The 41,490-nt window shown below is 73.4% G+C and carries 39 protein-coding genes, 1 other RNA gene and 1 riboswitch; of the genes, 22 read left to right on the top strand and 18 right to left on the bottom strand.

What is annotated here, in order from left to right; genetic code table 11:
- The 6 genes from AB0447_RS32580 to AB0447_RS32555 form a co-directional block, all read right to left on the bottom strand.
- Window positions 1–823 (bottom strand): ECF transporter S component (locus AB0447_RS32580; protein WP_366480490.1); only part of this gene is annotated, 823 nt, incomplete at its 3' end.
- A 98-nt stretch (window positions 824–921) separates the two neighbouring features.
- On the bottom strand, window positions 922–2,982 hold the full coding sequence (locus tag AB0447_RS32575) for an ATP-binding cassette domain-containing protein (protein WP_366480489.1): 2,061 nt from the start codon (window positions 2,980–2,982) through the stop codon (window positions 922–924).
- A 3-nt stretch (window positions 2,983–2,985) separates the two neighbouring features.
- Window positions 2,986–4,374 carry an energy-coupling factor transporter transmembrane protein EcfT gene (locus tag AB0447_RS32570; RefSeq protein WP_366480485.1) on the bottom strand — a complete coding sequence of 463 codons (1,389 nt, stop codon included), beginning with the start codon at window positions 4,372–4,374 and terminating at the stop codon, window positions 2,986–2,988.
- Entirely contained in the window at window positions 4,371–5,054 is a 684-nt protein-coding gene (locus AB0447_RS32565) for an SCO2322 family protein (RefSeq protein WP_366480484.1), read from the bottom strand. Before AB0447_RS32565 ends, AB0447_RS32570 begins: the two co-directional genes overlap by 4 nt.
- A complete protein-coding gene (locus tag AB0447_RS32560) occupies window positions 5,051–6,337 on the bottom strand; it encodes a hypothetical protein (RefSeq protein WP_366480483.1) in 1,287 nt (428 codons plus the stop codon). The genes AB0447_RS32565 and AB0447_RS32560 overlap by 4 nt, the downstream gene beginning before the upstream one ends.
- Window positions 6,338–6,441: 104 nt before the next feature.
- Window positions 6,442–6,519, bottom strand: a riboswitch (cobalamin riboswitch).
- Between the two features lie 279 nt (window positions 6,520–6,798).
- Window positions 6,799–7,857: an MBL fold metallo-hydrolase gene (locus AB0447_RS32555; protein ID WP_366480482.1), complete on the bottom strand. Its 1,059-nt coding sequence runs from the start codon at window positions 7,855–7,857 to the stop codon at window positions 6,799–6,801.
- Between the two features lie 217 nt (window positions 7,858–8,074).
- On the opposite strand from AB0447_RS32555, the gene AB0447_RS32550 reads away from it, so the two are divergent.
- The 3 genes from AB0447_RS32550 to AB0447_RS32540 all read left to right on the top strand — a co-directional run bounded on the left by AB0447_RS32550 (window position 8,075) and on the right by AB0447_RS32540 (window position 10,621).
- Window positions 8,075–9,547, top strand: coding sequence for an aldehyde dehydrogenase (locus AB0447_RS32550; RefSeq protein ID WP_366480481.1), 1,473 nt, complete (start codon window positions 8,075–8,077; stop codon window positions 9,545–9,547).
- Window positions 9,547–9,780, top strand: a complete 234-nt coding sequence (locus AB0447_RS32545) for a ferredoxin (RefSeq protein WP_366480479.1) — start codon at window positions 9,547–9,549, stop codon at window positions 9,778–9,780. The genes AB0447_RS32550 and AB0447_RS32545 overlap by 1 nt, the downstream gene beginning before the upstream one ends.
- A gap of 76 nt (window positions 9,781–9,856) precedes the next feature.
- Window positions 9,857–10,621: a hypothetical protein gene (locus AB0447_RS32540; protein ID WP_366480478.1), complete on the top strand. Its 765-nt coding sequence runs from the start codon at window positions 9,857–9,859 to the stop codon at window positions 10,619–10,621.
- A gap of 44 nt (window positions 10,622–10,665) precedes the next feature.
- Here the strand turns inward: AB0447_RS32540 and AB0447_RS32535 are convergent, their stop codons facing one another.
- Entirely contained in the window at window positions 10,666–11,355 is a 690-nt protein-coding gene (locus AB0447_RS32535) for a TetR family transcriptional regulator (protein ID WP_366480477.1), read from the bottom strand.
- A gap of 229 nt (window positions 11,356–11,584) precedes the next feature.
- Between AB0447_RS32535 and AB0447_RS32530 the strand changes: the two genes are divergently transcribed.
- From AB0447_RS32530 to AB0447_RS32520, 3 genes are all read left to right on the top strand, one after another.
- Window positions 11,585–12,889 (top strand): glycosyltransferase family 4 protein, encoded by a 1,305-nt coding sequence (locus tag AB0447_RS32530; RefSeq protein ID WP_366480476.1) that lies wholly within the window; start codon window positions 11,585–11,587, stop codon window positions 12,887–12,889.
- Between the two features lie 72 nt (window positions 12,890–12,961).
- The gene (locus tag AB0447_RS32525; RefSeq protein WP_366480475.1) at window positions 12,962–13,696 is read left to right on the top strand and encodes a class I SAM-dependent methyltransferase; all 735 of its coding nucleotides are present in this window, start codon (window positions 12,962–12,964) and stop codon (window positions 13,694–13,696) included.
- A complete protein-coding gene (locus AB0447_RS32520; protein ID WP_366480474.1) occupies window positions 13,693–14,787 on the top strand; it encodes a prenyltransferase in 1,095 nt (364 codons plus the stop codon). Before AB0447_RS32525 ends, AB0447_RS32520 begins: the two co-directional genes overlap by 4 nt.
- Before the next feature lie 54 nt (window positions 14,788–14,841).
- On the opposite strand, the gene AB0447_RS32515 is transcribed toward AB0447_RS32520, so the two are convergent.
- On the bottom strand, window positions 14,842–15,135 hold the full coding sequence (locus AB0447_RS32515; RefSeq protein WP_366480473.1) for a hypothetical protein: 294 nt from the start codon (window positions 15,133–15,135) through the stop codon (window positions 14,842–14,844).
- A gap of 116 nt (window positions 15,136–15,251) precedes the next feature.
- Between AB0447_RS32515 and AB0447_RS32510 the strand changes: the two genes are divergently transcribed.
- Window positions 15,252–15,797 (top strand): hypothetical protein, encoded by a 546-nt coding sequence (locus tag AB0447_RS32510; RefSeq protein ID WP_366480472.1) that lies wholly within the window; start codon window positions 15,252–15,254, stop codon window positions 15,795–15,797.
- 20 nt (window positions 15,798–15,817) lie between these two features.
- Here AB0447_RS32510 and AB0447_RS32505 read toward each other — a convergent pair whose 3' ends face one another.
- From AB0447_RS32505 to AB0447_RS32490, 4 genes are all read right to left on the bottom strand, one after another.
- Window positions 15,818–16,828, bottom strand: a complete 1,011-nt coding sequence (locus tag AB0447_RS32505; RefSeq protein ID WP_366480471.1) for an LLM class F420-dependent oxidoreductase — start codon at window positions 16,826–16,828, stop codon at window positions 15,818–15,820.
- A 139-nt stretch (window positions 16,829–16,967) separates the two neighbouring features.
- The gene (locus AB0447_RS32500; RefSeq protein WP_366480469.1) at window positions 16,968–17,825 is read right to left on the bottom strand and encodes a DUF5336 domain-containing protein; all 858 of its coding nucleotides are present in this window, start codon (window positions 17,823–17,825) and stop codon (window positions 16,968–16,970) included.
- A 97-nt stretch (window positions 17,826–17,922) separates the two neighbouring features.
- A complete protein-coding gene (locus AB0447_RS32495) occupies window positions 17,923–18,963 on the bottom strand; it encodes an N-acetylmuramoyl-L-alanine amidase (protein WP_366480468.1) in 1,041 nt (346 codons plus the stop codon).
- Between the two features lie 113 nt (window positions 18,964–19,076).
- On the bottom strand, window positions 19,077–19,721 hold the full coding sequence (locus AB0447_RS32490) for a class I SAM-dependent methyltransferase (protein ID WP_366480467.1): 645 nt from the start codon (window positions 19,719–19,721) through the stop codon (window positions 19,077–19,079).
- A gap of 214 nt (window positions 19,722–19,935) precedes the next feature.
- Between AB0447_RS32490 and AB0447_RS32485 the strand changes: the two genes are divergently transcribed.
- The 5 genes from AB0447_RS32485 to AB0447_RS32465 all read left to right on the top strand — a co-directional run bounded on the left by AB0447_RS32485 (window position 19,936) and on the right by AB0447_RS32465 (window position 25,933).
- Window positions 19,936–21,009 carry a hypothetical protein gene (locus AB0447_RS32485; protein WP_366480466.1) on the top strand — a complete coding sequence of 358 codons (1,074 nt, stop codon included), beginning with the start codon at window positions 19,936–19,938 and terminating at the stop codon, window positions 21,007–21,009.
- Window positions 21,010–21,093: 84 nt separating this feature from the next.
- Complete coding sequence (locus AB0447_RS32480; RefSeq protein WP_366480465.1) at window positions 21,094–23,241, top strand: acyl-CoA dehydrogenase; 2,148 nt, start codon at window positions 21,094–21,096, stop codon at window positions 23,239–23,241.
- Window positions 23,242–23,265: 24 nt separating this feature from the next.
- Window positions 23,266–24,456, top strand: a complete 1,191-nt coding sequence (locus AB0447_RS32475; RefSeq protein WP_366480464.1) for a lipid-transfer protein — start codon at window positions 23,266–23,268, stop codon at window positions 24,454–24,456.
- A gap of 152 nt (window positions 24,457–24,608) precedes the next feature.
- On the top strand, window positions 24,609–25,148 hold the full coding sequence (locus tag AB0447_RS32470) for a SigE family RNA polymerase sigma factor (protein ID WP_366480463.1): 540 nt from the start codon (window positions 24,609–24,611) through the stop codon (window positions 25,146–25,148).
- 20 nt (window positions 25,149–25,168) lie between these two features.
- Window positions 25,169–25,933 (top strand): hypothetical protein, encoded by a 765-nt coding sequence (locus AB0447_RS32465; RefSeq protein ID WP_366480462.1) that lies wholly within the window; start codon window positions 25,169–25,171, stop codon window positions 25,931–25,933.
- A gap of 5 nt (window positions 25,934–25,938) precedes the next feature.
- On the opposite strand, the gene AB0447_RS32460 is transcribed toward AB0447_RS32465, so the two are convergent.
- Window positions 25,939–26,295 carry a DNA-binding response regulator gene (locus AB0447_RS32460; protein WP_366480488.1) on the bottom strand — a complete coding sequence of 119 codons (357 nt, stop codon included), beginning with the start codon at window positions 26,293–26,295 and terminating at the stop codon, window positions 25,939–25,941.
- 228 nt (window positions 26,296–26,523) lie between these two features.
- Here AB0447_RS32460 and AB0447_RS32455 point away from each other — a divergent pair, with 228 nt between their 5' ends.
- The 3 genes from AB0447_RS32455 to AB0447_RS32445 are packed head-to-tail and all read left to right on the top strand — an operon-like array spanning window position 26,524 to window position 29,447.
- Window positions 26,524–27,378 (top strand): MaoC/PaaZ C-terminal domain-containing protein, encoded by an 855-nt coding sequence (locus tag AB0447_RS32455; RefSeq protein WP_366480461.1) that lies wholly within the window; start codon window positions 26,524–26,526, stop codon window positions 27,376–27,378.
- 33 nt (window positions 27,379–27,411) lie between these two features.
- On the top strand, window positions 27,412–28,488 hold the full coding sequence (locus tag AB0447_RS32450) for a Zn-dependent alcohol dehydrogenase (RefSeq protein WP_366480460.1): 1,077 nt from the start codon (window positions 27,412–27,414) through the stop codon (window positions 28,486–28,488).
- Between the two features lie 17 nt (window positions 28,489–28,505).
- The gene (locus AB0447_RS32445) at window positions 28,506–29,447 is read left to right on the top strand and encodes a 3-oxoacyl-ACP reductase (RefSeq protein WP_366480459.1); all 942 of its coding nucleotides are present in this window, start codon (window positions 28,506–28,508) and stop codon (window positions 29,445–29,447) included.
- Between the two features lie 27 nt (window positions 29,448–29,474).
- On the opposite strand, the gene AB0447_RS32440 is transcribed toward AB0447_RS32445, so the two are convergent.
- Window positions 29,475–30,653, bottom strand: a complete 1,179-nt coding sequence (locus AB0447_RS32440) for a hypothetical protein (RefSeq protein ID WP_366480458.1) — start codon at window positions 30,651–30,653, stop codon at window positions 29,475–29,477.
- Between the two features lie 289 nt (window positions 30,654–30,942).
- On the opposite strand from AB0447_RS32440, the gene AB0447_RS32435 reads away from it, so the two are divergent.
- Genes AB0447_RS32435 through AB0447_RS32425 form a run of 3 tightly spaced genes read left to right on the top strand, consistent with a single transcriptional unit; the run spans window position 30,943 to window position 34,015 of the window.
- A complete protein-coding gene (locus AB0447_RS32435; protein ID WP_366480457.1) occupies window positions 30,943–31,800 on the top strand; it encodes a Nif3-like dinuclear metal center hexameric protein in 858 nt (285 codons plus the stop codon).
- Window positions 31,797–32,540: a C4-type zinc ribbon domain-containing protein gene (locus tag AB0447_RS32430; RefSeq protein ID WP_366480487.1), complete on the top strand. Its 744-nt coding sequence runs from the start codon at window positions 31,797–31,799 to the stop codon at window positions 32,538–32,540. The genes AB0447_RS32435 and AB0447_RS32430 overlap by 4 nt, the downstream gene beginning before the upstream one ends.
- Complete coding sequence (locus AB0447_RS32425) at window positions 32,537–34,015, top strand: bifunctional RNase H/acid phosphatase (protein ID WP_366480486.1); 1,479 nt, start codon at window positions 32,537–32,539, stop codon at window positions 34,013–34,015. Before AB0447_RS32430 ends, AB0447_RS32425 begins: the two co-directional genes overlap by 4 nt.
- Before the next feature lie 170 nt (window positions 34,016–34,185).
- On the opposite strand, the gene rnpB is transcribed toward AB0447_RS32425, so the two are convergent.
- Window positions 34,186–34,591, bottom strand: an RNA gene (gene rnpB / locus AB0447_RS32420) — RNase P RNA component class A.
- A 76-nt stretch (window positions 34,592–34,667) separates the two neighbouring features.
- Between rnpB and AB0447_RS32415 the strand changes: the two genes are divergently transcribed.
- Window positions 34,668–35,402: a MerR family transcriptional regulator gene (locus AB0447_RS32415; RefSeq protein WP_366480455.1), complete on the top strand. Its 735-nt coding sequence runs from the start codon at window positions 34,668–34,670 to the stop codon at window positions 35,400–35,402.
- Complete coding sequence (locus AB0447_RS32410) at window positions 35,399–36,049, top strand: hypothetical protein (protein WP_366480454.1); 651 nt, start codon at window positions 35,399–35,401, stop codon at window positions 36,047–36,049. The genes AB0447_RS32415 and AB0447_RS32410 overlap by 4 nt, the downstream gene beginning before the upstream one ends.
- Here AB0447_RS32410 and AB0447_RS32405 read toward each other — a convergent pair.
- Window positions 36,036–37,493 carry an RNB domain-containing ribonuclease gene (locus tag AB0447_RS32405; RefSeq protein WP_366480453.1) on the bottom strand — a complete coding sequence of 486 codons (1,458 nt, stop codon included), beginning with the start codon at window positions 37,491–37,493 and terminating at the stop codon, window positions 36,036–36,038. The genes AB0447_RS32410 and AB0447_RS32405 overlap by 14 nt on opposite strands.
- Before the next feature lie 255 nt (window positions 37,494–37,748).
- On the opposite strand from AB0447_RS32405, the gene yaaA reads away from it, so the two are divergent.
- The gene (yaaA, locus tag AB0447_RS32400) at window positions 37,749–38,549 is read left to right on the top strand and encodes a peroxide stress protein YaaA (RefSeq protein ID WP_366480452.1); all 801 of its coding nucleotides are present in this window, start codon (window positions 37,749–37,751) and stop codon (window positions 38,547–38,549) included.
- Between the two features lie 120 nt (window positions 38,550–38,669).
- Here the strand turns inward: yaaA and AB0447_RS32395 are convergent, their stop codons facing one another.
- Both AB0447_RS32395 and AB0447_RS32390 read right to left on the bottom strand, forming a co-directional pair.
- Window positions 38,670–39,425: a bifunctional DNA primase/polymerase gene (locus AB0447_RS32395; RefSeq protein ID WP_366480451.1), complete on the bottom strand. Its 756-nt coding sequence runs from the start codon at window positions 39,423–39,425 to the stop codon at window positions 38,670–38,672.
- A 275-nt stretch (window positions 39,426–39,700) separates the two neighbouring features.
- A complete protein-coding gene (locus tag AB0447_RS32390) occupies window positions 39,701–40,303 on the bottom strand; it encodes a TetR/AcrR family transcriptional regulator (protein ID WP_366480450.1) in 603 nt (200 codons plus the stop codon).
- 151 nt (window positions 40,304–40,454) lie between these two features.
- Between AB0447_RS32390 and ddaH the strand changes: the two genes are divergently transcribed.
- Window positions 40,455–41,264, top strand: coding sequence for a dimethylargininase (gene ddaH / locus AB0447_RS32385; protein WP_366480449.1), 810 nt, complete (start codon window positions 40,455–40,457; stop codon window positions 41,262–41,264).
- Window positions 41,265–41,490: the final 226 nt, after the last annotated feature.

Below are 41,490 nucleotides of genomic sequence, written 5' to 3'. Positions count from 1 at the left end.
GTACCCCTTTTTGGGGTGTGGCCTGGGCCACTTCGGGCCCTGAATCGAAGGTGCCGGACGCGTCGAACGAAGCTTTCCGAGTCGCCCGGCGGAGCGCCTTCAGCAGGGTGCCGCCCAGGGCGAGGGTGAGGGCGACGGTCAGCGCCGCCCGGCCCAGGTCCCAGCCGAGGGAGGTCGCGGTGCAGTACGCGAGGAAGCGGGCCAGGTTCTCCGGCAGGGGCTCGCCCGGCTGGAACGAGGTGCCCGTGGACATGCCCGCGATGAGCGGCCAGCCCTGCAGGTTCATGACCGTGCCGTACGCGAAGGCCGCCAGGAACCCGTAGGCCGCGAGCATCCACAGTTCGGCCCGGCCGCGGATCCGGTCCGGGCCCGGGAGCAGCCCGGCACCCAGCGCGAACCAGCCCATGGCCAGCATCTGGAACGGCATCCAGGGGCCCACCCCGCCGGTGAGCAGGGCGGAGGCGAACATGGTGACGGCCCCCAGGACGAAGCCGAAGCCGGGGCCGAGGACCCGGCCGCTGAGCACCATCAGGAAGAACATCGGCTCCAGCCCGGCCGTGCCGGCGCCCAGCGGGCGCAGCGCCGCCCCGACCGCGGCGAGCACCCCGAGCATGGCCACGGCCTTGGCGTCCATGCCGTTGTCGGCGATGGTCGCGACGACCACGGCGACCAGCAGCGGCAGCAGGGCCGCGAACAGCCAGGGGGCGTCCTGGGAGTGCGCGAGCCCCGACCGCGCGTCGGCGAGCAGGGGCCAGCCGAAGCCGGCGATGCCGATGAGGGTGACGAGGGCGAGGGCGGTGGCGGCGCGGGGGCCGATGCGGATGGGGCGGGGCGGGTGGGGTGTGCGGGTCGGGTGGGTCGTGCTGGTTGTACTGGTTGTACTGGTTGTGCGGCTGCTGCTGGGCGTGCGGGGTGTGCGGCTCATGGGGTGGCCTCCCCGGTGGGGCGGGGGCCTGGGGGGCCGCTGCGGTAGGTGCGGCCGGGGCGGGGTTCCTGTGGGGGTTGGGGGACCTGTGGGGGTTGGGGGGCTTGTGGTTTCGGGGGGTTCTGGGGGGTGGGTGGAGCCGGGTGGGCCGCCAGGGCCTGGGCGACCTGGGTCACCGTGAGCCAGTGGCCCGGGGCGAGGATCTTCGCGACCTGCGGGGCGAAGGCGGGGGAGGAAACCACCACCTCGGCGGTCGGGCCGTCCGCGACGATCTCGCCGCCCGCCAGGATGACCACCCGGTGGGCCAGCTCGGCGGCCAGTTCCACGTCGTGCGTGGCCAGCACGATCGCGTGTCCGTCGGCGGCCAAGCCGCGCAGGATCTCGATCAGCCGCGCCTTCGCCGCGTAGTCCAGGCCGCGGGTGGGCTCGTCGAGCAGGAGGAGCGCGGGCCGGCCGGTGAGGACCAGCGCGAGGGCGAGGGCGAGGCGCTGCCCTTCGGACAGGTCGCGCGGATGGGTCTCGTCCGGGACGTCCGGCAGCAGCGCGGACACCAGCTCCCGGCAGGTGCCGGGGGCCGCGCCCGCATCGGCGTCGGCCGCCTCGCACTCGGCGCCGACCGTGTCGGCGTACAGCAGGTCACGGGGCTCCTGCGGGACCAGGCCGACCCGGCTGACCATGTCGGCGGGCGCGGTCCGGTGCGGGACGGCCCCGGCGACGGTGAGCGATCCGGAGGCGGGCTCCAGCATGCCGACCAGGGTGGACAGGAGGGTGGATTTGCCGGCGCCGTTGCGGCCCATGAGGGCGATGGTTTCGCCGGGGGCTACGGAGAGGTGGATGTTGCGGAGGGTTTCGGTGCGGGCGCGGCGTACGGAGAGGTTGGTGGCGAGGGCGACGGGTGCCGTGGTCGTGGCCGTGGCCGTGGCCGTGGCCGTCCCCGTGCCCGCCCTGCCCGTGGCTGTGGCCGTGCCGGCACTGCCCGTGGCTGTGCCCGTGTCCGTGCCCGGGGGTGCCGGGGTGCGGCGGCGGAGGCGGAGGCGGGCGAGCAGGCCGGGGCGGGGGCCGCTGCGCGGGGCCTCTTCCCCACCCCGCCCCTTCCCGTAACCGGGGGCTCCGCCCCCGGACCCCCGCGCCTCAAACGCCGGCGAGGCTGGAGATGGCTCCGCCCCCGGCGAGGCCGGGTGGGGGTTCGACCCCGGCGGGGCTGCGTGGGTTCCGTGGGGCGGGGGTGCCTGGGGGGTGAGGGCGGCGAGGTGGGTGTTGAGGGGGGTGGCCGTGCGGCGGGCGTCGCGGATGGAGAGGGGGAGGGGGGTCCAGCCCGCGAGGCGGCCCAAGGCCACCACCGGCGGGTGCACCGGCGAGATCGCCATGATCTCCGCCGGGGTACCGAGGACCGGCGCGGCCCCCGGCGCCGGCAGCAGGACGACCCGGTCCGCGTACTGCACCACCCGTTCCAGGCGGTGCTCCGCCATCAGCACGGTCGTCCCCAGGTCGTGGACCAGCCGCTGGAGCACGGCCAGGACCTCCTCCGCCGCCGCCGGGTCCAGCGCGGAGGTCGGCTCGTCCAGCACCAGCACCCGCGGGTGCGGGGTGAGGACCGAGCCGATCGCCACCCGCTGCTGCTGGCCCCCGGACAGGGTGGCGATGGGGCGGTCGCGCAGCTCGTTCAGACCGAGCAGGTCGAGGGTCTCCTCCACCCGGCGCCGCATCACCGCAGGCGGCAGCCCCAGCGACTCCATGCCGTACGCGAGCTCGTCCTCCACCACGTCCGTCACGAAATGGGCGAGCGGGTCCTGGCCCACCGTGCCGACCACGTCCGCGAGCTCCCGCGGCTTGTGGGTACGGGTGTCCCGCCCCGCGACCGTGACCCGGCCGCGCAGGTTACCGCCCGTGAAGTGCGGGACCAGCCCGGAGACCGCGCCCAGGAAAGTCGACTTGCCGACACCCGAGGGGCCGACGAGGAGGGTCAGCTCACCCTCCGGGATGGTCAGGTTCGCGTCACGGAGGGCAGGGGCGGGCGCACCCTCGTACGTGACGGACACCTGCTCGAAGCGGATCACCACTTACGACGCCTCCTGCGAAGGTACGGGTGCCACGAAGGCGGGGAGCAGACCGATGAGGACCGCTGCCGCCGGCCACAGCGGCAGACCGGGCGCCACCAGGGGCACCACCCCCGGCTTGAGGCCCTCGGGGTCGGTCGACCCGGCGTAGATCATCAGGGCGGCGACGGCGGCGCCCGAACCCGCGACCAGCCAGGCGCGCACCCCCCAGCGGTCGGGGCGGTAGCGGGTGCGGACGCTGCGCCGGCCGCCGAGCCGGAGCCCGGCAAGAGCGAGGGCGAGCCCGCCGAGGAGGACCGGCAGGCCGTAGCCGGCGCCCTCGGCGGCCAGCAGCCCGTACGTGCCGGCACACATGCCGAGCAGGCCGCCGAGGGTGAGCACGTTGGTGGTGTGCCGGACCGCGGGCGGCACATCGGCGGTACGGCCGTAGCCGCGGGCATCCATGGAGGCGGCGACGGCCACGGACCGTTCGAGCGCGCCCTCCAGGACGGGCAGACCGATCTGCAGGATCGCCCTGATGCCGCCGGTGGGGCGGCCGCGCAGGCGACGGGCGGTCCGCAGCCGGACCACGTCCGCGACCATGTTCGGCGCGAAGGTCATGGCGACGACGACGGCGACCCCGGCCTCGTAGAGGGCGGCGGGGAGGGACTTGAGGAGCCGGGCCGGATTGGCGAGGGCGTTCGCGGCGCCCACGCAGATCAGGAGGGCGGCGAGCTTCGCGCCGTCGTAGAAGGCGAACACGAGCTGCTCGGCGGTGACCCGGCCGCCGATGCGGATGCCCTGGGCCCAGTCGGGGAGGGGGAGTTCCGGGAGGGTGAAGAGGGTGTGGGTGCCGGGGATGGGGGACCCGAGGACCACGGAGAAGAGGAGGCGGAGGGCGATCACGAACAGGCCGAGCTTGATGAAGGCGCCGTAGGAGCGGGCCCAGGGGGCGTCGGTGCGGCGGGCGGCGACGACGTAGCCGGCCACGCCGATGATCAGGCCGAGGAGGAGGGGGTTGGTGGTGCGCGAGGCGGCGGTGGCGAGGCCGAGGGCCCACAGCCACCAGGCGCCGGCGTGCAGGGCGTTGCCGCGGCCGGCCTCGGGGGCGCGGAGCTTCTGTATGTACGCCGGCCGGCGGGGCGGGGCCGGCCTGCCGCCCCCGGCTCCGCCCGGCCCGGAGGCCCGCCGGGGCACGGCCCCGGCCCTGCCGCCCGGGCCGCCCACCCCGGCGCGCCCGGCCACACCGAGAGCGCGCACATCGCCGCCGTCCGCGGCCGGGGCCTGGGCGGGGACGCTGCTGGGCGCGGCCTGGTCGCCGGGCGCGGGCGCGGGTGTGGCGTCGGGCCGGCCCGGGGTGGCGTTGGGTCGGCTCGGGGGTGCGGTGTGCGGAGGGTGGGTGGGGGAGGTCATCGGGGGCGGCGGCGGGATTGCCAGAGGGCGGCTGCGGCCAGGGCCAGGACCGCCGCGATGCCGGCGAGCAGGCCCACCGACGGGCCGCTGTCCGAGGGGGAGGGGGAGGACTGTGGCGGTGTTGACGGGGAGGGGGCCGATGCGGACGGGTTCGGGGCGGAGTCCGAGAGCTGTTCGCCGCAGCCCTGGCGCGGGTAGCCGGAGATCGCGCACAGCAGCGCCGAGGCGTTGTAGCGCAGCGGCTTCGCCACCGCCGCCAGGGCCTCCGCCGCCGTGGCCTCCGGGGGGACCTGGGCGCAGGCCGTGCGCGGGGCGTCCTGCGGCGGGGTCTCGCCCGCGGGCGCGTCCGCCGGGACGCCGAAGTCGACCACCACGGCCACCCGCTTCTTGCCCGGAACGGCCGGCGTGGTCCCGCAGACGGCCGCGAAGTCCGCCGCGACCCGCGGCTGCGTGCCCTGCACCGAGTCGTCCTTGCTCACCGCGAACCGGAAGCCCTGCACCTCGCCGTCGGCCGGCCGGACCAGCGAGGGGCCCTGGGTGGCGTACGTCCACCGGCCGCCCGTACCGCCGTCCCAGAACGACCAGTACCGGTAGCCGGCCGCCAGCGCGGGGCTGCTGAGGAGGACCCCGAGCAGCAGCGCCACCAGTAGGGCCGGTGCGGCGAGGTGCCGGCGCGTCACGGCTGCTGCTTCTTCCGGCGGCCGCTGAGCAGGATGCCGATGCCCACACCGGCGGCCGCGCCCGCGCCCACGATCCACCACACCGTGCCGGAGGAGTCGGAGGAGTCGGACTTGTCCGAGCGGACCATTCCGCCCGTCGCCTTCGTCGGCGTCGCCGCCGGGGCCGGGCCCTGCGCGTTCAGTGCCGCCACCAGGTCGGTGCCGCCGAACGCCCTCGGGTCGGCGCCGCCCGCGTGCGCGGCCAGGATCAGCTGGGCGTACGCGGCCGGGCCGGCGGTCTTCGCCCAGCCGGCGGCGTTCTGCTTCAGCCAGGCCAGCGGCTTCGCCGCGGCAGAGCGGTGGCCGCCGGCGGCAAGGGCGACGACCGCGTCCGCCGTGTTGCCGAAGTCCGGCTGGTCGGTGGCGCCCGGCATCGCCGACATCAGGTGGTCGCCGGTGGCCGCGAGCTTCGTGCTCAGGAAGGCGTTCGCGCCCGCCGCGGACTGGGCCGGGTCCTTCGCGCCGCCTGCCTCGCAGGTCACCGCCTTGGGGTCGACCGGCTTGTCGGCGGCCGGGGCGGCCACGACCATGCCTTTGCCGAGCACGCCCAGCACGGCGGCCGCGGTCGCGTCCGCGTTGGCCGGCAGCTTGCCCGCCTTGTCCGGCTGGAAGGCGAAGGCGCCCAGGTCCTCGGGCTTCGAAACGCCCTCCTGCACGCAGGCGAGCTGCAGGGCGCGCAGCGCGTCGTACGGGGTCTTGCCCGACTTCGGCGACTTCAGCGCGGCGGGCTGCTCGCCGGCCGCGGCCAGCGCGCCCACCACGATGCCGGTCGAGTTGGCGTCCGTACCGGAGTCCATGGCGCCGCCGGGGCTGTAGCTCCAGCCGCCGTTGTCGTTCTGGACGGCCTTCAGCCAGCCCGCGGCCTTCTTCACCTGCTCCTCGTGGCCGCCGAGCACGGCCAGGGCCTGCACCGCGGCGGCCGTGGCGTTGGTGTCGAGCATCATCGTGGCGTCGCAGGCCTTGGCGGTGTCCGGGCGGAACGCGGCGAACGCGCCGTTCGCGCACTGCTGTCCGGCCAGCCAGTGCACGGCCTGCGGAGCGGGCTTCACCCCGGCGGTGTGCTGGGCGAGGAGGGCCAGCGACTGGCGGAAGACGCCGTCGTACGTCGGGTCGCCGGTGCCGTAGAGGCCGGAGGGTATGACCGGCGAGGGGGAGGGTGACGGTGCGGCGAAGGCGGTGGGAGCGGCGACCGCGCAGAGCACGGCGGAGGCGGCGAGCGCGGCTGCGCTGCGGCGGACGTTCATGACGGGGCGGGTGCCTCTCCTGCTGGGGAGCAGGAGGCAGGCACGCGGGGTACCGGGCTCCGGCTCCGTATGACCTCGACGGTGCCGGTCACCGTTTCCGTACGGGGCATTCCGGCTTCCCGCCGTCCGGAGGGCGGCGGGTCACGGCTGCGGGTCAGTGCCGGATTCGCACCGGCTTCCCCCCGTACGGACGTGTTGACGACCTGCCCACTCTACCGGCCCGTATCGGGCCTGCCCCCGGGCCGTATCGGGCCTGCCCCCGGCCCGTATCGGGCCTGCCCCCGGCCCGTATCCGGCCTCCCTCCGGCCTGTGCCTGGCCTCCCTTCGGCTGGTATCCGGCCTACCCGCGGGCCCGTATCCGCCTTGCCCCCGGTTTACCCGCGGGCTCGTATCCGGGCCTCCCTCCGGCCCGTGCCCGGCCTCCCGGGGGCAGGCCCGTGCCCGAGCCTGCCCCCGCCGCTCACACGGCCCGGTACGCCACCGGGTCCGAGCCCGGGACGGCCTCCGCGCGGCCCGTTTTCACCAGGCGTCGCAGGTGGGCCTCGGCCTCCGAGACGGCGATGTTGCGGGAGCCGTACGGGATCTGCTCCCACGGCCGGTTCCATTCCATCCGCTCCGCCAGGGCCCAGGGGGTGAGCGGTTCGGCGAGCAGCCGGTGGAGGCCGGCCAGGCGTTCCTCGTGGTGGAGGAGGAGCTCGCGGACCCGGGCCGGGGCGTCGGTGAAGGCGTGTTGGTGGGCGGGGAGGACCTCGGCGGGGGCGAGCCGGCCGATGCGTTCGAGGGAGTCGAGGTAGTCGCCGAGGGGGTCGGTGGCGCGGGTGACCCCGTGCTCGTCGGGGGCCTCGTACAGGCCGATGTGCGGAGTGATGCCGGGGAGGAGGTGGTCGCCGGAGAAGAGGCGGCCGTTGCCGGGGAGGTTGGCGGGGTGCTCCTCCTCCAGGTGCAGGCAGACGTGGCCGGGGGTGTGGCCGGGGGTCCAGATGGCGCGGAGCCGGCGGCCGGCCAGCGGGAGGAGTTCGCCGGGCACGATCTCGCGGTCGGGGACGGCGGCGTGCAGGCCGGGCAGGGTCCGCATGCGGCCGGCCCGGCGGGCGGCGCGCAGCGGGGCGATGTGCTCCTCGGGTGCGCCGGCCAGGCCGAGCTTCTCGCTCATGTAGTCGAACCAGACGCCGGGTTCGGCGGAGCGGGTGCGGACGACGACCTCGGTGTCGGCGGCGTGCATGGCGATCCAGCAGCCGGAGGCCTCGCGGACCCGGCCGGACAGGCCGTGGTGGTCCGGGTGGTGGTGGGTGATGACCACGCCGTGGATGTCGGCGGCGGACAGGCCGAGGACGCCGAGGCCGGCGTTCAGGGTGTCCCAGGAGGCGGGGTCGTCCCAGCCGGTGTCGACGAGGACCGGTCCGCGGTCGGTGTCGAGGACATGGACGAGGGTGTGGCCGAGGGGGTTGTCGGGGATGGGCACCCGGAGGGCGTGGACGCCTCCGCCGTGGTCGGTCACCTGGTCGGTCACCTGTGACATGAGTCCCCCTGCTGCCGGTTCACGCGGATCATTCGGACGAGAACTTGTTCCACTCGACAGTAGTAGCCCAAGTCGACCATCTTGCGCACCTGTTGGCGCGGCATTGGATCATCCGTCGCACTTCTGTCCGCGGCGTGGACTCCTGCAACTAGAACTGGTATCAGTTCTGAAGCATCGTCAGGGGTGGTAGCGCAGCAGCCAGCAGGAGGCATCAGCCATGACCGAGCTCGTGGAACACGGACAACTGTTCATCGGCGGGGAGTGGGCCGATCCGCTGGGCGGCGACACCATCGAGGTCGTCTCCCCGCACACCGGGCAGGTCATCGGCCGGGTCCCGCACGCCTCCCGGCAGGACGTGGACCGGGCCGTCGCGGCCGCGCGGAAGGCCTTCGACGAGGGGCCGTGGCCCCGGCTGGCCCTCGAGGAGCGGATCGCCGTCGTCTCGCGGATCAAGGACGCCATCGCGGTACGGCACGAGGAGATCGCCCGCTCGATCAGCTCGCAGAACGGCTCGCCCTACTCGTGGAGCGTGCTCGCCCAGGCCCTCGGCCCGATGATGGTCTACGACGCGGCGATCACCGTCGCCCGCGACTACCCCTACGAGGAGCACCGGACCGGCGTGCTCGGGCCGATCCTGGTCCGGCGGGAGCCGGTGGGTGTGGTGGCGGCCGTCATCCCCTGGAACGTGCCGCAGTTCGTGGCCGCGGCCAAGCTCGGGCCCGCGCTGCTCAGCGGGTCGACGGTGATCCTGAAGCCGTCCCCGGAGTCGCCGCTCGACTCCTACATCCTCGCCGACATCGCCCGCGAGGCCGGGCTGCCGGAGGGGGTGCTGTCGATCCTCCCGGCGGACCGGGAGGTCAGCGAATACCTGGTCGGGCATCCCGGCGTCGACAAGGTGGCCTTCACCGGCTCGGTCGCGGCCGGCAAGCGGGTCATGGAGGTCGCCGCCCGGAACCTGACCCGGGTGACCCTCGAACTGGGCGGCAAGTCGGCGGCGGTCGTCCTGCCGGACGCCGACCTGGACCTCACCGTGCCCGGCCTGATCCAGTCGGCCTGGATGAACAACGGGCAGGCCTGCGTGGCCCAGACCCGCATCCTCGCCCCCCGCAGCCGGTACGACGAGGTGGCCGAGGCGCTGGTGGCGGCGGTCCGCGCCCAGGTGGTCGGCGACCCGCTGGACCCGGCGACCCAGATCGGGCCGCTGGTGGCCAAGCGGCAGCAGCAGCGCTCGCTCGACTACATCGGCATCGGCCAGGAGGAGGGCGCCAAGATCCTCACGGGCGGCGGCATACCGGCCGGGCTCGAGCAGGGCTGGTACGTGGAGCCCACCCTCTTCGGGGGCGTCGACAACTCGATGCGGATCGCCCGCGAGGAGATCTTCGGGCCGGTGGTGTGCCTGCTGCCGTACGGGAACGAGGAGGAGGCGGCCCGGATCGCCAACGACTCCGACTTCGGGCTCAGCGGCAGCGTGTGGACCGCCGATGTGGAACACGGCATCGACTTCGCGCGGCGGGTGCGCACGGGCACGTACAACGTGAACACCTTCAGCCTGGACATGCTCGGGCCGTTCGGCGGCTACAAGAACAGCGGTGTGGGGCGGGAGTTCGGGCCGGAGGGCCTGAGCGAGTACCTGGAGCACAAGATGATCCACCTGCCCGCCGGGTACCAGCCGCCCGGGGCGGGTGCCTGATGGGGGACCGCTGGCACGTGGAGGTCGACCGCGGCGTCTGCATCGGCTCGGGCATGTGCGTGAGCCACGCCCCGGCGGGCTTCACCCTGGACTCGGCCCGCCAGTCGCATCCGGCGGCCCCGGAGACGGACGCGAACGAGGGCGTGCTCGCGGCGGCGGAGGGCTGCCCGGTCGAAGCGATCATGATCACCCTGCTGGGGTCGGGCGAGGCGGTGTTCCCGCCGGAGGAGTAACCCCAGGGGGTGTCCGGCCCGGTCGGCAAGACACCCTGGGCCCGGGCCCCGCGTCGCGGCGCGCGGGCCCGGGCGTGTGACACTCCTGCGACGGCTGCCGGAGAACGCCCGGCGGCGCGGCGGGGAGTGGGGAAGCCGGATGGGCGGGTACGGGCGGGTGGGCGCGGCCGCGGCGGTGGTCGCCGCGGTGGTGGCGCTGGCGGGCGGCTGCGCCCAGCCGGCCGGGTCGGCCGCGCCCGGGGCACCCGCGGCGCCCCGGCCAACGGCCACTCCATCGGGGACGCTCGCCGACACGGCCGGCACCGCCGCCGCGGGGGCCTTCGGGAAGGGGGCCGCGCAGGCGGACATCGACGCGGCCACGGCCGCGGCCGGGCTGCCCGCGTCCGGTTCGCCCGGGACCAGGGCACCGTCCCCGCCCCCGTCGGGCCGGCCGGTTTCCGAGCTGGACGCGCTGGTGGCGCGGGGCTGGGCGTGTTCGGCCATCTGGTCGGCGGTCGGGCCCCTGGGGGGTCCCGGGGAACCCGAGGCCCCGCGCGCGAAGTTCGACGCGACCCTGAAGGAGCTCGTCGCACGCGGCTGGGCCGCCGGGAAGCAGACCGAGGAGCCGCTGGACGGCACCTCGGCCACCGGGGGCGGGAACGGCACGGCCGTCTTCGTCATGCTCACCAAGCGGAACTGGTCCCTGCAGGCTCGGCACACCGAGGCCGGTTCGCTGTGGGCGATGGCTTTCACGGCCACCGAGGACGCCTGCGAGGCGAGGTTCACGGAGCGGGAGCTGAAGCTGATGGAGGAGGCGGGGGACCGGCGCACGCGGGGCGGCGTGCCGCGCGACCGGAACTGACCAGCCCGGCCGGCCCGGCCAGCCCGGCCGACCCGGTGGCGGGGTCAGGAACCGGACTTTTCCCGGGGGGTCGGGGACGGGGCCGGGGACGAGGCCGGGGACGAGGCCGGGGGCTGCGGGGCCGGGGCCGTCAGGTCGATGAGGCGGCAGACCGTCTCGATGTCGATCTTGACCTGGGCGATCGAGGCGCGTCCCGACAGCCAGGTGATCAGCGCCGAGTGCCAGGTGTGCTCGATCACCCGGACCGCGGAGAGCTGTTCGGCGGTCGGCGGGGCCTCGAGGCCCATCGCGTCCAGGATGATCGCCGTGGTCAGCCGGGAGACGGTGTCCACCTCGGGGCTCACGCTGCGGTCCGCGAAGGTCAGCGCGCGCACCATGGCGTCGGCCAGGTGCGGTTCCCGCTGCAGGGCCCGGAACGCGCGCATCAGGGTCTCGGCGACCCGGGCGGAGGGTTCCTCGCCGGCCGGCGGCCGCTTGCGCAGGGTCGTGTGCATGTGCTGGAGCTGGTCCTGCATCGTGGCCACGAGCAGGTGCACCTTGGAGGGGAAGTAGCGGTACAGCGTGCCGAGGGCGACGCTGGAGGACTCGGCGACCTCCCGCATCTGCACCGCGTCGAAGCCGCCCCGGCTGGCGAGTTGGGCGCTCGCGTGCAGGATCCGCCGACGGCGGGCCTCCTGCCGCTCCGTCAGGGGCGGGGACGCCGGTGTGGTGACGGCTTTGGCTTCCGCTGTCATATGTCCCGTTCCGAGGTGATTCCGAGGTGATGGAGTCGCACTGTCCGAGGCGTGGCCACGGCCCAGCATGTCAGGCGGACGAGCCGTGGCGCGAATCACCTGCTCCGCCTCTTACGGTGTGGTTTCCGACCGGTAGATTCAATCTCCTTGACGGATCAAGTCTGAAACTTGTTCTACATTATCCGAGCGGTTACGCTCCGGCGAAAGTGCAGTGAGAAGGGGGCCGAGAGTGACCGCTGAGGCCATGGTGGCGAGCCCTTTCCCGGGTGCCGCCGCCGACGGCGACCGCCCGTTGCGCATCGCGCTCCTCACCTATAAAGGGAACCCGTTCTGTGGCGGGCAGGGCGTTTATGTCCGGCACCTCTCCCGTGAACTCGTGCGCCTGGGCCACACCGTCGAGGTGATCGGCGCCCAGCCCTATCCCGTGCTCGACGAGGGCGCCACCCTGACCGAGCTGCCCAGCCTGGACCTGTACCGGCAGCCCGACCCGTTCCGCACCCCCAAGCGCGGCGAGTACCGGGACTGGATCGACCTCCTCGAAGTCGGAACCATGTGGACCGGCGGATTCCCCGAGCCGCTGACCTTCTCGCTGCGCGCCCGCCGCCACCTGGCCGCCCGCGCGGGCGAGTTCGACGTCATCCACGACAACCAGACCCTCGGCTACGGCCTGCTGTCCGGCCTCGGCGCCCCCCTCGTCACCACCATCCACCACCCCATCACCGTGGACCGGCGACTCGACCTCGCCGCCGCCAAGGACCGCAAGAAGCGGGCCTCCGTGCGGCGTTGGTACGGCTTCACCCGCATGCAGAAGCGGGTCGCCCGGCGCCTGCCGTCCGTACTGACCGTGTCCGGCTCCTCCCGCCAGGAGATCATCGACGACCTCGGCGTCCGCGAGGACCGCATCCACGTCGTGCACATCGGCGCCGACACCGACCTCTGGTCGCCCGACCCTGCCGTCGACGAGGTGCCCGGACGGATCGTCACCACCTCCAGCGCCGACGTCCCGCTCAAGGGCCTCGTCCACCTGGTCGAGGCGCTGGCCAAGCTGCGCACCGAGCGGCCCGACGCGCACCTCGTCGTGGTCGGCAAGCGCGCCGAGCGCGGCCCGGTCGCCAAGGCCATCGAAACGTACGGACTGCAGGACGCCGTCCGCTTCGTCAAGGGCATCACCGACCGCGAGCTGGTCGACCTGGTCCGCGGCGCCCAAGTCGCCTGCGTGCCGTCGCTGTACGAGGGCTTCTCGCTGCCCGCCGCCGAGGCCATGGCCACCGGCACCCCGCTGGTCGCCACCACCGGCGGCGCGATCCCCGAGGTCGCCGGACCCGACGGGGAGACCTGCCTCGCGGTGCCGCCCGGGGACGCCGGTGCGCTCGCCGCGGCGCTCGGCCGGCTGCTCGGCGACGCCGACCTGCGGGCCCGCCTCGGCGCGGCCGGCCGCGACCGGGTGCTGTCCCGGTTCACCTGGGCCAAGGCCGCCGAGGGCACCGTCGCCCACTACCGCGCCGCCATCGCCCGATCCGCCCGTACGCGGTGATCCGTACGCCGTGACGCTCCACCCTCACCACCCCCGCGACCCACACCCCCGCGACCGCGAAGGCAGGACCTCGTGCTGACCGTCGATTTCTCCCGGTTCCCGCTCGCCGCCGGCGACCGAGTGCTCGATCTGGGCTGCGGCGCAGGCCGGCACGCCTTCGAGTGCTACCGGCGCGGCGCCCAGGTGGTCGCGCTCGACCGCAACGGGGAGGAGATCCGCGAGGTCGCCAAGTGGTTCGCCGCGATGAAGGAGGCGGGCGAGGCCCCGGCGGGCGCCACGGCCACCGCCATGGAGGGCGACGCGCTGGCGCTGCCCTTCCCCGACGAGTCCTTCGACGTGGTCATCATCTCCGAGGTGATGGAGCACATCCCCGACGACAAGGGCGTGCTCGCCGAGATGGTGCGGGTGCTCAAGCCGGGCGGCCGCATCGCGATCACCGTGCCCCGGTACGGCCCGGAGAAGATCTGCTGGGCGCTGTCCGACGCCTACCACGAGGTCGAGGGCGGGCACATCCGCATCTACAAGGCCGACGAACTGCTCGGCAAGATGGAGGCGGCCGGCCTCAAGCCGTACGGCACCCACCACGCCCACGGCCTGCACTCCCCGTACTGGTGGCTCAAGTGCGCCTTCGGCGTGGACAACGACAAGGCGCTGCCGGTCCGCGCGTACCACAAGCTGCTGGTCTGGGACATCATGAAGAAGCCGCTCGCGACCCGGCTGGCCGAGCAGGCGCTGAACCCGGTCATCGGCAAGAGCTTCGTGGCCTACGCGACCAAGCCCCACCTGCCCGTGGGCGCGGCGCAGTGAGCTCGTCCGGCGGCGCCACCGGTCGTACGGAACACCTGGTCCTGCCCGGAGTGCTGACGGTCGACCAGGCCGCCGAGACGGTGGCCGGCATCCTCGCGATGCAGCGGGCGGACGGGGCGATCCCGTGGTTCCGCGGACACCACCTGGACCCGTGGGACCACACCGAGGCCGCCATGGCCCTGGACGCGGCCGGGGAGCACGCCGCCGCCGAGGCCGCGTACGCCTGGCTGGCCCGGCACCAGAACCCGGACGGCTCCTGGTACGCCGCCTACGCCGACCGGGAGGACGGCGTCGACACGGCCGAGCCGCAGGACGCCGGCAAGGAGTCCAACTTCACCGCCTACCTCGCCGTCGGGGTCTGGCACCACTACCTGTCCACCGGGGACGACACCTTCCTGGACCGGATGTGGCCGGCCGTCTACGCGGCCGTCGAGTTCGTCCTCGGTCTTCAGCAGCCGGGCGGCGAGATCGGCTGGAAGCGCGAAGCGGACGGCACGGCCGTCACCGACGCGCTGCTGACCGGGTCCTCGTCGATCCACCAGGCCCTGCGGTGCGCCCTGGCCATCGCCGCCCACCGGGAGGAGCCGCAGCCGGACTGGGAGCTGGCGGCGGGCGCGCTCGGGCACGCGATACGCAGCCACCCCGAGCGGTTCCTGGACAAGAACCGGTACTCGATGGACTGGTACTACCCGGTCCTCGGCGGGGCCCTCACCGGTCCCGAGGCGAAGGCGCGGATCGAGGAGCGCTGGGGCGAGTTCGTCGTCCCGGGGCTGGGTGTGCGCTGCGTGCTGCCCAACCCGTGGGTGACCGGCGGTGAGAGCTGCGAGCTGGCGCTCGCGCTGTGGGCGATGGGCGAGTCGGACCGGGCGCTGGAGATCCTCCGCTCGATCGCGCACCTGCGCGCCGAGGACGGCCTGTACTGGACCGGCTACGTCTTCGAGGACAAGGCGGTCTGGCCGGTCGAGAAGACCAGCTGGACCGCGGGCTCGCTGCTGCTGGCGGTGGCGGCGCTGGGCGGCGACCCGGCCACCGTCGCGGTCTTCGGCGGCGCGGACCTGCCGCCCGGGCTCGACCCGGCCTGCTGCGCATAGTCCTGCCGGCCGGGTCCTGCCCGGCCGGACGGGGGCGGGACGGGCGGGGACTGCTCAGCGCCCCCGGGCCAGGAACCGGGCCACGGCGTGCCCGATCACCAGGTAGACCACGGCCGCCAGGCCGTACCCGAAGACCACCCGGGCCCACTCCTCGTCGAAGGTGAACAGGTCGTGGGACCAGCCGGCGAGCCAGGTGGCCGCGTCGTGGAACCAGTTGACCACCTCGTTCGCCCGGTTGGCGTCGAGCAGGTACATCACGATCCAGATCACGATGACGGCGGCCAGCAGGTCGGCGACGAGCGCCACCAGCCGGGCTGCCGTACCGCTTCCGCTGCGGTGGTAAGGCATGTCCCGCGTCTTGCCGGGATGGCGCCGTTGAAACCCGGACGGCCGCTCCGAGTCGCGGGGCGGCCGGACCCGGGTGAGGCTGCGGGGAGTACAGGCGCACCCCCCGGAGGTCAGTCGTGCCCGTCTTCCGTACCGCCCGAGTCCGCCGCGCCCTGGTCGCGGTGCTCCTCTCCTGCGCGCTGCTGGCGGGGGCCACTGCCTGCGGTGGTGACGGAGCGAAAGAGGCGGGGCCGACGCCGGTCAACTCGGCGGAGCAGCAGAAGTTCGCCAAGACCCGGTTCGTGGCGAACGCCGGGCTCGCGGCCGGCGCCACCTACCAGTGGATCATCAAGCCGTACCGCGAGGGCAAGTTCAAGCAGGGTGCGGACGGCCGGACCCTCGCGCTGGTCAAGGCGGGCCTGGCGGGCGCCTTCACCTACAACCGGCTGAAGGCGGCGGTGAACAACGCCAAGGGCGACGAACTGCTGTCGAAGGCGGTGGCTCCGCTCACGGACGGCATCGAGTCGCTCAAGAACCTGGGCACCAAGCTCCGCAAGGGCGAGGCCACCGACGCGGACATCGGCAACTTCGAGAAGATGATCAACGATGTGAAGACGGCGGGCGCGAGCGCGGGCGCGGAGGTCAAGGACCAGGTCCCGTCCACCTCCCAGCTGGGCGGGTAGCGCAGCCGGCGCCCCCGGCCTCAGGTGTTGAGCTCGGCCAGGACCCGCAGGGTGTGCGGGTCCGGGGCGGTCACCAGCAGGTCGGTGACCGGGCCCTTGCGCCACAGCTCCAGCCGTTCGGCGATCCGCTCGCGCGGGCCGACCAGGGAGATCTCGTCGGCGAAGGCGTCCGGTACGGCCAGCACGGCCTCCTCCTTGCGCCCGGCGAGGAACAGCTCCTGGATCCGCCGGGCCTCCTCCTCGTAGCCCATCCGGGCCATCAGGTCGGCGTGGAAGTTGCGGGCCGCGTGGCCCATGCCGCCGATGTAGAAGCCGAGCATCGCCTTGACCGGCAGCAGGCCCTCGGCCACGTCCGCGCAGACGTTGGCGCGGGCCATCGGGGCGATCATGAACCCCTCGGGGAGGTCCGTGAGGGAGGCCTGGTAGACGTCGGTTCGGGTGGGGGACCAGTAGAGGGGGAGCCAGCCGTCCGCGATGCGGGTGGTCTGGGCGATGTTCCTGGGGCCCTCCGCGCCGAGCAGGACCGGCAGGTCGGCGCGGAGCGGGTGGGTGATCGGTTTGAGGGCCTTGCCGATGCCGGTGCCGTCGGGGCCGGTGTACGGGTGGCTGTGGAAGCGGCCGTCCAGGGCGACGGGGGCCTCGCGGCGCAGCACCTGGCGGATGATGTCCACGTACTCGCGGGTCGCGGTGAGCGGGCTCGCCGGGAACGGCCGGCCGTACCAGCCCTCGACCACCTGCGGCCCGGACAGGCCCAGGCCCAGCATCATCCGGCCGCCGGAGAGGTGGTCCAGGGTGAGGGCCTGCATGGCGGTGGCGGTGGGGGTGCGGGCGGCCATCTGCGCGATGGCGGTGCCGAGCCGGATCCGCGAGGTGTGCGCGGCGATCCAGGTCAGCGGGGTGAAGGCGTCGGAGCCCCAGGCCTCGGCGGTCCACACGGAGTCGTAGCCCAGGTCCTCGGCCTCCACGGCGAGGTCGAGATGGCCGGGGGCGGGTCCGCGTCCCCAGTAACCGAGTGCGAGTCCGAGGCGCATGCGGGTCCCCTCTGCCGAAACTGTCCGACGACCTCAATCGGATCTGATGATTCGTCAGGGGACTGTAGGGCAACGGCCCCTTGCCGGGAAGTGGCAAGGGGCCGTTGTCGGGTGTGCCCGGCTTACGCCGGAGGCGGGATCAGCCGCGCTGGATGCCCGAGGTGTCGTTCAGGACGCCGCGGCGGCCGTCCTGGGTCTGGGCGACGAGGGCCTGGGGGCCGCGCTGGTCGACGGCCAGGTACCAGGTGCCGGGCGCCAGTTCGGCGATCGGGGTGGGGGAGCCGTCCTCCGCGAAGAGGGGGCGGGCCACCGGCACGGCGAACCAGAACGGGGTGAAGTCGGCGGCCGGCTGGGGCTCGGCCTGGGCCTGGTGCTGCGGCTGGGCGTCCTGCGGGCCCGGTGCCGGAGCGGGGGCCGGGGCAGGGGTCTCCTGGCCCTGGCCGCCGTACGGCGGGACGGGCTGCGGGGCGCCGCCGTACGGCTGCTGTCCGCCGGGGTAGCCGTAGCCGGCGCCGGGCTGACCGGGGTGGCCGGGCTGGGCACCGTACGGCGGGACGGCCGCCGGGGCCGCGGCGGGCAGCAGCGGACCGGCGAGCGCGGGCAGCTTCGGACCGGCGATGGCGATGCCGGCCAGCGCCAGGGCGGCGAGGAAGGAGATGATCGCTCCGCCGCCGAGGTCCGCGCGGTCCGGGGCGACGATCAGGGACCACAGCGCGGACCAGGCGGACGCGACGGCGAGCACCGTGCCCCAGCCGGTCAGCGGTACGCCGGCGAGCTGGCGGCCCGCGGGCAGGAAGCGTGCGGCCAGGAGCATGCCTGCGGCGACGAAGCCGAGCAGGAAGATCGTCGGCAGGACCAGACCGTAGATGTCGGTGTCCCACGCGCCGGGCATGTCGAGGCCGTCGGAGGAGTAGTAATCGAGGAACGAGGCGATGAACAGCAGCACCGCTGCTCCGATCACCACGCCGTCGCCTCGAGTGAGGGAGCGGATGTTCACTGGGTAGGTGTCCTTCTCGGTCTCGGTCGCGGGCGGGGACCATCGTACGGATGTTTCCCGGGCCCGAGGGGATCGGGGCACCCGGTGCCCCGACTCCCTACCCGCCGAGGAACCCGACGATGCCGTCCGCGATGCCCTGCGCCGCCCGCTGGCGCCATTCCGGACTGGTCAGCAGGGCAGCGTCCTTGGCGTCACGCATATTGCCGCATTCGACGAACACCTTGGGCCGGGTCGACAGATTGAGACCACCGAGATCGTCGCGCACCACCAAGCCGGTACTGCCGCCCACGTAGTTGGAGGGGGCCATGGAGGTGGTACGGACGAAGTTGCCGACGATGCGTTCGCCGAGCTCGAGGGAGGGCCCGACGATGGGGGAGGTGTCCGCGGTCCCGCCCGACACCCGGGCCGGGAGGATGACGTGGAAGCCGCGGTTGCCGGCCGAGGAGCCGTCCGCGTGGACGGACACCACCGCATCGGCCTTGGCCTCGTTGCCGATCCGGGCGCGCTCGTCGATGCAGGGTCCGAAGGGGCGCTCGGCGGTGTGGGTGAAGACCACGCGGATACCGCGGGCTTCGAGTGCGGTCCGCAGGCGCCGGGAGACGTCGAGGGTGAACTCCGCCTCTTTGTAGCCGGAGTTGGTGGTGGTGCCGGTGGTGTCGCACTCCTTGCGGCCGGTGCCGATGTAGACCTGCTGGTTGATTTCGCGGGAGTGCTGGAAGTTGCCGGGGTTGTGGCCGGGGTCGATGACCACCGTACGGCCGGTGAGCGGGCCCTTGCCGGCGCCCTGGACGGGGGCGGGCGCCGCGGACGTGGCCGGGGAGGCGGCCGGGGCCGTGCCCGGGGCCGTGCCGGGGGAGGCGGCCGCGGGCGTGCTCGGGGCCGGGGACCCGCTCGCCTTGGCGTCCCCGCTGCCGGGCGCGGCCGACGGCTGTGCGGCGGGCAGCGGCAACACCCGGGCCGGCGGCGTACCGTCGGGACCCGCACCGCCGCTCACCTGGACCAGGACCCAGCCCGCGAGGAAGGTCGGCGCAAGGGCGGCCGCCGCCACGGCGAGCGTGGAGCGGCGGGCGAACCACGGCCGGTCCGGGCTGACGGAGGAGGCGGATTCCGGGGGCGGGGGGCTGTCGTCGTACGGCACGTCGCGATGCTAGACCGCGCAACCGCCCGCCGTCCGGACCCCGGGCCATCCGGCGGCGATGACAGACCCGGACGGACCTGGACGGACCGGGCGGATCGGATGGATCGGATGGATCAGATGCCGGGGCCGGTGCGGCGCAGGACGCGGAGGGAGTCCGTCACCGAGATCTCCTCGAAGGCGCCGGAGGCCATCGCGCGGAGGTAGATGCGGTACGGGGCCTGGCCGCCGTCCGCCGGGTCCGGGAAGACGTCGTGGATGGCCAGGGTGCCACCCACCGCGACGTGCGGGGCCCAGCCCTCGTAGTCGCCGGTGGCGTGCTCGTCGGTGTGCCCGCCGTCGATGAAGACGAAGCCGAGCGGGCCGCCCCAGGTCGCCGCGACCTGCGGGGACCGGCCGACGATCGCGATGACGTGCTCCTCCAGGCCCGCCTTGTGCAGGGTCCGCCGGAAGGTGGGCAGGGTGTCCATCAGGCCGATCTCCGGGTCGACCACGGTCGGGTCGTGGTACTCCCAGCCCGGCTGCTGCTCCTCGCTGCCCCGGTGGTGGTCCACGGTGATCGCGGCGACGCCGGCCTCGCGGGCGGCATCGGCGAGCAGGATCGTGGAGCGCCCGCAGTACGTGCCGACCTCCAGCAGCGGCAGGCCCAGCCGCCCGGCCGCGGCGGCCGCCTCGTACAGGGCGAGCCCTTCGCGTACGGGCATGAATCCCTTGGCTGCCTCGAATGCGGCGAGGGTTTCCGGCTTGGGGGCGGCGGCCATGGTGTCTCCGGCGGTGCGTGCAGTGGATGAGGCGGGCCCCATGCTGCCCTACCGCCCGGTAGGGGTCCATGCCCGGGTCGCTTCCGTTCGGCAGCCGGGTCTGCTGCCGAACGCGGTCCGACTGGCGGTCGCTCGTGGCCCCTGCGGGGGACGGCTCCGGCGCGTTCCGTCCCGTTTCCTTGTCCGTTTATCCGTTCTCCGTACTTTTGCCGCCATGTCTCCCATGACCAAGCTCGGAGTTTTCGCCGGGGCCGCTGCAGCCCTCGCGACGGTGGTCGCGATGCCCGCCCAGGCCCAAGCGCAGGCGATCGTGCTGTGCAGTCAGACGGCCCTCCGGAACGCCATCACCCAGGCCAACACCATCCCCGGCCCCGCAGTCCTCTTCCTCGCCCCCGGCTGCACCTACACCCTGACCTCCGCCCACAACCCCGGTAACGGCCTGCCGATCGTCACCAGCCCCATCACCGTCATCGGCAGCGGAAACACCATCCAGAGGCAGTCGGCAGCCGAATTCCGCATCTTCGAGGCGAACGGCGCGAACGCACATCTGACCCTGAACAACGTCACCGTCCGTGGTGGGCGGTCGGATTCCAACGGCGGCGGGGGCATCCTCGCCGGAGGCGGCGCCGACCTCACCCTCAACTCCGTCGAAGTGACCAGGAACGTCTCGGACGCCGAAGGTCGCGGCGCAGGCGTCAACAGCGGTTTCGGTTCGCAGCTGACCGTCCGCAACAGCACCGTGAGCTTCAACTTCTCCACGAACAACGCAGGCGGCATCAACAGTGATGGCACCGCCAACATCTCCAACACCACCATCACCGGCAACACCGCCCAGGACAGCGGCGGCGGGATGGACGCCCGCAACAGCATGACCTTGAGCAACAGCCGTGTGACCGACAACGCGGCCGGGGACGACGGCGGTGGCATCCACACGCTCGACCTGACGGCGACCATCAGGGACACCCTCATCCGCGGCAATACCTCGACCGGATCGAACGGAAACGGGGGCGGCATCCAGAACAGGGACAGCACGCTGACTCTCGAACGGACCACCGTCTTCGCCAACCGGTCCTTCGGGATCAACGCGCCGGGAGGTGGCATCGCCAACAATGCCGCCTCCACCCTCACCCTCCGGAACAGCTCGGTGACCCACAACTCTGCGCGTGAGGCCCCGGGTGGCATCTACAACGACGGAGGCACGGTCTCGCTGACGGCCACCCCGGTGACGGACAACGAGCCGACCAACTGCACCCCGAGCGCCCCACCGGTGGCCGGCTGCGTGGGCTGACCCCCGCCCCGCTGGAGGGGCGTTCCGAGAACACGTTCCATTCTGACCTTCCGTCATATTGGAACGTGTTCTACCCTGCCGCGCATGGGCATCGGAATCACGCAAGAACAGCGGGAGTTGGCCGAGGCCGTGCGCGGATGGGTGGCGCGGACCGTGCCGCCCGAGGCGGTCCGCAAACTGCTCGACAGCCCGCCCCGGACCGGGGTGCGGCCCGACTGGTGGGATGCGCTCGCCGCGCAGGGACTGCTCGCTCCGCATCTGGAGGGCGGGACCCTGCTCGACCTCGCCGTCGTGGTCGAGGAGGCCGCCCGGGGTGCGCTGCCCGGCCCGTTCCTGCCCAGCGCGCTCGCCTCCGCGCTGCTGGACCGGGCCGGGGCCGGTGAGCTGGCGGCCGGGCTGGCCGACGGCAGCCGGATCGCGGCGGTCGCGCTCGGGTCCGGCAGCCTGACCGCCGTTGCCGTCGAGGGCGGCGGGCACCTGCTCGACGGGGTCGCACCACCGGTGCTCGGGGCGGGCGAGGCCGATCTGGTGCTGCTCGCGGCCGAAGCCGCGCACGGCACCCTCTGGTTCGCGGTCGACGCCGCCGCGCTGGACATCCGTACGCACGACAGCGCCGACCCGACCCGGCCGACCGCCGAGGTGCGGGCGCGCGGGGCCGAGGTGCCGGCGGACCGGCTGCTGGCGCTGGACGCCGCGCTGGTACGGGACCTCGCCTGCACCCTCTTCGCCGCCGACGCATGCGGTACGGCCGCCTGGGCGCTGCACACAGCCGCCGAGTACGCCAAGGTGCGGGAGCAGTTCGGGCGACCCATCGGCCAGTTCCAGGGCATCAAACACCTCTGCGCGGACATGCTGGTCAGGGTCGAGCAGGCGCGGGCGCTGGCCTGGGACGCCGCACAGGCGGCCGAGGACGCCGCCGAGGTGCGGGGACTTACCGCGGCCCTCGCCGCCGGGACCGCCCTGGACGCCGCCTACAGCTGCGCCAAGGACTGCATCCAGATCCTCGGCGGCATCGGCTTCACCTGGGAGCACGACGCCCACATCTTCCTGCGCCGGGCCCTGACCGCCCGGCAGCTCCTCGGCGCCGGGGACGGGCACCGGTTGCGGTCGGTCCGGCTGGCGGCCGGCGGCGCCCGCCGCGAGCTGCGCCTGGAACTGCCCGAGGAGGCCGAGGCGTACCGGGCCCGGGCGCGCGAGGTCATCCAGGACGCCCGCGGGCTGGAGCCGGCCGCCGCCCGGCGGGTGCTCGTACCCACCGGGTACGCCGCGCCGTACCTCCCGCCGCCGTACGGGATCGGGGCCGGGCCGGTCGAGCAGCTCGTCGTACAGCAGGAGCTGAAGGCGGCCGGGGTGAAGCTCGCCGATCTCGGCATCGCCACCTGGGTGGTGCCCTCGCTGCTCGCCTACGGCACCGCCGAACAGCAGGAGGTGTACCTGCTGCCCACCCTCCGAGGGGACATCACCTGGTGCCAGCTGTTCTCCGAGCCGGGGGCGGGCTCGGACCTCGCCTCGCTGCGGACCAGGGCCGAACGCACCGAACGGGGCTGGGTGGTCAACGGGCAGAAGGTGTGGACGAGTTCCGCACACACCGCCGACTACGGCATCCTGCTCGCCCGGACCGACCTGTCAGCCCCGAAACACAAGGGCCTCGGCTACTTCGTCGTCGACATGAAGAACTCCGCCGGGATCGACATCCGCCCGCTGAAGGAGATCACCGGCGAGGCCCTCTTCAACGAGGTGTACTTCGACGAGGTGGAACTCCCGGCGGACGCCCTGGTCGGCACGGAGACCGGCGGCTGGCAGGTGGCCCGCAACACGCTCGGCAACGAGCGGGTGCACATGGCCGACCAGATGACCTTCGACACCGGCCTGAAGGCGCTGATCGCGCGCTCCGCCGAACTGGACGGCGCCCACCGGGCCCGGATCGGGGCGCTCGCCGCCGAGGCGCACGCCCTGGCCTGCATCGCGCTGCGCACCACCCTGCAGCAGGTGTCCGGGCTGGAGCCGGGCGCCGGGGCGTCCGTACGCAAGCTCGTCCAGACCCCGCACCAGCAGCGGACCGCCGAGCTCGCCCTCGAACTGCTCGGGCCGGCGGGCGCGGTGCGGGAGGACGCGGGGGAGCGGGCGGTGCACGGGGTGCTGATGTCGCGCTGCCTGACCATCGCCGGGGGCACCACCCAGGTCCAGCTGAACGTCGTCGCCGAGCGGATTCTCGGCCTTCCCAGGGACTGACTGAGGACTAGGAGCTGTTGCGGGATGAAGTCGTACATCGTGGGCGTCGGCATGACGAAGTTCGAGAAGCCGGAGTCGCGGGACTGGCAGTACTGGGACATGGCCAAGGAGGCGGGGACGGCGGCGCTCGCCGACGCGGGAGTGCCGTACGACCGGGTGGAACAGGTCCCGGTCGGCTACTGCTTCCAGGCCTCCACGGCCGGTCAGCGGGCCGCGTACGAGCTGGGGCTGACCGGGGTGCCCGTCTACAACGTCAACAACAACTGCGCGACCGGGTCGACGGCGCTGATGATGGCCCGGCAGTTCGTCGAGGGCGGCATCAGCGACTGCGTGCTGGCGCTGGGCTTCGAGAAGATGAAGCGCGGGGCGCTGGGCGGCGGCGCCGACGGCGGCGACTTCAAGACGTCGCCGGTGGCGCGGCACTACGGGATCATGGCGTCCGGGCACGGCTTCGAGATGTCCCCGCCCACCGCGCAGATCTTCGGGAACGCGGCGCGCGAGCACATGGACCGGTACGGGACGACGGCGGCGCAGCTGGCGGCGGTGGGGGAGAAGAACCACCGGCACTCCGCGAACAACCCGAACGCCCAGTTCCAGGACGTGTACACGGTGGAGGAGATCCTCGCGGCGAAGGAGATACACCGGCCGCTGACCAAGCTGCAGTGCTCGCCGACCTCGGACGGCGCGGCGGCGGCGCTGGTGGTGTCGGAGCGGTTCGTCGTCGAGCACGGGCTGCACGACAAGGCCGTGGAGATCCTCGCCCAGTCGATGACCACGGACACGGCCGACTCCTTCTCCTCCGGCTCCTGTATCGACGTGGTCGGCAAGCCGATGACGGCGGCCGCGGCGCGCGCCGTGTACGAGCGGTCGGGGCTCGGCATCGAGGACGTGGACGTCATCGAGCTGCACGACTGCTTCTCGGTCAACGAGCTGCTGACGTACGAGGCGCTGGGCATGTGCGAGGAGGGCGCGTCGGGGAAGCTGATCGAGTCGGGCGCGACGACGTACGGCGGCCGGTGGGTGGTGAACCCGTCGGGCGGACTCATCTCGAAGGGCCACCCGCTGGGGGCGACCGGCCTGGCGCAGGCGGCGGAACTGGTGTGGCAGCTGCGGGGCGCGGCCGGGCCGCGCCAGGTCGAGGGCGCGCGGGTGGGGCTGGCCCACAACATCGGGTTGGGCGGCGCGGCGGTGGTGACGCTGCTGCGGCGCGCGTAGCCCCCTGGCCTGCGGTTTCCCGCAGTATGCCTGCGGTTTCCCGCAGTACGGCCCGCTCCCGGCTCCGGCCGGGGGCGGGCCGTCGGCGTGTTTGCGGAGGGAGGCAACGATCGGGGAGGCTCGCGGACTCCGGTAAGTAGGAGGTGGAGATCATGGGGGGACGCAAGCAGGCCATGGACGAGGAGTTCCAGGGCTTCATGACCAGCCGGTGGCCGAGGCTGATGCGGACGGCATACCTGCTGACCGGAGAGCAGTACGCGGCGGAGGACCTGGTCCAGTCGTCGATGGAGAAGGTGTATGCCGCGTGGCGCAGGGTGCGCCAGGCGGACGATCCGGACGCCTATGTGAGGCGTGTGGTGACCAACACCCATGCGCGGAGGTTCCGCCGGCGGCTCAGAGAGGATCTGGCGCCACCGGGCGGGGACGGGAGTCCGTTGGGGGAGCTGGCCCACAGGCCCGACCGCGGTGACCGGATGGCGCAGGCCGATGACCGGGCGGCGCTGCTGCGCGGGCTGGCCGAACTCCCGCTGCGGCAGCGGCAGGCGGTGGTCCTGCGCTACTGGGAGGACCTGAGCGAGACGCAGACGGCCGAGGCCATGGGGTGCTCGGTGGGCGCGGTCAAGAGCAATGCGGCCAAGGGGATCGCCAAGCTGCGGGCCATACCCGCGCTGGCGGCGGTGGTCGACCGATGAGCGGCGGAGAGGGGAGCGCGATGCAGACGACCGGTGTCGAGGACGAGGTGGCCGCGCGCCTGGCCGAAGCCGCCGACGGTGTGTCGGTGGGACCGGTGCCGGTGGACGCGGTGATACGGGGCGGCCGCCGGCGTCGCACCCGGAGATCGCTCCTGACGGGCGCGCTGGCCTTGGCGGTGCTGGTCCCGTTGGGCGGGGTGGCGGTGTCGGTGGCGCGGGAGGACCGGGCGACCAAGGTGGTCCAGACACCTCAGCCGCCGGAGGGTGATCAGGTCACCACTGACCTCGGCACCGTCGAGATCGACGGGAACGTTTTCCGGGCCGAGATCACGATGTCTCGCACGCCGTTTAAGGGCGGTCTTCGGAGCGGGGGGGTAGTGACGCCGCCCCCTGGCTGGTTCGGGCTGAAGGACGGTCCGTGGCCGTGGACCTATGTCGTCTTCCAAGGGTCGGGAGACTATGACCAGTTCAACCGGCTCCACTTTGGCCCCGAGGCCGTCATGCCCGATCCGGAAGGCATGGTTTTCCGGTGGGGGGGCCTCGAAGCCAAGCGTCCCGACGGCTATTTCCACCTGTTGTACAACCTGCACGTGGGTCGGCTGAAGCCAGAGGTGCGGCGTGCGGTGATCACGTGGAAGGACGGCACCACGAGCGAGCCCACGTTGCACACGGTGCCCCATTCCGCGCACCAGTGGTTGATAGCGATGTCGAAGCCGGGCCAGTACCTCGACTACGTCGACCTCTACGACGCGAGCGGGCATCGGACCCGGAAAGAGCTCTGGTAGGAAGGCTAGGCCTCCAGCGCGGGATCGATGACCGTCTCGCCCATCGAGGCGAGGCGGAGGGCCGCCGCCAGGTCCTCGGCGGGCCCGTCGCGGAGGACCAGGCCGGCCGCGCCGGCGGCCAGGGCCGCCTCCGCCATGCCCGGGTGGGCCGAGCCCGTCACCACCAGAGACCGGCACTCGGGGTCTTCCGCGGCGATGGCGGCGGCCTCGGCCACCGAGTCGACCAGGGCCACCTGCGGCCGCTGCATGAGTGAGGGCACCACCTCGATGTCCGGCTGGAGTCCCAGCAGTATCGCCAGGGCCGGGTCGGGCGGGACCAGCAGAACCCGGAGGGACTTGGCGGGACGGTGGTCCCGGGGCATTTCGTCCACGTCGTCAGGGTAGGTCAGGACCGCGCCGACGGCCTGATCTGACATGACGTCAGGAGTCTTCACAACTACCGGGGCGTGCGTTATACATTCCCTCACCGGAGCAGATAGAACGCGTTCTAGAACGCGTCCGCCGACTCCGGTCCGCATACGACCTCGGTGCGGCCGACGGTGCGGACGGTCGCGCCGGGGTCTTCCAAAGGAACAAGGAGCAGCATCCTCATGCCGATCGATGCCGCAAAGGCCCTTGCCGCCGAACCTCGCCGCAGCGAGATCGAGTGGGACCACAAGGACATCCAGCTCTACCACCTCGGCCTGGGGGCCGGCCGCCCCGCCACCGACCCCGACGAGCTGCGCTACACCCTCGAATCCAAGCTCCATGTGCTGCCCAGCTTCGCGACCGTCGCCGGCGCCGGGATGGCCATGCTCGGCGGGCTGGGCGCACCGGGGATCGAGGTCAACCTGGCGGCCGTGCTGCACGGCGGGCACTCCATCGAGCTGCACCGGCCCATCCCGGTCAAGGGGAACGCCACCTCCAGCTCCAAGGTCGCCGCGGTCTACGACAAGGGCAAGGCGGCCGTCATCGTGCTCCGCTCCGAGGTCGCCGACGCCGACGGGCCGCTGTGGACCTCCGACGCGCAGATCTTCGTACGCGGCGAGGGCGGGTTCGGCGGAGAACGCGGGCCCTCCGCCAAGGCCGAGCTGCCCGAGCGGGCGCCCGACCGGACCGAGGAGCGGCTGATCCGCGAGGAGCAGGCGCTGCTCTACCGGCTCTCCGGGGACTGGAACCCGCTGCACGCCGACCCCGAGTTCGCCAAGCTGGCGGGCTTCGACAAGCCGATCCTGCACGGCCTGTGCTCGTACGGCATGACCCTCAAGGCCGTGGTCGACACCGTCCTGGACGGGGACGTGTCCCGGGTCCGCGCCTATCGCACCCGCTTCGCCGGGATCGTGTTCCCCGGCGAGACCCTCCGCATCCGCATGTGGCAGGAGGAGGGCCGGGTCCAGGTGTCGGTGACCGCCGTCGAACGGGACGACGCGCCGGTCCTCGCCGACACCGTCGTCGAACACGCGTAAGCACCGCGCCAGACCGACAGAAGGAGCCGCACCGTGCGCGCAGCACTGCAGAGCGAGATCGGCCAGGACAAGCTCGAAGTCGTCGACGACATGGAGACCGTGGGCTTCGGCCCCGGCAAGGTGAAGGTCCGGATCAAGGCGACCGGGCTGTGCCACTCCGACCTCTCCGCCATGAACGGCGTGCTGCCGCAGCCCGCCCCCTTCATCCCCGGCCACGAAGGCTCCGGTGTGATCACCGACGTGGGTGACGGGGTGACCGCGCACAAGGAGGGCGACCGGGTCCTGGTCTGCTGGCTGCCGCCCTGCGGCCACTGCCCGGCCTGCAAGCGCAACCAGGGCCACCTGTGCCTGGAGAGCTTCGCGAACGTGGCCACCCCCAACTTCCGGCGGTCCGGCGGGGACATCTTCGGCTTCGCCGGCACCGGCACCTTCGCCGAGGAGATGGTGGTCCCGGCCGGGTGCGCGATACCGATCCCCGACGACGTGCCGTTCGACATCGCCGCACTGATCGGCTGCGGTGTCACCACCGGGCTCGGCGCCGCCATCAACACGGCCAAGGTGGAAGCCGGTTCCTGCGTCGCGGTCATCGGCTGCGGCGGGGTCGGGATCTCCGTCATCCAGGGCGCCAAGGTGCAGGGCGCCTCCCAGATCATCGCGGTCGACCCGGTCGCCTCCCGGCGCGAGGCGGCGCTGCGGTTCGGTGCCACCGAGGCGGTCGCCCCGGACGCCTTCGGCGACGCCAAGAACCGGATCACCGGCGGCGAGGGCTTCGACTACGTCTTCGAGGTGGTCGGCAAGTCCGCCACCACCCAGACCGCGTACGAGATGACCCGGCGCGGCGGCACGGTGTGCGTGGTCGGCGCGGGCGCGCTGGACGACAACTTCCAGATCAACATGTTCTCGCTGTTCTTCGACGAGAAGCGGATCCTGCCCTCCATGTACGGCGGCGGGGACGTCCTGCGCTCCTACGAGCGGACCATCTCGCTGTGGCGGGCCGGCCGCATCGATCTGGCGGGCCTGATCACCCACCGCGTACAGCTCCCCGAGATCAACGACGCGCTCGACCAGATGCGCACCGGCGTGGCCCTGCGCACCTGCATCGAACTCTGAGAGAGGAAACCGGCTTCATGGCACTGCCACTCGAAGGACTCTCCGCCGTCGTCACCGGCGCCGGCCGCGGGCTCGGCCGGGCCGAGGCGGTCGAGCTCGCCCGGCTCGGCGCGAGCGTGGTCGTCAACGATTTCGGCCAGCCCGGCCGGGACGGCTCCGGGGAGGCCTCGGCCGCGCCGGCCGAGGAGGTCGCCGCCGAGATCCGGGCGGCGGGCGGGCAGGCGGTGGCGCACCTCGGTGACGTGGCCGATTTCGATCAGGCGCGCGAGCTGGTCGAGCTGGCGGTGAGCAGCTTCGGCAAGCTCGACATCCTGGTCAACAACGCGGGCATCCTGCGCGACCGGATGGTCTTCTCGATGTCCGAGGAGGAATGGGACTCGGTGATCCGGGTCCACCTCAAGGGCCACTTCAACACCACGCATTTCGCGTCGGCGCACTGGCGGGAGCGGTCCAAGGCGGCGGGCGGCCCGGTGTACGGCCGGATCGTCAACACCTCCTCCGAGGCCTTCCTCGGCGGATCGGCCGGCCAGCCGAACTACGCGGCGGCCAAGGGCGGCATCGTGGGCCTGACCACCTCGACGGCGCTGGCCCTGGGGAAGTACGGGGTCACGGCCAACGCGATATGCCCGCGGGCCCGCACCCGGATGACCGAGGACGTCTTCGCCGGCTTCCAGGTCCCGGAGGAGGGCAAGCTGGACCCGCTGGCCCCGGAGCACGTGGCCCCGCTGGTCGGCTACCTGGCCTCGCCGGCCTCGGCGAAGGCCAACGGACAGCTGTTCGTGGTGCACGGCGGGATCGTGGTGGTCATGGAACGGCCCAGGGTGGCGGCCAAGTTCGACACCTCGAAGGAGGCGTTCTCCTTCGAGGAGCTGGACGAGGTCCTCACCCCGCACTACGACTCCCGCCCGGCGGGGGAGACCTTCGCCGCGGTGGAGGTACTGGGCCTCAAACACGACTAGGTCGAGGCGCCACCCGGGGTGGGGCGGCTATCGCCGGGGGGCGAGCGGGGCCTGTTGCAGCGGGATCGGGCGAGCCGGGGCCGGTTCGGGGGCGAGGCGGACGGGGGGCGGCGGGGCCTGGGGGATGCTCAGGCCGACCACCCCGCAGGGGACCTCCGGGGTGGCGTACGGGAGTCTGAGCCGCCCCTCCCGGGTCCACAGGCCCGCTCCGCCGAGCCAGCCGGCCGGTCCGCCGAGCCGGAAGACGTGCCGGTCGGCGGGGCGCCACAGGGCCAGCGCCTCGCCGGTGCCGCCGAAGCCGGTGCCACCGAGGCCGGTGCCGCCGCCGGGCTGTTGGGGCGCGGTCGTGAGCCGTAGCGCGACCGCGCAGCTCTCCGGCATCAGGGCCTGACCCGGCTGCACCGCGAACGGCACCGCCGTGGCCCCTTCGGCCCGCAGGCAGTCGGGGAAGCGGACCGGCCGGGCGCTGCCCAGGACCCCCCAGCCGAGCCGCTGTTCGCCGGGCGCGTCCGAGCGGATCAGCAGCAGCCCGCTGTCCGGGTCGGCCAGCAGCAGCCGGTCGTTGCTGGTCTCGGCGATCTGCAGCAGCGGCGAGATCTCGCCGGCCCGCCCCAGGTCCACGGCGACGGCCTTGGTGCGGCCGTCCTGTTCCCGGTCCAGGGCCAGCAGCCGGCCGGTCCGGTCCAGCCAGACCCCGCCCGTGCAGCGGCCGGGGATCCGGGCGACCCGCTCCGGGCCGCCCGGCCTGCCGCCGGCCACCCGCCACACCACGGTGGCCGTCCCGGTCCCGCCCTCCCCTGCGCCCTCCGTCCCTCCCCCGGTCACGGCGAGGGCGTAGGCGCTCCGGCCGTCCGGTGACGGCGGCAGCAGGTACACCCGCAGGCCCTCGGCGGCCTGGACCGAGCCGAGCGGCAGCTCACCGGTCCGCGGGCCGGTGGGGTAGAGCAGGGCGAAGGCGTGCCGGTCGGCCACCCGCCGGTGGATCAGCACCCGCCCGTCGGCCAGCGGCAGCACTTCGCTGTCCGCTTCCTCGGGCTGTTCCAACGGCAGCGGCACCGCGTAGGGCTCCGGTCCGTCGAGGGTCCAGCGCTCCGGGTAGCGGGCCTCCCCGGCCCCGGCGAGCCGGGCGGCGTACGACCCGTCCGCGGTGATCGTGAACGGCGCCGGACGGGTCTCCACAGCAGTAGCCACAGCACAGGCAGTCATCTCTGCCTCACCTCCGGTGAGGAAGCTAGTTTTCGCACTTCCTGCCGAACAACAACGACCACCTCCGCTTCACACATAAGGGTGGCGGCCGCGCGGTTCGCCGGTGAGCGGGGAGGCGAATGTGCTGTGCGGCGCGGCGGCGTTGAGGGCGAGGCGAGCCAGGCACACCCACCCGACCTGGTCCTCGGCAGCCGCTGGCGGGACCGGAAGTGGCAACGCCGGGTGAGGTCGTGGCCTTGGGCGGGCGCGCGGTCGGCCGGGTGGTCGCGGCGGACGGTAGCCTTGGCCCGTGCCCCGTCTCTCTGAAGTCATCTCCGCGCTCGACGCTCTCTGGCCCCCCGCCCGGGCCGAGCAGTGGGACGCCGTCGGAACCGTCTGCGGCGACCCGGACGCCGAGGTATCCCGGGTCCTGTTCGCCGTGGACCCCGTACAGGAGATCGCCGACGAGGCGGTGAAGCTGGGCGCCGACCTGCTCATCACCCACCACCCCCTCTACCTGCGCGGCACCACCACGGTCGCGGCCGGCACCTTCAAGGGCCGGGTCGTGCACACGCTGATCAAGAACGACATCGCGCTGCACGTGGCCCACACCAACGCCGACACCGCCGACCCCGGCGTCTCCGACGCCCTCGCCGGCGCGCTCGACCTGAGGGTCACCGGACCCCTGGTCCCCGACCCGACCGACCCGGCCGGCCGCCGGGGCCTCGGCCGGATCTGCGAACTCGACCACCCCGAGACCCTGCGCGAGTTCGCCGCCCGGGCCGCCGCCTGGCTGCCGGCCACCGCGCAGGGCATCCGCGCCGCCGGCGACCCCGACGCCCTGATCCGGACCGTCGCCGTCAGCGGCGGCTCCGGCGACAGCCTCTTCGAGCAGGCGCGGGCCGCCGGCGTGGACGCCTTCCTCACCGCCGACCTGCGCCACCACCCGGTGTCCGAGGCCCGCGAGCAGAGCCCGCTCGCCCTCGTCGACGCCGCCCACTGGGCCACCGAGTGGCCCTGGTGCGAGCAGGCCGCGGCCCAGCTCGACGCGATCTCCGAGCGCCACGGCTGGGGCTTGCGCACCCACGTCTCGCGCACGGTCACCGACCCCTGGACGGCCCACGCGCCGTCCGCCATCACACCCTCTATCCCTGGAGCCCCCAACTGAACGCCGAGCCCGCCGACCAGATCCGACTTCTCGACGTCCAGGCCCTGGACACCCGGCTGTCGCAGCTCGCCCACAAGCGCAAGTCGCTGCCCGAGCACGCCGAGCTCGACTCCCTCACCAAGGACCTCCTCCAGCAGCGCGACCTGCTCGTCGCCGCGCAGACCGAGGAGAGCGACACCGCCCGCGAGCAGACCAAGGCGGAGCAGGACGTCGACCAGGTCCGCCAGCGCGCGGCCCGCGACCAGCAGCGCCTGGACTCCGGCGCGGTCACCTCCCCCAAGGACCTGGAGAACCTCCAGCGCGAGGTCGTCTCCCTCGCCAAGCGCCAGGGCGACCTGGAGGACGTGGTCCTGGAGGTCATGGAGCGCCGCGAGTCCGCGCAGGAGCGGGTCGCCGAGCTGACCGAGCGGGTCTCCGCCCTGCAGGCCAAGGCCGACGACGCGACGGCCCGCCGGGACGCGGCCACCGCCGAACTCGACGCCGAGGCCGCCTCCATCACCAAGGACCGCGAGATCGTCGTCGGCTCCATCCCGGCCGACCTGATCGCCCTGTACGAGAAGATCCGCGCCAAGCAGGGCGGCGTGGGTGCGGCGAAGCTGTACCAGAAGCGCTGCCTGGGCTGCCAGCTGGAGCTGGACCTCTCGGAGATCAACGAGGTCAAGTCCGCGGCGAAGAACAAGGTCGTCCGGCACGAGAACTGCGGCCGCATCCTGGTCCGTACGGCCGACTCGGGCATCTGATGCGGCTGGTGGTCGAGGCGGACGGCGGGTCCCGGGGCAACCCGGGGCCGGCCGGCTACGGCGCGGTGGTGCTGGACCCGGCGAGCGGCGAAACCCTCGCCGAACGCGCCGAGTTCATCGGCGTCGCGACGAACAACGTGGCCGAGTACAAGGGGCTCATCGCGGGCCTCAAGGCGGCCCGCGAGCTGTCCCCCGACGCGGTGGTCCTGGTCCGGATGGACTCCAAGCTCGTCGTGGAGCAGATGTCCGGCCGCTGGAAGATCAAGCACCCGGACATGAAGCCGCTGGCCGCCGAGGCGGCGCGGATCCTGCCGCGCTCCCAGGTGACGTACGAGTGGATCCCGCGCGAGCTGAACAAGCACGCGGACCGGCTCGCCAACGAGGCGATGGACGCGGGCAAGCGGGGCGGGCAGTGGTCGCCGTCCGACTCGGCCGCCGCCCTGGACCGCGGCGCGGCCCGCGCCCTGGCCACCCCGCCGCCGGCCGGTCCGCCCGGCGACCACGCGGCGGGCGCGGCGGCGGCCCGTGCGGCCCTCGCCGGTGCCGGTGCCTCCGGTGGTACGCGGGGTTCGGCCGGTTCGGCGGCTGCGGCCGGCTCCGGTCGTACGCGGGCCGCTGCGGGCACGGCCGTGCAGGCCGATGCGCTGTTCGGCCCGGACGGGGCCGCGCGCGCGGCCGAAGCGGGCGAAGCGCTGTTCGGGCAGGCCGACCCGCTGGCCGCCGGCCAGGTCACGGCCGCGGAAGCGGACCGGGACCGGGAGGCCGCCCGGGCCGCCGGGGCCCAGATCCCGGACAGCGAAACCCCCACCGCCACACCCACGCCCACGGCCGGCTGGGGCACGCCCGACCTCGGAACGCCGGCCACCTTCGTGCTGCTCCGGCACGGGGAGACGGCGCTCACCCCGGAGAAGCGGTTCTCCGGAAGCGGCGGCACCGACCCCGAGCTGTCCCCGGCCGGCCGGCGCCAGGCCGAGGCCGTCGCGGCGGCCCTGGCCGCCCGCGGCACCGTCCAGGCCGTCATCAGCTCCCCGCTGCGCCGCTGCCGGGAGACCGCGCAGGCGGTCGCCGACCGGCTCGGCCTGCCGGTGACGGTCGAGCACGGCCTGCGCGAGACCGACTTCGGAGCCTGGGAGGGCCTGACCTTCGCCGAGGTCAAGGACCGCTACCCGGCGGACCTGCAGGCCTGGCTGGACTCGCCGAAGGCCGCCCCGACCGGCGGAGGTGAAAGCTTCAGCCAGGTCACCCGCCGGGTCTCGGCCGCCCGCGACCGGCTGCTGACCGCCCACGCGGGCCGCACGGTCCTGCTGGTCACCCATGTGACCCCGGTCAAGACCCTGGTCCGGCTCGCTCTCGGCGCCCCGCCGGAATCGCTGTTCCGCATGGAGCTCTCCGCGGCCTCGCTGTCGGCGGTGGCCTACTACGCGGACGGCAACGCCTCGCTGCGCCTGCTGAACGACACCTCCCACCTCCGCTGAGGCGGGAGGCCGGGAGGCCGGGAAGCTCGGAGCTCGGGAGACCGCTGAGCCGGCAACCCGGAGCCCGGAGCCCGCAGCCCGGAGACCGGGTAGCCCGAGCCGGCACCCCGGACCGGACACGACGAGGGCCCCGCACACACGGTGTGCGGGGCCCTCGGCACGCTTGGCGCAGAACAACCCGAGCTGTACGCCGGGTTCTGTCACCCGGTGACCTCGCGGTCGCCGGGGAGACGGCCATCCATCTAGGACCGGCGTTGCCGCCGGCCTCGTGCGGTCTACCCGCGAACTCGGGCGGGCAGCCCTCGATCGTCCGCGCAGGGCTGCCGTCCGAAGACGACGGCCCCTCTTGACCTTGCTCCAGGTGGGGTTTACCTAGCCGCCTGGGTCACCCCAGGCGCTGGTGGTCTCTTACACCACCGTTTCACCCTTACCGAGGGCCGAAGCCCCCGGCGGTCTGTTTTCTGTGGCACTGTCCCGCGGGTCACCCCGGGTGGGCGTTACCCACCACCCTGCCCTGTGGAGCCCGGACGTTCCTCGGCAGGGCCGAAACCCTGACGCGGCCGTCCGCTCGCGTTGTTCTGCGAACGACCATGCTACCCGGCACGGCGCCGCCGCTTGACCTTGACGCAACGGCAACGTTTCTACTGGGCCCATGCGGATCGGAGAGATCGCCGCGCTCGTCGGGGTCACCACCCGGGCGATCCGGCACTACCACCATGTCGGACTGCTCCCGGAGCCGGAGCGGCAAGCCAACGGCTACCGGGCCTACACGGTCCGGGACGCGGTGCTGCTGGCCCGGGTGCGCCGGCTGACCGAGCTCGGGCTGAGCCTGGACGAAGTACGGGACGTCCTCGCCGACGACGCCAGCCGCGAGCTGGCCGACGTACTGGAGGAGCTGGACGCCGACCTGGCCCGGCAGGAGGCGGAGATCCGCGAGCGCCGGCGGCGGCTCGCGGCGCTGCTCGCCGCGCCGCCGGGGGAGGCCGAGCCGCTCTCGCCCGCCTTGGCCGCGCTGCTCGCCGGGCTGCCGGAGACCGGGTCGGCGACGGCCCGCAAGGACCGGGAGCACCTGGAACTGCTCGATGCGACGGGCGGCGGCGAGGCGCTGTACGCGGCGCTGGGGCCGCTGGCCGAGGACCCCGCCGTGCTGGCCCTGTACGAGCGGCTCGACGAACTGCACGGCGCGGACGCCGACGACCCGCGCATCCCGGAGCTCGCCGAGGACCTGGTGGCGGCCGTGCCGGACGAGGTGTTCGCGGCGATCCCGGCCGGCGGCGGCCCGGTGGCCCCGGGCTTCAAGGAGGCCCTGCTCGCCGAGTACGAACCCGCGCAGGCCGAGGTGGTCCGCCGGGTGATGGAAGCGTTTCTGGAGAGGGGACGGGGATGAGCGGATTGCGAGCGGCGCGGACCGCCGTGCGGGCCGTGGTGCCCGTGCAGGTGCGCCGGCTGCTGGTGCACGAGCTGCGGGCCTCGGCCTCGCTGGGGCTGTGGATCGCGCGGCGCCGGCACGGGGTGCGGGCCGGGGACCATGCCGCCCCGTACACCTCGCCGCAGACGGCCATGATGTACGGCTTCCTCTTCGTGTCGGTCGTCGAGACCGTGGCATTGGCGTACCTGATCCCGTGGCCCGCGGTACACCGGATGGTGCTCGTGCTCGACGCGTACGGGGTGCTGATCGTGCTCGCGATGCACGCCGCCTGCGTGACCCGGCCTCATCTGGTGCGTCCCGACGGATCGTTGCGGGTGCGGTACGGGGCCCTGTTCGACCTGGACGTCCCGGCGGACGCGATCGCCTCGGTACGGGTCGACCGGCGCTACCCGGAGGGACGGCTGGTCCGCCTCGGCGAGGACGGCGTACTGGACCTGATCGTGGGCAGCCAGACCACGGTCACGGTGGAGCTGGCCCGGCCGCTGGCCTTCGTCCGGCCGCTCGGCGCCCGCGGCGAGGCCACGGCACTGCGCTTCCACGCCGACGACCCGGCCGCGCTCGTCGCGGCGGTGCGGGCCGGCCGGGAGGCCGCTACGGCAGAGTGAAGAGGACCTTGTCCGGGTCGTCCTCGTCGGAATGTGCCGGGTCCGCCCGCTTGAGCGTGACCCGGACGCTCTCGCCGAGCACGAGATCGCGGGTCGACCTCACCTTGGCCAGCACGGCGGGGTCCGCCAGGTGCACCTGGCCCTCGCGCGGCCCGCCGAACTCCTTGTCGGTGTTGACGACGGTGGCGCCGAAGACCTCGCCCACCCGGTCCTTGAGTACGGCGGCCTCCGCCAGGTCCACGGAGCGCCGGTCCGCCTTGCTCCCCTTCCCCCGCGCCATGTCGCACGGCAGGCCGTACAGGGCGGTGAGCACCCAGTCCGGCGGGGCCTGGCCCGCGCAGGCGGCCACGCACAGCTCACCGGTGTACCGGTCGATCAGGCGCCGCAGCGGAGCCGTGCAGTGCGTGTAAGGGGCCGCGATCGCCGCGTGGGTGGTGTGCTCGGGGATGCGGTGGTCACGGAAGGGCGTGTACTCCGCTTTGAGCAGCATGGCGGTGGCCTCGCTGAGGAAGGCCATGTGCTTCTGGTTGTCCGGAACGAGGGAGCGGACCAGTTTGGCGTACGAGACGTGGTGCGGCCAGTCGATCCCCAGGCTCTGGGCGATCGCGCGCACACGGTCGACCACGTTGGACTTGGCCATCCGCTGGGTCCGCAGGATCCCCGTACCGCTGTCCAGCATCATCCGGGCCGCGGCCATCCCGGTCATGAGGGAGATCTGCTCGTTCCAGCCCTCCACGGGCAGCGATGCCTGGTAGCTCAGCCGGAACGATCCGTCGTCGAGGGTGATCTCCTGGTCCGGCAGGCTCACCGAGATGCCGCCGCGCGCGACTTCGATGGCCTCCCGGAGCTCGCCGATCTCGCGCAGCAGGAGGACGGACTCCTCGGCGGTACCCGCGTCGATGTCCTGCTGGACGCCCGCGTAGTCGAGCTTGGCCCGGCTGCGGACCAGGGCCCGGCTCACGTCGGAGTGCGTGACCTCGCCCTGGGAATCGAGGTCGTGCTGCCACAGCAGGGCGGGGACGGTCCGGTACGGCAGCAGGCTGCCCGCGTCCTCGGAGATCACGGGGGGGTGCAGGGCCACCTTGCCGTCGGGGAAGTACAGCGTCTCGACCCGCTCGTGGGCCTCGGCGTCCAGCGCGCCGCCGGGCGTGACGAAGGCGGCGACGTCGGCGATGGCGTAGTGGACGCGGAAACCGCCGCCGGGCCGCCGCTCCAGGTACATCGCCTGGTCGAGGTCCTTCGAAGCCGGCGGGTCGATCGTGAAGAACGGCAGGTGGGTGGCGTCCTTGTCGGGCAGCCGGGGAGCGGCTGCGGCGGCAGCGGCCGCTTCGAGCACATGAGCGGGGAAGTCCGTGGGGACCTCCAGCTCCTTCCGGAGTTGCTTCAGGGCCGTGCGCAGGGCGTCCTCGGCCGCGTCGGACATGTGCATGAGGTGACGGGGCATGTCCCGAGCGTAGGTCGGCGGCCTCGGACCGGCGCGGCGAGCGGGCCGGGCGGGGGCCGGGCGCAGCCGGGCGGGGGCCGGGCCGAGGCCGCTCCGTGGGCGGCCCGGGGGCGGTCCGGGGGCGGCCCGGGGGCGGTCCGGGGGCGGGGGTGGCCGGGCGGGGCCGGACGAGGGGAAGGGCACCACGCGGGAGGGCCTACGCTGGCATGTCGGGGCCGCACCCCCGCGCTCGTACGCGAAGAAGGAGAAACCACCGTGCTCGTGCTGCTGCCGCCGTCCGAAGGAAAGGCCGCCGGCGGCTCCGGCGCACCCCTGAAGCCCGAAGGGCTCTCGCTGCCGGGGCTGGCCGGGGCGCGGGCCGCGGTCCTCGACGAACTCGTCGACCTGTGCGGGGGCGACGAGCTCAAGGCCCGCGAGGTGCTCGGCCTCAGCGAGGGCCTGCGCGGCGAGGTCGCCAAGAACGCGGAGCTGCGTACGGCCGCCGCCCGCCCGGCCGGGGAGATCTACACCGGCGTGCTGTACGACGCGCTGGGGCTGGCTGATCTGCCGGCGCCGGCTCGGGCGCTGGCCGAGGAATGGCTGCTGGTCTTCTCCGGCCTGTGGGGTGCCGTACGGATCACCGACCGGATCCCGTCCTACCGCTGCTCGATGGGCGTCAAGCTGCCGGGGCTGGGCGCGCTCGGCGCGTACTGGCGTACGGCGATGGCCGAGGTCATGCCGGAAGCCGCCGGGGACGGGCTGGTCCTCGACCTGCGGTCTTCGGCGTACGCGGCGGCATGGAAGCCGAAGGGGGAGCCGGCCGGGCGGACGGCGACGGTGCGGGTGCTGCACTCGCAGGTCGTCGACGGGGTGGAGAAGCGCTCGGTGGTCAGCCACTTCAACAAGGCGACGAAGGGGCGGCTGGTACGGGACCTGCTCCTGGCCGGGGCGGTCCCGGCGGACCCCGCCGAACTGGTGGTGGCGCTGCGGGACCTGGGGTACGTGGTGGAGGCCGATGCTCCGGCGAAGCCCGGGAAGGCGTGGGCGCTGGACGTGGTCGTGACCCAGATCCACTGAGGCGGGCGCGGCCCGGCGGGCTGCGGGTTGCGTGTGGTGGTTCGCGGGTGGCGGGGCGGGGCGGGGCCGCTGCGCCGAGCTGTCCCCCTGCCCGCCCCCTTCGTTCAGCGGCTCAGCGGCTCAGCGGCTCAGCGGCCAGGCGACCGAGGCGGCCGGGTCGTGGTCGGCGTTGCCCGCGTACAGGGCGCACGCGTCGGTCAGCGTCTCCAGCAGGGTCAGCGGGTCCGGGAGCGGGTGCTCCATGCCGCGGAGCCAGGAGACGGACAGGTCACCGGGGAGCGCGGCCGGCGGGACCAGAACGTAGCTGCCGCGGCAGTGCCAGCGCAGGCCCGGGTGCTCGTCCATGGTCTCGGGGTGGCAGTCCAGCTCGCAGGGCCACCACTCGTCCTCGTCCTCGGGGGTGCCGCGGGTCGCGGTGAAGAACAGCATCCGGGCCTGGCCGGCGGGACCGCCGACGCCGGACTCGGCGACCGGGCCCACGGAGATGCCGGCGGCGAGCAGGCGCTGCAGCGCGTCGCGGCCGGCTTCCAGCGGGACGTCCAGGACGTCGTGGAGCATGCCGGTCGCCGTGATGAAGTTGGCCTGGGGCTGGTTGCGCGCCCAACGCTCGATCTGTGCACGGTCGGTGGTCGACTGGGTCTGCCAGGCGAAGGACAGCGGATGTCGTGCGGGAGTGGGACAGCCGATGCGTTCGCACGAACATCGGTATCCGGCGGGATGGGCGGCGGGGGCGAGCGGCAGGCCCGCGGCGGCCACGGCGAGCAGCAGCGCCTCGCGCTCGCGTGCGGGGTCCTCGGCCGCGGGTTTCCGGCGGCGCAGCCACTGGGAAATCCTGCTCTGCTCACCGCGTTTGAAGCGGCCGGACTCGGACCCCATGTATCCCCTCACCTCACCGTTAACCCCGGCAGACCCTCACATCGTCCCACCATCCTGCGGCCCGGGTGACCGCACTCCACAACCGGGGGCTCGGGCCGTAGGGACGAGGGCCGCCCTAAATCCTCACAAAACCATAGTTATCGCCCAGACGCTTCCGGCCGGAGGGTGCGCGGGCGGTGCGGTGACTTTGCTCACCGGGCGTTCACCGGAGCTTCACCGCCCTTCACCGCCTCCACCGCCTCCACCGCCCTTCGTCGTCACATCGCCGAGCGGTCTCACCGGGGCGCGAGGCCGCCCAACACCCGGTCCACCAACGCGTCCGTGTACGCGTGCGTGAGCGGAGCGGTCCGCAGCAGCCAGCGGTGCGTCAGCGGACCGAGCAGCATCTCCACCGCCAGCCGCAGGTCGGTGTCCTCGGCGATCTGGCCGGCCTCCCGCGCCACCCGCAGCCGTTCCTCGTACAGCGCGAGCTGAGGCTCCAGCAGTTGCTCGTTGAAGCGGGCCCCCAGGTCCGCGTCGGTGGCCCCGGCGGCCGTGAGGGCCCGGGCCGGAGCCTCGTACTTCTCGTCGTTGAACTCGTCCACGGTGGCGCGCAGTACGAACTTCAGGTCGGCGGCCAGGTCTCCGGTGTCCGGGAACCCGGTCCACTCGCCCTCGACCGCCGCGTCCCCGGCCAGGGCCAGCGAGGCGTCCAGCAGCACCGCGGCCTTCGACGGCCACCACCGGTAGATGGTCTGCTTGCCGACCCCGGCCCGTGCGGCGATGGCCTCGATGGTCAGCTTGTTGTAGCCGACCTCGCCGACCAGGGCGAGGGCCGCGTCCAGAATGGCCCGGCGGGAGCGGTCGCTGCGACGCGAAGCGTCAGGAATCTTCCCCATTCTTTCAGTGTATCAAGCCGAGACGTCTCGTCTCCATGTCGGCTCCCGCACACTCGTACTTCCATGGTCCGGTAAACCACCCGAACAGTTCACTGCGTGGTGTCCCTTGAGGAGAGACGATTCTCTTCACCATCTTCGTGAGGAGCCTTCTTTGCGCAGAGTCGCCACACCCCGGCGGTACCTGATGTGCCCACCCGTGCACTTCGAGGTCACGTACTCCATCAACCCGTGGATGGACCCCACGAAACCGGTGGACCTGCCCCTCGCCCTGGCCCAGTGGGAGGACCTCCGTGACCGCTACCGCTCACTCGGCCACACCGTCGAGATCCTCGAACCCCGCCCGGACCTCCCCGACATGGTGTTCGCGGCGAACGGCGCCACCGTCGTCGACGGCCGGGTCCTCGGCGCCCGGTTCGCCTTCCCGGAACGCGCCGCCGAGGCCGAGGCCCACCTGGACTGGTTCCGGGCCCACGGCTACACCGAAGTCCACGAGCCCTCGCACATCAACGAGGGCGAGGGCGACTTCGCGGTCACCGCGAGCTACCTGCTGGCCGGCCGGGGCTTCCGGTCCAGCCCGCTCTCGCACGACGAGGCCCAGGAGTTCTTCGGCCGGCCGGTGATCGGCCTGGACCTGGTGGACCCCCGCTACTACCACCTGGACACGGCGCTGAGCGTGCTCGACGGCGACGAGGTCATGTACTTCCCGGACGCCTTCTCCCCTGGCAGCCGGGCGGTACTGCGGCGGCTCTTCCCGGACGCATTGATCGCCACGGAAGAGGATGCGGCCGTCCTGGGCATGAACGCGGTCTCGGACGGCCGGCACGTGCTGCTCCCGCAGGCGGCGACCGGACTGTTGGAACCCCTGCGGGCCCGCGGCTTCGAACCGATCGGCCTGGACCTCGGCGAACTACTCAAGGGCGGCGGCAGCGTGAAGTGCTGCACGCAGGAGCTCCGGCCCTGAGCCGGCCGCCCAGGGCCTGAACGAGCCCCCGGTCCGGCCGCGCAGGGCTGCACGGCCTGACCGGCTGACGGCCTGACCGGCCTGACCGGCCTGACCGGCCTGAACGGCTCGACCGGGGGCCACTGGCCGTGGGGGGCGGCGGGGGGGGGGGGGGGGCCCGGCCCGCGGGGCCCCCCCCCGCCCGCCCCCGCCCCCCCGGCGCCGCCGCCCCGGGCGGGTGAGAAAG

The organism is Streptomyces sp. NPDC051211, assembly GCF_040689505.1.
Lineage (GTDB): Bacteria > Actinomycetota > Actinomycetes > Streptomycetales > Streptomycetaceae > Streptomyces.
The sequence above is the reverse complement of the archived record's forward strand: the minus strand, read 5'-3'. Positions and strand labels throughout refer to the sequence as shown.

Bases quoted from the DNA above. Each gene is read 5' to 3' on its own strand.
- AB0447_RS32570 (WP_366480485.1), bottom strand. From the start codon at position 4,374: ATGACCTCCCCCACCCACCCTCCGCACACCGCACCCCCGAGCCGACCC.
- AB0447_RS32560 (WP_366480483.1), bottom strand. From the start codon at position 6,337: ATGAACGTCCGCCGCAGCGCAGCCGCGCTCGCCGCCTCCGCCGTGCTC.
- AB0447_RS32555 (WP_366480482.1), bottom strand. From the start codon at position 7,857: ATGTCACAGGTGACCGACCAGGTGACCGACCACGGCGGAGGCGTCCAC.
- AB0447_RS32550 (WP_366480481.1), top strand. From the start codon at position 8,075: ATGACCGAGCTCGTGGAACACGGACAACTGTTCATCGGCGGGGAGTGG.
- AB0447_RS32545 (WP_366480479.1), top strand. From the start codon at position 9,547: ATGGGGGACCGCTGGCACGTGGAGGTCGACCGCGGCGTCTGCATCGGC.
- AB0447_RS32535 (WP_366480477.1), bottom strand. From the start codon at position 11,355: ATGACAGCGGAAGCCAAAGCCGTCACCACACCGGCGTCCCCGCCCCTG.
- AB0447_RS32515 (WP_366480473.1), bottom strand. From the start codon at position 15,135: ATGCCTTACCACCGCAGCGGAAGCGGTACGGCAGCCCGGCTGGTGGCG.
- AB0447_RS32505 (WP_366480471.1), bottom strand. From the start codon at position 16,828: ATGCGCCTCGGACTCGCACTCGGTTACTGGGGACGCGGACCCGCCCCC.
- AB0447_RS32490 (WP_366480467.1), bottom strand. From the start codon at position 19,721: ATGGCCGCCGCCCCCAAGCCGGAAACCCTCGCCGCATTCGAGGCAGCC.
- AB0447_RS32485 (WP_366480466.1), top strand. From the start codon at position 19,936: ATGTCTCCCATGACCAAGCTCGGAGTTTTCGCCGGGGCCGCTGCAGCC.
- AB0447_RS32480 (WP_366480465.1), top strand. From the start codon at position 21,094: ATGGGCATCGGAATCACGCAAGAACAGCGGGAGTTGGCCGAGGCCGTG.
- AB0447_RS32475 (WP_366480464.1), top strand. From the start codon at position 23,266: ATGAAGTCGTACATCGTGGGCGTCGGCATGACGAAGTTCGAGAAGCCG.
- AB0447_RS32470 (WP_366480463.1), top strand. From the start codon at position 24,609: ATGGGGGGACGCAAGCAGGCCATGGACGAGGAGTTCCAGGGCTTCATG.
- AB0447_RS32465 (WP_366480462.1), top strand. From the start codon at position 25,169: ATGCAGACGACCGGTGTCGAGGACGAGGTGGCCGCGCGCCTGGCCGAA.
- AB0447_RS32460 (WP_366480488.1), bottom strand. From the start codon at position 26,295: ATGCCCCGGGACCACCGTCCCGCCAAGTCCCTCCGGGTTCTGCTGGTC.
- AB0447_RS32455 (WP_366480461.1), top strand. From the start codon at position 26,524: ATGCCGATCGATGCCGCAAAGGCCCTTGCCGCCGAACCTCGCCGCAGC.
- AB0447_RS32445 (WP_366480459.1), top strand. From the start codon at position 28,506: ATGGCACTGCCACTCGAAGGACTCTCCGCCGTCGTCACCGGCGCCGGC.
- AB0447_RS32440 (WP_366480458.1), bottom strand. From the start codon at position 30,653: ATGACTGCCTGTGCTGTGGCTACTGCTGTGGAGACCCGTCCGGCGCCG.
- AB0447_RS32415 (WP_366480455.1), top strand. From the start codon at position 34,668: ATGCGGATCGGAGAGATCGCCGCGCTCGTCGGGGTCACCACCCGGGCG.
- AB0447_RS32410 (WP_366480454.1), top strand. From the start codon at position 35,399: ATGAGCGGATTGCGAGCGGCGCGGACCGCCGTGCGGGCCGTGGTGCCC.
- AB0447_RS32405 (WP_366480453.1), bottom strand. From the start codon at position 37,493: ATGCCCCGTCACCTCATGCACATGTCCGACGCGGCCGAGGACGCCCTG.
- AB0447_RS32395 (WP_366480451.1), bottom strand. From the start codon at position 39,425: ATGGGGTCCGAGTCCGGCCGCTTCAAACGCGGTGAGCAGAGCAGGATT.
- AB0447_RS32390 (WP_366480450.1), bottom strand. From the start codon at position 40,303: ATGGGGAAGATTCCTGACGCTTCGCGTCGCAGCGACCGCTCCCGCCGG.